General features: G+C 55.4%; 46 protein-coding genes, 1 tRNA gene and 1 pseudogene. 28 read left to right on the forward strand and 20 right to left on the reverse strand.

Annotated elements, in window-relative coordinates:
• The 9 genes from CJF39_RS19150 to CJF39_RS19190 all read left to right on the forward strand — a co-directional run.
• A partial coding sequence (locus CJF39_RS19150; protein WP_094990671.1) for an electron transfer flavoprotein subunit alpha occupies window positions 1-89 on the forward strand: 89 nt, incomplete at its 5' end.
• Window positions 90-227: 138 nt separating this feature from the next.
• A complete protein-coding gene (locus CJF39_RS19155) occupies window positions 228-1,046 on the forward strand; it encodes a substrate-binding periplasmic protein (RefSeq protein WP_094994854.1) in 819 nt (272 codons plus the stop codon).
• 9 nt (window positions 1,047-1,055) lie between these two features.
• The gene (locus tag CJF39_RS19160; protein WP_094994855.1) at window positions 1,056-1,412 is read left to right on the forward strand and encodes a DUF4398 domain-containing protein; all 357 of its coding nucleotides are present in this window, start codon (window positions 1,056-1,058) and stop codon (window positions 1,410-1,412) included.
• The gene (locus CJF39_RS19165; protein ID WP_094994856.1) at window positions 1,409-2,221 is read left to right on the forward strand and encodes an OmpA family protein; all 813 of its coding nucleotides are present in this window, start codon (window positions 1,409-1,411) and stop codon (window positions 2,219-2,221) included. The genes CJF39_RS19160 and CJF39_RS19165 overlap by 4 nt, the downstream gene beginning before the upstream one ends.
• A gap of 197 nt (window positions 2,222-2,418) precedes the next feature.
• Window positions 2,419-3,858 (forward strand): PLP-dependent aminotransferase family protein, encoded by a 1,440-nt coding sequence (locus tag CJF39_RS19170; protein WP_094994857.1) that lies wholly within the window; start codon window positions 2,419-2,421, stop codon window positions 3,856-3,858.
• Window positions 3,859-3,961: 103 nt separating this feature from the next.
• Complete coding sequence (locus CJF39_RS19175; RefSeq protein WP_170942704.1) at window positions 3,962-4,423, forward strand: translation initiation factor 2; 462 nt, start codon at window positions 3,962-3,964, stop codon at window positions 4,421-4,423.
• Between the two features lie 153 nt (window positions 4,424-4,576).
• Window positions 4,577-4,831 carry a YkgJ family cysteine cluster protein gene (locus CJF39_RS19180; protein WP_094994858.1) on the forward strand — a complete coding sequence of 85 codons (255 nt, stop codon included), beginning with the start codon at window positions 4,577-4,579 and terminating at the stop codon, window positions 4,829-4,831.
• A 47-nt stretch (window positions 4,832-4,878) separates the two neighbouring features.
• The gene (locus CJF39_RS19185) at window positions 4,879-5,487 is read left to right on the forward strand and encodes an START domain-containing protein (protein WP_094994859.1); all 609 of its coding nucleotides are present in this window, start codon (window positions 4,879-4,881) and stop codon (window positions 5,485-5,487) included.
• A 260-nt stretch (window positions 5,488-5,747) separates the two neighbouring features.
• Window positions 5,748-6,089 carry a ribonuclease E inhibitor RraB gene (locus CJF39_RS19190; protein ID WP_094994860.1) on the forward strand — a complete coding sequence of 114 codons (342 nt, stop codon included), beginning with the start codon at window positions 5,748-5,750 and terminating at the stop codon, window positions 6,087-6,089.
• 174 nt (window positions 6,090-6,263) lie between these two features.
• Here CJF39_RS19190 and CJF39_RS19195 read toward each other — a convergent pair whose 3' ends face one another.
• Complete coding sequence (locus tag CJF39_RS19195; RefSeq protein ID WP_094994861.1) at window positions 6,264-7,085, reverse strand: cytochrome c; 822 nt, start codon at window positions 7,083-7,085, stop codon at window positions 6,264-6,266.
• Complete coding sequence (locus CJF39_RS19200) at window positions 7,082-7,573, reverse strand: rhodanese-like domain-containing protein (RefSeq protein ID WP_249275399.1); 492 nt, start codon at window positions 7,571-7,573, stop codon at window positions 7,082-7,084. The genes CJF39_RS19195 and CJF39_RS19200 overlap by 4 nt, the downstream gene beginning before the upstream one ends.
• A 560-nt stretch (window positions 7,574-8,133) precedes the next feature.
• Here CJF39_RS19200 and CJF39_RS19205 point away from each other — a divergent pair.
• Window positions 8,134-8,862 carry an amidotransferase gene (locus CJF39_RS19205; RefSeq protein ID WP_094994863.1) on the forward strand — a complete coding sequence of 243 codons (729 nt, stop codon included), beginning with the start codon at window positions 8,134-8,136 and terminating at the stop codon, window positions 8,860-8,862.
• A 46-nt stretch (window positions 8,863-8,908) separates the two neighbouring features.
• Here the strand turns inward: CJF39_RS19205 and CJF39_RS19210 are convergent, their stop codons facing one another.
• The 3 genes from CJF39_RS19210 to CJF39_RS19220 all read right to left on the reverse strand — a co-directional run bounded on the left by CJF39_RS19210 (window position 8,909) and on the right by CJF39_RS19220 (window position 11,656).
• Complete coding sequence (locus tag CJF39_RS19210; RefSeq protein ID WP_094994864.1) at window positions 8,909-9,880, reverse strand: magnesium and cobalt transport protein CorA; 972 nt, start codon at window positions 9,878-9,880, stop codon at window positions 8,909-8,911.
• Window positions 9,881-9,963: 83 nt separating this feature from the next.
• Entirely contained in the window at window positions 9,964-10,752 is a 789-nt protein-coding gene (locus tag CJF39_RS19215; protein ID WP_094994865.1) for a lysophospholipid acyltransferase family protein, read from the reverse strand.
• Between the two features lie 214 nt (window positions 10,753-10,966).
• On the reverse strand, window positions 10,967-11,656 hold the full coding sequence (locus CJF39_RS19220; RefSeq protein ID WP_094994866.1) for a crotonase/enoyl-CoA hydratase family protein: 690 nt from the start codon (window positions 11,654-11,656) through the stop codon (window positions 10,967-10,969).
• Window positions 11,657-11,954: 298 nt separating this feature from the next.
• On the opposite strand from CJF39_RS19220, the gene CJF39_RS19225 reads away from it, so the two are divergent.
• From CJF39_RS19225 to CJF39_RS19250, 6 genes and pseudogenes are all read left to right on the forward strand, one after another.
• Window positions 11,955-12,044: transfer RNA gene (locus CJF39_RS19225), tRNA-Ser, on the forward strand.
• Between the two features lie 272 nt (window positions 12,045-12,316).
• Window positions 12,317-12,649: pseudogene (locus CJF39_RS19230) on the forward strand (DNA adenine methylase); the annotation flags it as partial.
• A gap of 747 nt (window positions 12,650-13,396) precedes the next feature.
• Window positions 13,397-14,563 carry an acyl-CoA dehydrogenase family protein gene (locus CJF39_RS19235; protein WP_094994867.1) on the forward strand — a complete coding sequence of 389 codons (1,167 nt, stop codon included), beginning with the start codon at window positions 13,397-13,399 and terminating at the stop codon, window positions 14,561-14,563.
• A gap of 9 nt (window positions 14,564-14,572) precedes the next feature.
• On the forward strand, window positions 14,573-14,848 hold the full coding sequence (locus tag CJF39_RS19240) for a MoaD/ThiS family protein (RefSeq protein WP_094994868.1): 276 nt from the start codon (window positions 14,573-14,575) through the stop codon (window positions 14,846-14,848).
• 1 nt (window position 14,849) lies between these two features.
• On the forward strand, window positions 14,850-15,686 hold the full coding sequence (locus tag CJF39_RS19245; RefSeq protein WP_094994869.1) for a hypothetical protein: 837 nt from the start codon (window positions 14,850-14,852) through the stop codon (window positions 15,684-15,686).
• Window positions 15,687-15,829: 143 nt separating this feature from the next.
• Window positions 15,830-16,369, forward strand: a complete 540-nt coding sequence (locus CJF39_RS19250) for a DUF4142 domain-containing protein (RefSeq protein WP_094994870.1) — start codon at window positions 15,830-15,832, stop codon at window positions 16,367-16,369.
• A gap of 45 nt (window positions 16,370-16,414) precedes the next feature.
• Here the strand turns inward: CJF39_RS19250 and CJF39_RS19255 are convergent, their stop codons facing one another.
• The 5 genes from CJF39_RS19255 to CJF39_RS19275 all read right to left on the reverse strand — a co-directional run bounded on the left by CJF39_RS19255 (window position 16,415) and on the right by CJF39_RS19275 (window position 19,490).
• A complete protein-coding gene (locus tag CJF39_RS19255) occupies window positions 16,415-16,831 on the reverse strand; it encodes a low affinity iron permease family protein (RefSeq protein WP_094994871.1) in 417 nt (138 codons plus the stop codon).
• Window positions 16,832-16,939: 108 nt separating this feature from the next.
• Complete coding sequence (locus CJF39_RS19260; protein WP_094994872.1) at window positions 16,940-17,269, reverse strand: hypothetical protein; 330 nt, start codon at window positions 17,267-17,269, stop codon at window positions 16,940-16,942.
• Window positions 17,270-17,387: 118 nt separating this feature from the next.
• Entirely contained in the window at window positions 17,388-17,684 is a 297-nt protein-coding gene (locus tag CJF39_RS19265; RefSeq protein ID WP_094994873.1) for a DUF6388 family protein, read from the reverse strand.
• A 112-nt stretch (window positions 17,685-17,796) separates the two neighbouring features.
• Entirely contained in the window at window positions 17,797-18,999 is a 1,203-nt protein-coding gene (locus CJF39_RS19270) for an MFS transporter (RefSeq protein ID WP_094994874.1), read from the reverse strand.
• A 170-nt stretch (window positions 19,000-19,169) separates the two neighbouring features.
• A complete protein-coding gene (locus tag CJF39_RS19275; protein WP_094994875.1) occupies window positions 19,170-19,490 on the reverse strand; it encodes a DUF883 family protein in 321 nt (106 codons plus the stop codon).
• 176 nt (window positions 19,491-19,666) lie between these two features.
• Here CJF39_RS19275 and CJF39_RS19280 point away from each other — a divergent pair, with 176 nt between their 5' ends.
• Entirely contained in the window at window positions 19,667-19,921 is a 255-nt protein-coding gene (locus tag CJF39_RS19280) for a hypothetical protein (RefSeq protein WP_047273914.1), read from the forward strand.
• Window positions 19,922-19,939: 18 nt separating this feature from the next.
• Here the strand turns inward: CJF39_RS19280 and CJF39_RS19285 are convergent, their stop codons facing one another.
• Both CJF39_RS19285 and CJF39_RS19290 read right to left on the reverse strand, forming a co-directional pair.
• The gene (locus CJF39_RS19285) at window positions 19,940-20,422 is read right to left on the reverse strand and encodes a GreA/GreB family elongation factor (protein WP_094994876.1); all 483 of its coding nucleotides are present in this window, start codon (window positions 20,420-20,422) and stop codon (window positions 19,940-19,942) included.
• 24 nt (window positions 20,423-20,446) lie between these two features.
• The gene (locus CJF39_RS19290; protein WP_094994877.1) at window positions 20,447-20,848 is read right to left on the reverse strand and encodes a hypothetical protein; all 402 of its coding nucleotides are present in this window, start codon (window positions 20,846-20,848) and stop codon (window positions 20,447-20,449) included.
• A 135-nt stretch (window positions 20,849-20,983) separates the two neighbouring features.
• On the opposite strand from CJF39_RS19290, the gene earP reads away from it, so the two are divergent.
• The 3 genes from earP (at window position 20,984) to CJF39_RS19305 (ending at window position 23,634) form a co-directional block, all read left to right on the forward strand.
• Complete coding sequence (earP, locus tag CJF39_RS19295) at window positions 20,984-22,117, forward strand: elongation factor P maturation arginine rhamnosyltransferase EarP (RefSeq protein WP_094994878.1); 1,134 nt, start codon at window positions 20,984-20,986, stop codon at window positions 22,115-22,117.
• Window positions 22,118-22,166: 49 nt separating this feature from the next.
• Window positions 22,167-22,739: an elongation factor P gene (locus tag CJF39_RS19300; RefSeq protein ID WP_047273922.1), complete on the forward strand. Its 573-nt coding sequence runs from the start codon at window positions 22,167-22,169 to the stop codon at window positions 22,737-22,739.
• A 142-nt stretch (window positions 22,740-22,881) separates the two neighbouring features.
• The gene (locus CJF39_RS19305) at window positions 22,882-23,634 is read left to right on the forward strand and encodes a sulfite exporter TauE/SafE family protein (protein WP_094994879.1); all 753 of its coding nucleotides are present in this window, start codon (window positions 22,882-22,884) and stop codon (window positions 23,632-23,634) included.
• Here CJF39_RS19305 and CJF39_RS19310 read toward each other — a convergent pair.
• Window positions 23,624-24,481 (reverse strand): LysR substrate-binding domain-containing protein, encoded by an 858-nt coding sequence (locus tag CJF39_RS19310; RefSeq protein ID WP_094994880.1) that lies wholly within the window; start codon window positions 24,479-24,481, stop codon window positions 23,624-23,626. The genes CJF39_RS19305 and CJF39_RS19310 overlap by 11 nt on opposite strands.
• A gap of 95 nt (window positions 24,482-24,576) precedes the next feature.
• Between CJF39_RS19310 and CJF39_RS19315 the strand changes: the two genes are divergently transcribed.
• On the forward strand, window positions 24,577-24,756 hold the full coding sequence (locus tag CJF39_RS19315; RefSeq protein WP_094994881.1) for a DUF1127 domain-containing protein: 180 nt from the start codon (window positions 24,577-24,579) through the stop codon (window positions 24,754-24,756).
• Window positions 24,757-24,820: 64 nt separating this feature from the next.
• Here the strand turns inward: CJF39_RS19315 and CJF39_RS19320 are convergent, their stop codons facing one another.
• Entirely contained in the window at window positions 24,821-26,167 is a 1,347-nt protein-coding gene (locus CJF39_RS19320; protein ID WP_094994882.1) for a class II 3-deoxy-7-phosphoheptulonate synthase, read from the reverse strand.
• Between the two features lie 161 nt (window positions 26,168-26,328).
• Between CJF39_RS19320 and CJF39_RS19325 the strand changes: the two genes are divergently transcribed.
• Together CJF39_RS19325 and CJF39_RS19335 are read left to right on the forward strand one after the other, a co-directional pair.
• The gene (locus CJF39_RS19325) at window positions 26,329-27,084 is read left to right on the forward strand and encodes a spermidine synthase (protein WP_094994883.1); all 756 of its coding nucleotides are present in this window, start codon (window positions 26,329-26,331) and stop codon (window positions 27,082-27,084) included.
• A 372-nt stretch (window positions 27,085-27,456) separates the two neighbouring features.
• Window positions 27,457-29,118 (forward strand): DEAD/DEAH box helicase, encoded by a 1,662-nt coding sequence (locus CJF39_RS19335; RefSeq protein WP_094994884.1) that lies wholly within the window; start codon window positions 27,457-27,459, stop codon window positions 29,116-29,118.
• A 98-nt stretch (window positions 29,119-29,216) separates the two neighbouring features.
• Here the strand turns inward: CJF39_RS19335 and CJF39_RS19340 are convergent, their stop codons facing one another.
• Window positions 29,217-29,984, reverse strand: a complete 768-nt coding sequence (locus CJF39_RS19340) for a DODA-type extradiol aromatic ring-opening family dioxygenase (RefSeq protein ID WP_094994885.1) — start codon at window positions 29,982-29,984, stop codon at window positions 29,217-29,219.
• 101 nt (window positions 29,985-30,085) lie between these two features.
• On the opposite strand from CJF39_RS19340, the gene CJF39_RS19345 reads away from it, so the two are divergent.
• Entirely contained in the window at window positions 30,086-30,745 is a 660-nt protein-coding gene (locus CJF39_RS19345; RefSeq protein ID WP_094994886.1) for a thiopurine S-methyltransferase, read from the forward strand.
• Between the two features lie 62 nt (window positions 30,746-30,807).
• Here the strand turns inward: CJF39_RS19345 and htpX are convergent, their stop codons facing one another.
• Entirely contained in the window at window positions 30,808-31,695 is an 888-nt protein-coding gene (htpX, locus tag CJF39_RS19350; protein ID WP_047273939.1) for a protease HtpX, read from the reverse strand.
• Window positions 31,696-32,007: 312 nt separating this feature from the next.
• On the reverse strand, window positions 32,008-33,219 hold the full coding sequence (locus CJF39_RS19355; protein WP_094994887.1) for a pyridoxal phosphate-dependent aminotransferase: 1,212 nt from the start codon (window positions 33,217-33,219) through the stop codon (window positions 32,008-32,010).
• A gap of 218 nt (window positions 33,220-33,437) precedes the next feature.
• On the opposite strand from CJF39_RS19355, the gene msrB reads away from it, so the two are divergent.
• The gene (gene msrB, locus CJF39_RS19360; protein ID WP_094994888.1) at window positions 33,438-33,833 is read left to right on the forward strand and encodes a peptide-methionine (R)-S-oxide reductase MsrB; all 396 of its coding nucleotides are present in this window, start codon (window positions 33,438-33,440) and stop codon (window positions 33,831-33,833) included.
• 23 nt (window positions 33,834-33,856) lie between these two features.
• Entirely contained in the window at window positions 33,857-34,342 is a 486-nt protein-coding gene (locus CJF39_RS19365; RefSeq protein WP_094994889.1) for a glutathione peroxidase, read from the forward strand.
• Between the two features lie 26 nt (window positions 34,343-34,368).
• Here CJF39_RS19365 and CJF39_RS19370 read toward each other — a convergent pair whose 3' ends face one another.
• Complete coding sequence (locus tag CJF39_RS19370) at window positions 34,369-36,684, reverse strand: response regulator (protein ID WP_094994890.1); 2,316 nt, start codon at window positions 36,682-36,684, stop codon at window positions 34,369-34,371.
• A gap of 164 nt (window positions 36,685-36,848) precedes the next feature.
• Here CJF39_RS19370 and CJF39_RS19375 point away from each other — a divergent pair, with 164 nt between their 5' ends.
• Window positions 36,849-37,742: an ATP-binding protein gene (locus CJF39_RS19375; protein WP_094994891.1), complete on the forward strand. Its 894-nt coding sequence runs from the start codon at window positions 36,849-36,851 to the stop codon at window positions 37,740-37,742.
• Window positions 37,735-38,217, forward strand: a complete 483-nt coding sequence (locus CJF39_RS19380; protein WP_094994892.1) for a GAF domain-containing protein — start codon at window positions 37,735-37,737, stop codon at window positions 38,215-38,217. The genes CJF39_RS19375 and CJF39_RS19380 overlap by 8 nt, the downstream gene beginning before the upstream one ends.
• Here CJF39_RS19380 and CJF39_RS19385 read toward each other — a convergent pair.
• Both CJF39_RS19385 and CJF39_RS19390 read right to left on the reverse strand, forming a co-directional pair.
• On the reverse strand, window positions 38,214-41,165 hold the full coding sequence (locus CJF39_RS19385) for an HD domain-containing phosphohydrolase (protein WP_170942705.1): 2,952 nt from the start codon (window positions 41,163-41,165) through the stop codon (window positions 38,214-38,216). The two genes, CJF39_RS19380 and CJF39_RS19385, sit on opposite strands and share 4 nt — an antisense overlap.
• A gap of 97 nt (window positions 41,166-41,262) precedes the next feature.
• A complete protein-coding gene (locus CJF39_RS19390; RefSeq protein ID WP_094994893.1) occupies window positions 41,263-44,916 on the reverse strand; it encodes a transporter substrate-binding domain-containing protein in 3,654 nt (1,217 codons plus the stop codon).
• Between the last annotated feature and the right edge of the window lie 23 nt (window positions 44,917-44,939).

Raw genomic sequence — 44,939 nt, forward strand, 5'->3', positions numbered from 1 at the left:
ACGAAGAAGCGCCGATCTTCCAGGTGGCCGATTACGGCCTGGTGGCGGACTTGTTCGAAGCCGTACCTGAGCTGGAGAAGCTGGTTTAATCCAGTCGCTTCACTTATAAAGAGCCCGGTCATCCGGGCCGTGGATAAAGGCGGAACGCGGGTGTTCTGGCAAATTCTCCATGGCCTGTGTGATCGGGCTTTTTAGTGTGTCTGATTTGGCTTAACGGAGTGTGAGGCATGGGTGTGCGGCATTTAAGCGGGTGGTTGACGGGGCTGATCTTGCTGCCCCTCGTGTCAGTGGCGGCAGGCAAATGCGAGCGCCTGATCGTGACGGGCAGCCCGGATGCGCCGCCATACCTCTGGCGCGACCCGGCCGATCCCGTGCATTTGATCGGTGCCAGTGCCGACCTGTTGCAGCAGGTGGCGCAAGACCTCGGTATCAAGGTTGAGGTGCTCTATGGCGGCAAGCGTTCCGAGGCGCAGAACGAGGTCCGTACGGGCCGTATGGACATGTTGGTGGATGCACCGCTGACCCTGGCAGGGTTGACTGCGCAGGACTACATTCACCCGCCGCTGGTACGTAATGACTACCTGGTCTGGACCCGCAAGGATTCGCCCCTTATTTATGAAACGCCGGATGACCTGCTTGGCCATACCGGTGCGCTTTCCGAAAAAGCCCGTATGACTGAAGCTTTCGACTCCTTTGCCCGGCACCAGCTTACGCTGGAGCGACAACCCGGCTTGACTCAAGCCTTCCAGAAGTTGCTGCTGGGGCAGGTCGAGTACGTACTGGCCGGGCGCTATGCGGGGATGGCCACCGTTCAGACGCTCGGGATCAGTGACGATGTGCTGGCCCATGCGCAGCCAATAGACCAGCCGGGGCTGTTTCTGGCGATTTCCCATGACTCGGCCTGCAATGAGCCGTGGTTGCGCGGACAGCTCGCCAAAAAGATGACAGAATTGCCGGCGTCCGGCCTGAGTGAGGCGGCACTGCAACGCAACCTGGAGCGGTGGAAAAACCAGCTGCAACAGCCGGTCAACGCTCCAAAACAGTAGGAATTCCCAGTGACAATTCGACCACTTTTTGCTGCCCTGGCCGTTGTGGCTTTGGCGGGCTGTGCAGCTGATCCTGCGCCGAATGAACAAATGCGTCTGACCGAGCAGGCGCTGGAACAAGCCCGTGCTGTGGGCGCCAATGCCGACGACAGTGCCGAGCTCAAACAAGCCGAAGACAAGTTGGCCCGCGCGTCGGCCGAGATGACCGAAAGCGCTTATAAAGATGCCCGTATGCAGGCTGAACAGGCCGAACTGGATGCGCGTCTGGCAGAGGCTCGTGTGCTGACGCTCAAAAGTCAGGAGCAATTGAGCGTGCTCAACACGCGTATCGCACGTTTGCGCAAACAACTGGCGGAGGCCCAATGAGCATTAAGTCAGTCATGTATGGTGCGTTACTGATCACCGGCGCGGGGCTTACCGGCTGTGCGGGGCATCACGCCAGCGAACAGGCACTGCAACAGGCGGCCAGTGAATTTCAGTCGGTAAAAGAAGACACCAACGTGTTGCGTATCGCGCCCAAAGACGTGATCAGGGCCGGTGAATCGCTGGCCCGTGCCGAGCGTCTGTCCAGTTACTGGGGCAGTGGTGAAGATGTTGCCCATTACGCCTATTTGAGCCAGCGCTACAGCGATATCGCGCGGGAGCACACCCAGCAGGTACTCAATCAGGAGCGCGCCGCCAAACTTGAACTGGAACGTCAACGCCTGCAACTGGCCTTGCGGGAGGCCAAACTGTTGAGTGTTCAACAGCAGGGACAATGGCTGGAAGAGCAAATCCTGAACTTGGCGACCAACGAATCGGATCGTGGCCTGGTAATGACCCTGGGCGACGTACTGTTCGACACTGGCGAAGCGGACCTGAAGAACTCGGCCAATCGCACAGTGCTCAAACTGGTGCAATTTCTTCAGTTGAACCCCAAGCGTGTTGTGCGCATTGAGGGCTACACCGACAGCACGGGCGGTAAAGAAGATAACCTCAAGTTGTCTCGCGACCGTGCTCAAGCCGTTGCTGACGTACTGATTGACTTGGGTATTGATGAAAAACGGATTCAGGTTGAAGGCTATGGCGACGAATACCCGGTGGATGTAAACGCCACGGAGCGTGGTCGGGCGCAGAATCGTCGTGTGGAAATCGTGTTTTCTGACGAAAAAGGTCAATTGAGCGCCGCCCGTTAATCCCTCTCCTCAAGGCATCACAGGTAGTCGCTGCCGGGCGGCGACTACAGGCGTACAAATTCAGTCTGTACCCATACAGTTACACCCAGCCCGGCACTGTACGGCTCAGATGGATGACAACTGTGCCCGTACACTTCTAAACTGTTCCGGTATTGTTCTTCACAACAAAAAAACGCCTGAACATCGAGTGCTGTGCCATGACCAACCTTTTGCTTTATCAACGTATAGCCCAGCAATTGGCTGAGGATATTCGGCGCGGCGTTTATCAGCCCGGCGAGCGCGTACCGTCTGTGCGCAAAATGAGCTCGCAGCTCAATGTCAGTCATGCCACGGTGCTGCAGGCGTATGCCAACCTTGAAGATCAAGGGTTGATCCGCGCCCGCCCGCAGTCAGGCTATTACGTCCACCAAACGCCTGCCCTGACAGCGCCTACACCTGATATCGCGCGCGTTGAACGGCCGGGTCTAGTGACGCGCAGCAGCATCATCCAGCAAGTGTTGGTTGAATCGCGACGTGAAGGTGTGTTCCCGCTGGGTGCTGCGGTGCCCAGCGTCGATTATTTGCCCGTGCGAGCGTTGCATCAGCAGTTGGCCAAAGTCACGCGCTTCCACAGCCCGCGTGCGTTCAGTTACATGTTCAGCCCAGGTTTTGAGCCGTTGCGTCGTCAGGTGGCGATACGCATGCGAGATGCCGGCGTGGTCGTCGACCCGTCGGAAGTGATCATCACCCACGGCTGCGTCGATGCCCTGCAAATGTCATTACGGACCCTCACGCGGCCCGGTGACCTGATCGCTGCTGAATCCCCGACGTATTACGGGCTTTTGCAGCTGGCTGATTTGCTGGGTTTGAAAGTGATCGAGATCCCCAGTGATCCTGCCACTGGCATGAGCCTCGAAGCGTTGCAATTGGCCGCCAATCAATGGTCGATCAAAGCCTTGGTCCTGACCACGCGCTTGAGCAATCCGTTGGGTGGCACCATGCCAGAAGAACGGCAGAAGCAATTGCTGCGCCTGGCATCTGATTTCGATATCCAGATCGTCGAAGACGATATTTATGGCGAACTGATGTTCGAGGTGGGGCGCACCAAGGCACTTAAAGCCTATGACCGGCTGGATCGGGTCATCTACTGTTCGAGTTTTTCCAAAACGTTATCGCCCGGTGTGCGCATTGGCTGGATGATCGCGGGCAAATATCAGTCTGAAATTCAGCGCTTACAGACCTTCACCACCCATTCAGCCTGCAGCGTGACGCAGATGGGGGTGGCGGCCTACCTTGAAAACGGCGGCTATGACCGTCATCTGAGGCATATCCGGCAGGAATACCGAAAAAACCTGAGCGCTTTTCAGCTGGCTGTTCAGCAGTACTTTCCGGAAGGGACGCAAATGTCCCGACCCAGCGGCGGCTTCATTCTGTGGGTTAGCTTGCCGGGCCGGGTCAATACGCAAGAGTTGCATGTGCGAGCGCTACAGCAGGGCATCAGCATTGCACCGGGGTTGATCTTCAGTAATACCGAGCAGTTCAACCATTGCATCCGGCTCAATTGCGGCACAGCCTGGAACCGTGAGGCCGAACGCGCATTGATGACGCTGGGGATGCTCGCCAGTCAGTTGTGTCAGGAGGCCACTGGCCTGTACTGAAGGCCATGCGACATCAAGGTATGGCAATTTGCCTAATGGCGACTTGTAACGGTGTGTCTAAAGCGCGAGCATAGGCCCCTAAATCGTTAAAGCTGTGGGAGTTATGAAAGCGACCTATTGTGTGAGACTGGCGTTGGTGGGGGTGTTAACCGCGTTCAGCGCTGTCGCGGTGCACGGCGCGACACAACCTCAACCGCCTGCCACCCAGTCCGTCAAATCGCCGGAAAAACATGCTGCCAGTGCAAAAAAAACTACCAAGAAACGCGCGCCTGTCGCAAGCAAGTCAAAATCGGCCCGCGAAATTGCCAAGAAGCGCTTGCCCAGTGCCAAGCTGGATTTGAGCCTGCCGCCCGAGATGGTCAAACAGCTGCAACCTTTGGGCACTGTCCCCATGCCCAAACACAAACCATTGTTGCCAAACATGTTCGGTGAGAAGCCCGAACAAGACAGCCCGTTCCAGTTAAACGGTCGTTTGTTAAGCAATGAAATGGAGCTGCAATTGCGCAACGAAGCCCGCGACCGGCAAATCGAAGGTGCGGCGCTGGATTTCCAGTTCAAACAATAAGTGCCGAATGCCCAAAAACAGGCTTCTAAACTGACTGTTCAGTCACTGTCATTAATCAGCACATTCGGCTGAACGGTCAATTTCAAACGCCCGTTCCAGCGAGTACTATCCCTTGTCATCAACGCACTTTGCCCCGTTAAAGGAGCTAACGTCATGAATTGCCGTGAAGGCTGTGGCGCTTGTTGTATAGCCCCTTCAATCAGCACACCAATCCCCGGCATGCCCGAGGGCAAGCCCGCAGGGGAACGCTGCCTGCATCTGTCGGTCGATAACCTGTGCGATTTGTTCGGACGTCCTGAAAGGCCCGCCGTGTGCGGTTCGTTCAAGGCCGATATCGAGGTGTGTGGCAGCACGCGGGAAGAAGCCATCAACCTGATTGGGTGGTGGGAACAGGTGACGGCGGCATAGTGTGTTCATGTCCAGTGAACAAACCATCAACAATAAGGAATAAGACCATGGGTTCGTTGCATCGAGTAGCAATTGCATGTGGCTTGAGCGTGTTAATGGTGAGCGCGGCTCACGCAGAAAACTGGCAAGTGGCGAAGAATGAAGACGGCATCAAAGTGTCGCTTAGTGAAGTCAAAGATTCGAAATACAAGGCCTATCAAGGTGTGACCACGATCAAGGCGCCTATCGCCAAGGTCCGTGGTTTGCAGGAAGACGTAGCGGGGGCGTGCAAGTGGATTCACGAATGCAAGTCGCAAAAGCTGCTTAAAACCGAAGGCGACAAGAGCTGGACGTACACGCAGTTCAGCACCCCTTGGCCCGTGACGCCGCGCGACTCCATTCTGGAAGTCACCACCACAGTCGGGGCTGACGGTACCGTGACACGCAACCTGAAAGGGGTGCCCACGTACCAGCCTGAAGAGAAAGGCTTTGTGCGCGTGAGTCAGGTCGATGGTTTCTGGAAGATGGTCCCCAAAGGGGCCGATCAGACTGAAGTCACTTATCAGGTTCACACGGAGCCAGGCGGCAGCGTGCCATCTTGGTTGGCGAACAAGTTTGTCGTGGACGCCCCGTTTAACACCCTGAAAGCGCTCAAGGAGCGCGCAGAGAAGCAGTAAGCACTCTGCAGGCTGCCTGACGCTGTGCAGCGCATCTGTTAGGCGTCAGACGGCAGCCAAGCACCAGGACGGTTTTTATAAACCACTCTTTTTTAACGCCGCGCTTGGCATGCGCTGTGCGACGGAGCTAATCTGCAGCCAGACCAGCGAAGTGTTCGACTGGCTCTGATCTTGTTCGCTACATGCTTGATCCCCGCAACGAATTGACGGTTGCATTTCGGGGAGCGTTGAAAGTCTATCCATTGCGAGGAGGACGTTTCATGAGCACAGCCCATCAAGAAGACCTCAGCAGCTATGTGCTGCGCCGCATGAAAGAAGGCGGTTTTGATTTTTCACGTATTCATCCCATCGAGTTTTACGCCATCTTCCCGGATGAGGAGCGGGCGCGTCGTGCTGCAGAAAAATTTTGTGGTGAGTCACTGAATGCGCAAATAAACGTTCGTGATGACGGAGCCTGGAATCTGGAATTGAGCAAAGTCATGTACGCCACCTATGGGGGAATTGGTGATTTCGAGCAGAACTTTGAGGCCGTGGTGGTTCCGCTTGGCGGGATTATTGAAGGCTGGGGCGTGAAGCAGGAGGTGCGTGGCCTTCTGAATTGAATTCAAACGAGTTACTGACGGCTGGCCTTCGGGCTGGCCGTTTTGCTTTACAGGCGCCAAAAAAAAGCCACCGCAGGCGGGTGGCTAAAGGGAAGTTCGACAATGGCTGCAAGTATCCGCGGACCGGTACGGCGGGTGAAATCATCACTGCCTATGTCGTTGATAGTCAGAAACTTATGGCTGGCGCTCAGGTGTCGACACTTTGCGCGTGGCCATGTGCTTGAGGTACTCGACGAGTTGCGCCAATTCTGCATCGGGTAACACGTCACGCGAAAAGCCAGGCATGCGGGCTTGAGGCCAATGGCGCAGGCTTTGCGGGTCGCGAATGTAGCGCGTGAGGAAGTCCGTGCCGAAATATTCGGTCGGGTTGTAAGGCATGTTCAAGTCAGGGCCAAACTGGGCGTCACCTGCGCCGTTAAGGCGATGGCATGCCATGCAGTTCTTTTGAAAAACAACAAAGCCGTGATTGGCGGGAGCGTCGGCCGCCAGTGACGGGTCGGGGCGCATGGCCGGGAAACGCTCGGCTACCGGCAACTGACGTGTAAAGCGTACGACTTGAAACGGCCATTGTTCCGGGCTGATATGACCTGCTTGCGGGTCTGTCCAGACCAGATAAAACGGCCCGGCGCTGGGCTTTCCTTTACCCAGGGAGGGCCACGGGTGTTCAGGGTCTTCAATGGCGAGCCAGGCTTTTGCCCCCTGTTGATTCAGCAAGGGGGCAGCACTGAGCTCCGCGGCAAAGCCGTCCTGTGCGACAGCTTGCAGATGGTCGTCAGGCTTGATCCCGTCCAGCAGTGTGGCTAAAGGAATTGCCCGATAAGTCATTTCGCGCTTGTACGACACATCGTCAGTAATGCGTACCTCCTGCACAGCGGGATGTTGCAGCAACTCCGCAGTTTGCCATGTACGGCTGACGTCACCCAGCTCAAGCCTGAGTTGGGCGGCAAATGATGGCAGGCTGAATAGGGCGGTAAAAAGCAGGCTGAGAAATTTCAATTGATGGCTGTAATGTCGTCGTCAGTGGGTTCGTCGCCGGGCAACACGTTCTCGGTCAGCGAGACGTGATCGAAAAGTGCATCGCGCAACTCCTCATAATTGCCGCCGTTCACGACGCCGAAATACCCATGTTTGATTAGCGTATCTTCGGCCTCGAGGGCATGTTGGTTCGTGTCACTGTAAATCACAATGGTGTTGTTGGGGTCCAGAACGACCAGGCTCAATTGATAGGCGAGACCTTCTGCGCTAATGCCGGTGCCGTCTTCCAGGGTGAGATCGACTTGCAAAGAGTTATGCAGATTGCCCGCCGCAAAATCGCTGTTGGTGCGCAGGTCCAAAATCAGCGCGCCATCATTGATTTCATCCACTGCACGGTTGACGTCAATGATGCCTGCCTGAGCGGTGCTGCAGATGAGCAGCAGAGCGGCTGCAAACCACCGGTGCATAGGGTTCCCTCCATCTGGACGAGCATTGAGATTGGCACACAAGTGCCAACCTCGAAAGTCGCCGCTATAAATAAGTGCGGGAGCCTGAATAATGAGCTGCTAGCCGATGACTTTGGTCAGGTTCGGCACAATCAATAGCAAAGTTGTGGCGAAAAGGATAAGTCCAGCCTGGCGGAGTTTAGTGTGCTTGAGCATGGCTATCTGCCTTTATTGTTATTCCTGAAAAACGGCACCGCGCGACAGTAACGACATGTCCTTGCGTTTCGCTGCGGCTGACAGGTTTACCTTAGAGCCGGTATTCCACGTCGCTTAGAACCCTTTCACATCATGTAAGTGAAGAACGTTTCTAAAACGCTATTAGCTGTCACGCGTTATGTCTGATAGCCCGTTGCTAGACGCAACGGATAATCAAAGGGTGAGAGTACTTAGTGAGCTACCGTTCGTCAGCCCGTGGACGGACGGTCCTTTTCTATAGGTCATGCAACGCCCAGCGGCCTACGGAACCGTTTCAACGCGTGCAGTGCTTGCCTTGAATTACCGTTTCAAGGCAGGCTCTATGCATCGTTTTCATCACTTCTGTATTCATCGCGCCAGGTACTTTTATGTCGTTACGCATTTGCATTCTGGAAACCGACGTTCTGCGTCCTGAGTTTGTGGATCAATACCAGGGCTATGGGCAGATGTTTAAGCGTCTGTTTACCCAACAACCTATTCCCGCAGAATTTACGGTGTTCAATGTCATGCAGGGTGAATACCCTGCAGATGATGAGGCTTACGATGCGTATCTGGTAACGGGCAGCAAGGCCGACTCGTTTGCTACTGACCCGTGGATTGAAACCCTTAAGCGTTATTTGCTGACCCGCTATGAGCGTGGCGACAAGTTGCTGGGCGTGTGCTTCGGCCATCAATTGCTGGCGCTGTTGTTAGGCGGCAAGAGTGAGCGCGCGAGCCAGGGGTGGGGCGTAGGCACTCACCAATACACGTTGGCAACCAAGGCACCGTGGATGAGCCCGGCCGTGGAAGACCTGACATTGCTGATCAGTCATCAGGATCAGGTCACCGCATTGCCCGAAAACGCCACCGTGATTGCGTCCAGCGATTTCTGCCCGTTTGCCGCCTACCACATCAACGATCAGGTGCTGTGCTTCCAGGGGCACCCCGAATTCATTCACGACTACTCTCGTGCGTTGCTGGACCTGCGTCAGGATGCGTTGGGGGCTGACGTCTACGGCTCGGGCATTGCCAGCCTTGCCAAGGACCATCACGGTCAGACCGTAGCAGAGTGGATGATGCGTTTCGTGGCGCACAAGCCTGAATCCCAAACCGTGTGAGGGCCGAGCGCAGGTGACGTGGGCGGGCACTTGTCTGCCCGCGTATTTATAGCCAGCCCGAACGCTTGAAACTGGCCCACAACGCCGTTACGCCCACACCAATAAACCCCAGCACCCCAAAGTATCCGTAATGCCAGCTCAGCTCCGGCATGTTCTGGAAGTTCATCCCGTAAATGCCGGCCACGGCAGTTGGAAACGCAAGGATCGCCGCCCATGCGGCGAATTTTCGCTGCACAGTGCTTTGCCTTGAAGACTCCAGCAGCACAACCACTTCAATTGTCTGGCTGGCGATGTCCCGTAGCGTCGAAAGGTCTTCCATCTGACGGGTGACATGAATTTGCACGTCCCGAAAATAGGGGCGCATGTTCTTGTCGATAAACGGGAAGGTCAGGCGTTGCAGTTCTTCACTGATTTCCACCATGGGCGCCACATAGCGGCGCAATCGCAGTACATCGCGACGCAGGCTGTGCAGATGCACGATATCCGCCTCTTTAAGCGAGTTGCCCATGATGCTTTTTTCAAGTGCTTCGATCTCAGCGTGAATCGCCTCACTCACGGGTTGATAGCTTTCAGTGACAAAGTCCAATAGCGCATACAGCACAAAATCTTCGCCGTGATCCAGCAGCAAGGGGCGCGCCTCACAACGTTGGCGCACGGCCTTGTATGAAGCTGAATGACCATTGCGGCAGGTGATGATGTAACCGTTCCCCGCGAAGATATGGGTTTCGACAAACTCCAGTTTGCCCTCATGACGAATCGGTGAATAAATCACGATAAACAGCGCGTCACCGAAGGTTTCCAGTTTGGGGCGGCTGTGCTGCTCCAGGGCATCTTCAATGGCCAGTTCGTGCAGGTTGAACTGGCGCTGCAAATTGCTGATTTCTTGTGCGTCAGGCTGCTCAAGGCCAATCCAGACGAAATGACCGGGTTTTTTGGCCCAATCGCTGCCTTCGTCGAGCGTGATATTGCTGATTTTCTTGCCAGCGTTGTACACCGCGGCAGCAACAACTCTCCCCATAGTTTTAATCGCTTCTTCTTCAAAGGGTTAGGGCACGAAGATGCAGCTTAGCGTGCAATGCTCCACTTTGAGTCAACAAACATTCAGAGGTTTGGGTTGGATGCGGCTTGCTTGCTCTTCCTGTCGCGCAGAGCTGATGGGTGCTGGCTTTGCTGGGCCATCACTTCGCGATCCATGGCCTCGATACAGTCGCGCATCTGTTCGCGGCACATTTCCATCAGCCTTGGCATGTCGTCCAGCGTCAAACCGGACGTCGGGATGGCGGGCAGAGACCTAATCTGTATATCTGCGCTGTGCCAGCGGTTGAGCTTCAGGTGTTGGCTGTAAGTGCTGACACACACCGGCACAATCGGTACTCCGGCAGTAATCGCCATTTGAAAGGCGCCTTTCTTGAAGGGCAGCAACGTTTTGCCCAAGTTCCGAGTGCCCTCAGGGAAAACCCAGATCGAGGTGTCTTTTTCCTGAAGCGTGCGGGCTGTGGTCAGCATCGATTTACGCGCTTTCTGCGCATTGCCACGATCAATCAAGACGTTGCCCGCCAGCCAGAACAATTGCCCGAAAAGCGGAACCCATTTCAGGCTTTTTTTACCGATGCATACCGTGCGGCGAGGCACGACATTGCCAAATACAAACAAATCGTAATTGGACTGGTGGTTGGCAATGATGACGCAGCTTTGCGGCTTATCCATCAGTGGGCCGACTTCGGTTTTCAGCTTATAGCCCATGATCCATTTGGACGGTAGTGCGTAGAGGCGCGCGCAGAGGCGGCTATTGTCAGGGTTGAAGGGCCGACACAGGCCGAGCAACACACCGAGAACACCGGCCATCAGAAAATGCACACTCATCAACAACATACGGAACGAAAGTAGCATTTACAGGCTCGTCAAAACAAAAGGTGGCGCAGTGTACGGACGTGCACTGTATTCGGCAATTACTCAGATACATGTAGGAGATGGCTGATGTTTAAGCACATGTTTCAACGCGGGGGCGTGGGGGCGGGATAGAGCGTTTTCGGAACGATCACCAAAACAAGTAGGAAACAACGAAGGGCATCTCGACGGCAGGGTCAGTCGAGATGCCCGAGCCTCAAATCAGGTGAGCCTGATCGAGTTTGATTGCGTTATCGAGTGTGTCCAGCAGTGCCTTGCGAACCTTAAGCTTGGTGTTCTTGTGCGCTTTCATGTTGATTTTTTTCAACTGACGAGCTGCTTCGAGTGCCGCCGCCTGTAGCTCCTCGGGTTGTACCACCTTGTCGAGGAAGCCTGCATCCACTGCGGTTTGAGGGTTAAACATTTCACCGTTGATCACCGAGCGATGGAATGCCGACTTGCGCAGACGGTCACGGGCCAGCTCAATGCCCGCGTGATGCATGGTCATGCCGATTTGCACTTCATTGAGGCCAATGCTGAACGGGCCGTCGACGCCAATCCGATAATCCACCGACAATAAGAGAAAGGCGCCTTTGGCGACTGCGTGACCCGGACAGGCCACCACCACAGGGAATGGATGCGCCAACAGTCGGCGCGCCAGGGTTGAACCCTGAGTAACCAGACTGACCGCTTGTTCAGGACCGGCCGTCATCACCTTCAAGTCATACCCGCCGGAAAGAATGCCCGGCTGCCCGGTGATGATCACCACTGCACGATCTTGTTCAGCGCGATCCAGCGCTGCATTAAAGGCGGCGATAACCTCCGGGGAAATGGCATTGACCTTGCCGTTGCTCAGGGTCAGCGTGGCAATCCCGTCTTCCAGGTGATAAGCAATCAGGTCACTCATGGCGCAATTCCTTGTATTGAAGTGGAGCAGACGTTACCCAGCTGCGTGCGACAGGTAAAGCGTCGTGACTGACTGATGAGTCAGCTGTTATGAACGCTTCTTCGATATAGACGGCGTGCTGCGCTGGATCGGGCAGACACGTGCGCAGACAGGGATTGGCCGAAATGCTTCCTTTTAGACGCCTTAAAAAACCTGATGGGCGTAAGCGCATGAAAATTCTGAAAAAAACATTTGTCATATCGAAAGGTTTCGACTACATTAGCGCGCCTCGACAGACAGAACATGTTTGAAGAGATACGGTGAAGTGTCCGAGTGGCTTAAGGAGCACGCCTGGAAAGTGTGTATACAAGAAATTGTATCGAGAGTTCGAATCTCTCCTTCACCGCCACATTAAGTAAACACAAACCCCTGATTTTCCTAGAGAAAGTCGGGGGTTTGTGGTTTCTGGCGTCTGGAAAAGGGCGATCTGGGGACATCCATGGGAATACGGGCTGCTGAACTGCCCGTGTTCTGCCCCTGAATACCAGGGCTAAAACAGCACTTTTGGCTACATATTCAGGGCGTGTTGCAGGATGCCGATGACGTCCGGCCCATCCTCGTTAATCCTTGTCCCGTAGTGCTGGCGGATCATGTTCGTGCTGGTGTGCCTCACCTACGTAGAAAAACTTGCCCTGGCTTGAGTGCGCCGTACGTTATGACCGGGCCCATACCTTCCACTATATGGGCCCGCCTTGTTGGCAGGCGGCAGGGTACGGCGTGGACTTTCCGTTTGATAACTATGGGCGGATGGCCGACTTCATGCGCCGCTGTAAAGGCAAGGTGAGGGGCAGCATTAACGATCACCCGGATATACGGCGGGTGATCGAGGGCTTTCACTTTGAGACGGTGGATATTCGGTACAGCACCGCGAATCAGCGGCAGCGGAAGGCTGAGGTTATCGGTGAGTTGGTGGTTATGAATTGGACGCCGGAAGCGCTTGGGATGTTGTTTTGATGTGAGGGTGTCGCGGGTATGAGTTCGTACCCGCGACAAATTTCTAGCTGCAAAGCCTAAGAGATACATCAATTCACTGTTGATGGGGGCGCCTAGTACCGTCATAACTTCTATGGCCTGATCTTGCGTCAGATCATTTTCACCCATCGGTACATACGCTGCTGCATGACAGGTTTTTCAGTATTGTTATTTGTAACTATCAGGCTATTACACCTGCCATCAATGTGATGGGCAGTTTGTAATTATCGAGTCGTGTTGAGTGATATAAGCGATTAACGTACTTCCTCGCCTTGTCCCTTGTTATGTAGCCCACTTGGGAGGTTCGATCTATCATTATCAGCTGTAACTGTCCGTGCGTTATCATGGATTAACCTGAATTAATCTGGATAAACTCGCGTTTCGACGTGGTGGGTATTTTTACAGGAAGGTGGCGTATGTGTACGGTGATAAATTATTTTAAACTTGATGGTGTATGTGTGTTTGTGGGGGTGTTTCTAAGTCAGTTTTTCAGGTTGCTTTGTTTATTGTAGTCGTTCGGGTTGCTGCCGATTGCATGTGTGGCCGCTTAAGGCGAACCATGTGTTGATTGTTGTGTGTCAGAAAAATTTGCATAAAAAGAAGGTTGCGGATTTTTTTTTGTCGCCTAAGCTTGGCCTTGGGTTGCGTGCGTCGTGAACCAAAATTGGAAGTTGGTTGTTTGTGTGCCCGCAAGGGCAGGTTGTGCTATTCGCCGTGGAAGGAGCTGCGATGAATATAGAGTGGCAAGGTGCTCAGGATATAAAAGATATTTACGGATGCCTTATAGATACTGAATTGAATGTTTCAGTTGAGGCTCGTGATCAGGCATCGGCTGTGATTACACACGCGCAAATGCAAAAGTTTGCCGGGCTTGGGATTTATACCTATAACCTGCCAGAAGCATGGGGTGGTTTGGGGTGGAAATATGCTCCATGGGGGCACGTGTTAGAAAAGATAGGTTATTTGTCTCTGGACGTCTCTTTCCCTTTTCTAATATCTGTCAGGATGTCATTCATCACGGCATTATTAGCTGTTCAGCGTGCTGATATCAATGACGTGTATATAAAGGATTTGATAGAGGGAAAAAAAGCGGGCGCGTTTGCTTACACAGAGAACGCAGATGCATTTTCATTTTTATCATGTGCAGTGCCTGAAAAGGGTGCTGAGTACTACGTGTTAAATGGATTGAAAGCAATTGTCACGGGCGCAGAAACTGCAGATATTTTTTTAATGTTTGTCCGTGCAGAGACTGCGGATATCCAGGTGTTTTTAGTGCGCGCTGATGACCCGGGTGTTGCAATAACGCCTCGTGCCATGCACGGCTGCCGTTCCACGGGGATTGCCACAGTGGAAATGGTCAATGTCAGGGTACATAAGAGTCGATTGCTGATTGCAACGGATGGTCTAAGCTTTGCTCAGCGTTACTTCCTCAATTGTCGACGCGCTTTACAAACCACTTTATTTCTAGGGCGGGCGCGCGCAGTCATTGAGGCGACACTGGCATATCTTCACACCACTGTGCGCCATCAGCGCCCCTTGATTGATCTTCAGCATGTGCAAGCCTTGGTGGGGGAAATGTACATCTTGCTTGAGTCTGCCAGAACGTCAGTCTTTTACGCCTTGAATCGGCAAGACCGAGCGGAGTCCGATCCCTATTGGGATTCAGTCTCTTCGTCCGCAAAATACCAGGCTGTTGAGGCGGTGAATAAAATTGCTGCCTTGGCTTTGAATGTGACAGGTGGATGGGGATATACCGAGAGTAGTGGCATTGGCCGGGCGCAACGAGATTTTGCATCCTTGATTGCAGGTGCTGATCCTCAAGAGAAACTTAAAGTTGATATTGGTATTCAGAAAATTCACGAAATGGAAATGCACAATCAACGCTGTCATCAGTAGGGAGGGATCATGCATATAAAATTATCAGGAAATTTGGCGCGGTTTATTAGCTATCAGCGTGCCCTGGATATTGATGTGGGGGAGCGGAATACGGTGATCGGTGTCATTTATAAAATGGTTGAACAGTACCCCGCCCTTAAGGAAGTGGTTTTAGATCGTCAAGGGGGTATGAAGCGAAATTTTCATGTGTCGTTGAACGGTGAGAAGATAAGAGTGGATGAGTTTCATAAAGAAACTCTTAATGAGGATCGGCTCGATATTTTTACAGCGATTGCGGGAGGTTAAAGTGAATGCAGAGCGCAGTGTTTCATCTACCTATGCTGTCGATCCGACATTATTTACGCCTGTGCAGTTTCATGCGCGAGCTTTACTGGGGTACAGCGTGAATGGTATTTGTACCTGGTTTATTAAACATTTAGGTGTGTCGATCGCACAGCAAGTGAGTGAGCACTGCCAGAGTATGGTCGTCGTCGGATGTGAGATTAATTATATTCGTCACTTGGATTTTTTTGAGGTTGGTGAGTTTACGGCAACCTTGGAAAAAGTCAGGGTTAGGCAGTCGAATTCTTTACTGGAGTTTTTCCATGTATTCACCGCTAACGGTGATGAATTCGTCCGCGTGGTTACGCGCTGGAAAATAGTAAGACTCGAAGGAGATGCCGCGTTATCAGCGGCGTCAGGGAATATGTGTGAGTCGCTATTGAAGCGGTTTAAACGTGCAGAGCTGGATCCATTACCCCTGCACCGGATATTACCGCTGAAGGTTGCCGAGATTGAGACTGCAGGTCAATTATATGTGCAGGGTTCGTATAGTCAGACTTTGCACCGGCATCAGTGCGAGGTTGCAGATCAATGGGCATTTCTTGAGTTGACCGCACTGGTGGCGCAGATGCGCGAGCGTGTTGTGATGTCGGCCTCTTCAGTTGAGTACCCGATGAGCGAAATACTTGGCATGCCGATACAACAGATAGCGATGGAGTTAAGTTGCCCTGTTTTCTTATTTGAGGAGATGCTCCTGGAAACGTACGTTTACCTGTTTGAAGCGCAATGGGTATTTCTTCATCGTATCTATAATCTCGACCGGGCGAAGGCATTGGCGGCAACGGTGATTGAAAGTTTTTAGCCGTTGCAAATGCAGTCATCAAGAGTCGCGGACATCCCGGCGAGTTACCATTCGTCGTTCCCGACAGGTTTTTCTAAACCTTTACCGACATTCACCTTCAGATTCAGTGCAGGGAATAAACCTGCCATTTTCTGGAGGATGTTATGAAAACCCTGAGTGCCCCTAAACGTTTCGTCGTTGGCTGTGCGTTGGCTTGTGCCGTGTTCATGGCAGGTTCTGCCGTGGCTGCAAGCCCCGCTGAGTTTGTTGACGAGGCGTCTGCGGCAGGGATTGCAGAAATCGAGAACAGCCGGATGGCGATTCAGAAAACCAAGTCAGTTGATATCAATAGCTATGCCGTAGAAGTGATCAAGGATTACACCGACGCCAACCGTGACCTTAAAGGCATTGCTCAGAAGCAAGGGCTGGAGGTGGCGGCGCAAGAGGATATTTTGAGCAAGGCCAAGTCGATGATGCTGCAAGTGCAGGAAGGCGCGTCGTTTGATGTGGCTTACGTGGCCAGCCAGGTAAAAACCCACGAAGACGCTATTTCATTGTTCAAGCAGCAGGCTCGTTATTCAACGTCGCCGCAGCTCAAGGCGTTTGCGAAGAAGTATTTGCCGAAGCTGGAGATGCATCTCGATATGGCCAAGAAGTTGGCTACTACGCATCAAAAAGGTGATGTTGATAAGCCGGTCAGTTAACCGACACGTGTTGCGCTGACGCGGTTACGCGTCAGCGCAATGAATTCATGGCCGACTCTCAGGTTTATCGTCAGCGGGGGTGATAACGGTTTCAGTGCACGTCACTTCAACCGCTTGGTTTTCGCCTATCTGTTTGTACTGCTTGCGGATGTTACGCAATTCTTTGGTGTCCAGTGCATCGAGGTTGAGCACGGCATTTTGGGCTTCTTTGGTCACGCGCAGAAGTTCATCAATCTTGATATGCAGTACATCGTTGTCGCGGTTCTGGGTGTTTTGGATGAGGAACACCATCAGGAAGGTGATGATGGTAGTGGACGTGTTGATGATCAGTTGCCACGTATCGTTGTAATGGAAAAAAGGCCCCGAAACAGCCCACATCACGATGAGTAATATCGCGATCTGGAAGGTTTTGGGGCTTCCTGCGCGTTTGGCAAGTCCTTGGGAAAAGGTATCGAATTTCATCTGCGGGCCTCTAAGTGATCGTTATAGCTCAGACCGCAAGGTGCCTTTGAAATTCTTTTTTACAATTACCTTTTCGTACCGTTTGGAATGATTGCACTCAATTACGCATTACGGCTTGACCGCCCCGGGCAGTGACGAACGCGGCTGCACCGAGCGGCCACCGTCGCCTATCGGGCCATTGCCATCCGTGTTCATACCGCCTTGACGGCCCGCATCGTTGCCTTGAATGCGTGGGTCGACTGATGGGTGCGTCGGGGTGTCTGCATCGTTGTGGATTTTGGAATCCTGATTGATGTTGGGTTCAATTCCTTGGGTCGCCGGCGGGGTGACGGACTCTTTGGGAAGGGTCGGGCCGGTGGAAGACGAAGCCGCGTAGCTGCTGACGGACACAATGCCCAATGCAGTGGCGAAAGAAAGGCGTTTTATCAAGGTCATCATGAGGTCGACTCCAGAGTGGGGAGGGCTACATGATGTTGGTGTGTGAACAGCACACGTTCGTGCTACCCAAGTGACGAGCGGTTATCAGGTAATCGCTGCGTCACTGGAGGCATCACGCTCAAACGGCGATGTCGTTTAAGCTGCAGTATTCTTCCCAGCTCATGTCGAGGGCTTCAGCGACTTCCTGATGGACTTCCCGGCGCATGGTGAGCAGTTCCTCCGGCGATCGGGCGATGAGTTCCAGGGCCAGCTCCCACGCTTCGAGGCCGCGGCTTTGAGCTTCGTCTTCAAATGCCCAGAGGATTTGTTGCTGGCGATCCTCCTGGCTGAGGTCTTTCATTTCCTCGATCAATTCAGGGTGCCCTTTGATGAACGTATCCAGGGCGAGTTCATTGCGGGATTCTTTAGGGATCATTCGTATTCTCGGGCCATTAAGGGCAATAAAACGACCTGCTAAGACAGGCCGTTTTCAAGGTGTGGAGCATCCTAGCGGCTTCATCCGGTGATGAAAAGTGCTGCAATACGCCCTATACGACAGGCTGTAGCTTGCTTTCTCGTTGCAGGGCATAACCCCACACGGCGAGTGTCAGGGTCGCGATGACTGCGCCGACCATGACGATGCCTTCCCAGCCGTAAAGCGGATAGGTTTGTGCGCCTGCGAGCGAGCCCAGAGCGCCGCCAATGAAATAGCACGTGATGTAGCCGGCATTAAGGCGATTGCGCGCCGCGGGCCGGATTTGAAACACGGCGTTCTGGTTGCTCACGTGTACCAGTTGCACCGCAAAATCCAGTGCCAGCACGCCGATCAACAGGGCGACAAGCGAACTACCGGCAAATGCCATGGGCAGCCAGCAGGCCAGCAACACCAATAAGCCCACAGTGGTGGCCTGTTGCCCCTTACCGCGATCAGCCATACGTCCTGCCCAATTGGCCGCCACAGCACCCACAGCGCCAGCCAGGCCGAACAGTCCGATCACTGCGTCTGAATAACCGTAGGGCGGCATTGCCAGCAGAAAGGCCAATGGCGTCCAGAACAAGGCGAACAGTGAGAATGTCAGCAGGCCCAAGAGGGCGCGCAGGCGCAAGACGGGTTCTTCGACAAACAGGCGAAATACCGATCCTAGCAGTTTCGGGTAGCTCAACCCTGCGCTCTGGTGGTGATTGGGCAAGGCGCAGTACAACGCGATGGCACTGATGAACATCAGTGCTGCGGCGAGCAGATAAATAGTGCGCCAGTCACCCGCCGAGGACAATGCGCCTGCAACCGTACGTGCCAGCAGGATGCCCAGCAGCAGGCCGCTCATTAACGTACCGACTACACGGCCGCGGCTTTGCGGATCAGTCAGGCTGGCGGCCATGGGCACCAAAACCTGAGCCGATACGGAAAATAAACCAGTGATGGCCGTGCCCAGCAGTAACAGGGTCAGTGACGGGGCGAAGGCGCTAAGGAGCAAGCCCAGTGCGCTGAGGACAGTCATGCTGACGATCAGGCGGCGTTGCTCAAAAAGGTCGCCCAACGGCACAAGTAATAACAGGCCAGCGCCATAACTCAGTTGGGCAGTGATCACGACGGTGCCGGCACCGCTCATGCTCAAGCCAAGTTCTTGTGCAATGGTGTGCAACAAGGGCTGGGCGTAATAATTGCTGGCGACAGCCAGGCCGGTGGCAGTGGCCATTAGCAGGATCAGAGCGGTACTTAAAGGTTTATGACGGGCAGGGGAGGTGGACATTGACTGTCTCATCGGCGTTGAGTGTGGCGCGAAGTATCAGGACTGCTAGCCTTCTATGTCACTGAATATGTCAAAATTTTCGAGCCGCAAACAACAAAGCCCTTCGCCGTGAGGTCGGAGGGCTTTGTACAGACTGCGTTTTCTGAGGAGGCCGAAGCGCCCTGGCTGTCTTAGTTGCGACGGCCCAGCAGCAGGCCAACTACCAGGCCGAAACCGGCGGAAATCGCCACGGTCTGCCATGGATGGCCGCCAATATAGTTCTCGGTGGCATCGACCACCGGCTTGGTGCGCTCGCGCACGTTGTTGACCGAGTCCATTGCCTGTTTAAGCTTCAGGCCAACCTGCGCACGCAGGGTCTCGCCTTCTTCGCCCACCAGCGATGCGCTGTCTTTTAGCAGTTTTTCGGATTCGGCGATCAATTCTTGCAGCTCGCTGAAAGCTTGATCCTTGATCTGGTCTTCAGCGGCTTGTACGGCGTTTTTTCGAGCCATTGCGGTACTCCTTGCAGGTGAAAAGCGTATGAGTAATGGAGTCAATCCCGTCCTGAAAAGTTGCATCTGTTTTGCGGGATACGCGGTATTGAGCTGACAGCGTAGTTAAAAACCTGGCTGAGACACTTCTTTTGAAGGTGTAAGATGTACACCAATTTACGCCGCAGGAACATTTCATGAGCTTCAATCTCGCCAATAAGCCCCTTGCTGAGCGTGCTGCGCTTGAAGATGAAAAGTCACGTCTGTTTGACCTTTGGCAGAGCAATCTGGGCAAGGCCAAAGGGGATGCGGCGCGCCTGTTCGGTGAGCGCGCCAAGCGCAAGGGCAAATGGGCTGAGTGGGTCCGTTCCGAGCTGGACGGCATGTCCCCGCCCGAGTACGCCAACATGGTGCGCAGTGAAGTGAACCGTCTGATGGCTGCCGCGAAATAACGCGCCTAACAAGGCTGTCTAGAAAGCGGCGCACACGCTGAACGTTTGTACCGCAGCGCCTACCTTGATTTGCACTTCATCGTCGACCTGTTTGCCCAGCAGCGCCGCGCCCAGCGGCGAGCGAGGTGTGATGACGGTGATGTTTTGCCCGTTTGCTTTAAGTGTCAGACCTGCGGCATCGGGGGCCAGCAACAGGTATTGCGGGTTGCCATTTGCTGTTTCTAGGCACACCAGCGCGCCGACCTGAATGCCGCGCGCGGGATCCAGGGGCTCCAGCGACATGGCCTGGCAACGTTTAAGCGCCTGACGAATTTCCTCAACCCGACGTGCCTGACCCGTGGCCAGATAAGAGGCTTCAAGCCCGAGGGTGTCGTACTTGTTCTCGGCCACATTTTCTTCGTGGGTGGCAGCTTCGTAGGCGGTCTGAGCCGCACGTTGCAGCACGTCGAGATCAATATCGAGCTTCTCAAGTAACAGGCGGTGTACATCGGTTTTGTTCATAGGGGCGGACGATCGGATCTTCAGTTAATTGCAAAATCGCAGCACATTGGCGCGGCTTTTGTCGGTAGGTGCGTTCTGATCTTGCTGTAGCCAAAACTGGCAGGTGGGATTCGACACGTTGCGGTTGCTGTCCCGCGCCTGCTCCAGACGTTGCTGTTGTGCGTGTTGATAAAGGTTTTGCTGATATTGCTCGAACATCACATTGCTTGGGGCGGGAAGTTCCGTCACCGGGGGCGTTGCTGTTGTCTGGCCAAGGATGGCTGCCACCGGCGCCAACGAGGCGGGTCCGGCTGCGCGATAGATCAACCAGCCCGTCAAGGCTATCGCTACAAACCCGAGCCAAAGCCCAAGGGCAATACAGCCGATCAGTGAAAGCGGGCTGAGGGTTACTGACAATCGACGGCGAGCAATCGGACGAGCGGGCATGGCAGCCTCCGGGCGGGCGCGAGATGTGAGTGAGCCGCGATTGTCGCACGACTGTTCCGCAGATTAATCCGTCATAACGCTTCTGTCCCTGCTGTTTTATGCGGACAATCGGTCCTTTGAATGTTGGAGCCCGGAATGAAAGTCTCCTGGGATATTTTTTGCAGTGTGGTCGATAACTACGGCGACATTGGCGTTACGTGGCGTCTGGCCCGTCAACTGGCCGCTGAACATGATATGGCGGTGCGCTTATGGGTCGACGATTTGCAGGCGTTCGTGCCGCTATGTCCTGAGGCGGATGCCACGGCCCGGCAGCAATGGCAGCAGGGTGTGGATGTTCGCCAGTGGCCACAGGAGTGGGCTGCGGTGGCAGTGGCTGATGTGGTCGTCGAGGCGTTCGGCTGCAAATTGCCAGAGCCTTATCTGCGCGACATGAAAGAGCGAGTCAGCCCCGCGTTGTGGATTAATCTTGAATACCTGAGCGCTGAAGACTGGGTGGTGGGGTGCCACGGCTTGCCTTCACTGCGGCCCGATGGCCTCAAACGGATGTTCTTTTTCCCTGGCTTTGAAACGGGTACGGGAGGCTTGTTGCGCGAAGGCGACTTACTGGCTCGGCGTCTGGCCTTTGAGCGTGATCCGCGGGTGCGACACGCGTTCCTGCAAGCGCTCGGGGTCAACCCCGTCCCGGGTGTGCGCCTGATTACGTTATTTGCTTACGAAAATACCGCGTTGGCCAGTTGGCTGACAGCCCTGTCAAGGGGCGATCACCCGACGCACTTGCTGGTTCCGCAAGGGCGAATCATGGCGGACGTATTGCGCTGGCTTGACGTTCAGGCATTACCGCTCACGACCGTTGAACAGCGCGGTCGTTTGACTGTTCAGGCTTTGCCGTTTGTCCGGCAGGAAGACTACGACCGCCTCTTGTGGAGTTGTGACTTCAATGCCGTTCGGGGTGAGGACTCGTTTGTGCGGGCGCAGTGGGCAGGTCGCCCGTTGCTTTGGCATATCTATGAACAGGAAGAAAATGCCCATTGGGTCAAGCTCAAAGCCTTCCTGGCGTTATACGTCAAAGGCCTGTCACCGGCTGCCGCGCAGGGATTTACCGACTTGTGGCTGGCCTGGAATGCGGGCGCAGACATGACCAAAAGTTGGAACGATGTACAGGAACACTGGGTAGAACTCTCCGCCCACGCTGAGCGCTGGTGTCTACAACAGGCAAACCAGGCCGATCTTGCGCAAGCGCTGGTACTGTTTTATAGAAATTGGATATGATACGCGGCCTAGATTTTTGTAAATCTCAATCCAAATTCGGATACTCGCAATGAAAACTGGTAAAGAGCTTAAACCCGGCACAGTCATCAAGCTCGAAAACGACCCTTGGTTGGTTCAGAAAGCTGAATTCACCAAGTCGGGCCGTAACAGCGCGATCATGAAGACCAAGCTGAAGAACCTGCTGACTGGCTACAAGACTGAAATCGTTTACAGCGCTGACGACAAGCTGGACGACGTGATCCTGGACCGTAAAGAAGCGACCCTGTCCTTCATCTCCGGCGACACCTACACGTTCATGGACACCACTGACTACACCATGTACGAGCTGAACGCTGAAGACATCGAAGCCGTTCTGCCTTTCGTCGAAGAAGGCATGACTGACGTTTGCGAAGCTATTTTCTTCGAAGACCGTCTGGTTTCCGTTGAGCTGCCGACCACTATCGTGCGTCAGGTTGACTACACCGAAGGTTCCGCTCGCGGCGATACCTCGGGCAAAGTGATGAAGCCTGCCAAACTGAAAAACGGTACCGAGCTGAGCGTTGCAGATTTCGTTGAAATCGGCGACTGGATCGAGATCGATACCCGTGACGGTGGTTCCTACAAGGGCCGCGCCAAGGTTTAATCCTTGCGTTCACCGCACGACAAAAAACCCGACCATAAGGTCGGGTTTTTTTTGCTTCATGAAATCGTGTGCAAGGCCCGGCTTTGAGCTTTGCCAGAGGTCCTGGACTGGGTAGCATGGCCGCTCGACGTGAGGGCTGGCGATGTTGATGGATTTTGTGATGTACAGCGCTTTGGGTGTTGCGCTGGGGGCGATGGGTGGATTGTTCGGCATCGGCGGTGGCTTGATTGCCATTCCTGTGCTGGGCCTGTGGTTTGGTCTGGATCAACAGATGGCGCAGGGCACGGCCTTGGTCATGTCAGTGCCCAATGTCTTGGTGGCGCTGTATCGCTATAACCAGCGCAATCGCATCGATTGGCGTCAGGCATTGCCGCTGGTGGTCATGAGTTTCTGTTTTGCGTGGCTGGGGGCGATGCTCGCAGTGGGCCTGGATCAGCGTGTCATCCGTTGGGGGTTTGTCGGGTTTTTGCTGGCCATTACGCTTTATAACCTGATCAAGTTGTACGGCACCGTGGGCCACAACCCTAAGGGCGCGCGCTATGGTTGGCCGTGGTTTGGTGTGCTGGGGGCTGTGGCGGGTACGACCGGCGGGTTATTCGGCGTCGGCGGTGCCGTGGTGGCAGCCCCGGTGTTGACCAGCGTTTTCGGCACCTCGCAAATCATGGCGCAAGGGCTGTCACTGGCATTGGCTGCGCCAAGCACCAGTGTCACGCTGCTGACCTACGCCGCTCATCAAGAGGTGAACTGGCTGATGGGCATTCCCATGGCCATTGGGGGGTTGCTGAGTATCAGTTGGGGGGTCAAGGTTGCGCACGCCTTGCCTGAACGGGTACTGCGCGGTTTGTATTGCGGTTTTTTGCTGATATGTGCGGGGCTGCTGGCCATCAAGGCTTGAAGCCATCGACGATGTATTGAGCAAAACATTCAATGATCGGTGAGGGTGGGGCGCTGGGTTTGCGTAACAGCACAATGCTTGCCGTTGGCAGCAGCGGCAGATTTTCGGCTTCTCCGACGATGCGCAAGTCGGGTGTCAACAGGCTTTCGAGCTGTGCGGTGACTGCCAGGCCAGTGCTCACCACGGCATTGATGGCGGCCAGGCTGGCGCTGGTGTAAGCGACCCGGTAGTCGCGCTGCATTGCATCCAGTGCGTTGCAGGCCCAAATCCGGCAAAAGCACTCGGTGTTGAACATGGCCAGCGGCAACGGCGTTTGTTCATGGGGTGTGAAACCCGCCGCCACCATCCACACAAAACGCTCCTGACGCAGGATTTGCCCCCTCTCGGATCCAGGCTTGCGGGTGACGATGGTCAGGTCCAAATCGTTGCGTTGCAGCAGCAAGGCGGACGGCTCGCAGTGCACTTCAACATTGATCAGCGGGTAGTCCTGAGCGAATCGCGACAGTATCCCGGGCAAAAATCGCATCACATAATCGTCCGGTGAGCCGATCTTGATCATGCCCACCATGTGTGGTTGGCGCAGGGTATTAAAGACCTCACCGTGCAGTTTCAGAATGCGCCGCGCATAGCCAAGGAGCACGTGGCCTTCAGTGGTGAGCGACACCGTACGCCCGTCGCGCTGAAACAACGCACATTGCAGCACATCCTCTTCCAGCCGCTTCATTTGCATGCTTACCGCAGACTGAGTGCGGTTGACCACGTCGGCGGCCCGCGTAAAGCCGCCATGATCGGCAATGGCCACGAAGGTGCGCAGTAAATCGGTGTCGATACTGGGGAAATCAGCCATGCATCAATCTCTGAGATGATTCGCATAAGAAACATTCGTTGGATTGATCTTATGCGCAGTCAGACACTTGAGCCATCCCAAGGAGGACTCAAGCGATGAAAGGTCAGATGGCTGCAACAGCGTGGGCACGCATCATTCGGTGGCATCAGCTAGCCCGCGAGCGGGCGTGTTTGCGCAAGATCAGTGACGCGACGCTCAAGGATCTTGGGCTTAGCCGGGCCGATGTTGAAATCGAAAGCAATCGGCACTTCTGGGAAGACCCGTTTAACAAATAAACGGGTCTTCATGCACCCTTGTGCCGTTGCTGAAGGGCGAGGCCGTTGTGGCAGGCACGCTTTTTCAGCGTTTGACTTGCTTGAGTGTTTCGGCAATCAAAAACGCCAGCTCCAGTGACTGATCGGCATTCATCCGCGGGTCGCAATGGGTGTGATAGCGGTCCGACAACCCGTCTTCGGTGATCGGGCGTGCGCCACCAATGCACTCGGTGACGTTTTGACCTGTCATTTCGATGTGAATCCCGCCGGCGTAGCTGCCCTCGGCCTGGTGCACCTGGAAGAAGTGCTTCACTTCGCGAAGGATCTGTTCAAAGTCGCGGGTCTTGTAACCGCTGCTGGCCTTGATGGTATTGCCATGCATCGGGTCGCAGCTCCAGAGTACCTGCTTGCCGGCACCTTCGACCGCACGAATCAACGGCGGCAAGTGATCGCCCACCTTGTCGGCCCCCATGCGCGCGATCAAGTTGAGACGGCCAGGGTCGTTATTCGGGTTGAGGGTGTCGATCAGCCGCAACAAGTCATCGGTATTCATGCTCGGGCCGACCTTGACCCCTATCGGGTTATGGACCCCGCGCAAAAACTCGACATGAGCGCCGTCCAGCTGGCGCGTACGATCACCGATCCACAGCATGTGAGCCGAACAATCGTAGTAATCGTTGGTCAGGCTGTCGCGACGCACGAAGGCTTCTTCGTAATTGAGCAGCAGCGCCTCGTGGGCGGTGAAGAAACTGGTTTCGCGCAATTGCGGCGAGCTGTCCATGCCGCAGGCGCGCATGAAGGCCAGGGTTTCATCAATGCGGGTGGCCAGTTGGCTGTACTTTTCAGCCAGGGCCGAATTGGCGATGAAGTCCAGATTCCATTTGTGTACCTGATGCAGGTCGGCAAAACCGCCCTGTGCAAAGGCGCGCAGCAGGTTCAGTGTGGCAGTGGACTGGTTGTAAGCCTGCACCAGCCGCTCGGGGTCCGGAACGCGGCTTTTTTCATCAAAACCGATGCCATTCACGATGTCGCCGCGATAGGCCGGGAGCGTTACCCCATTGAGGGTTTCATCATTGGCCGAGCGCGGTTTGGCGAACTGGCCGGCCATGCGACCGACTTTAACGACCGGGCAACCGGCCGCGAAGGTCATGACGATGGCCATTTGCAGTAACACTTTGAATGTGTCGCGAATCTTGGCGGCGGAAAACTCGGCAAAACTTTCAGCGCAATCGCCACCTTGAAGCAGAAAAGCCCGACCCTGTGTAACTTCTGCAAATTGACGGCGCAACTCGCGTGCCTCGCCTGCAAAGACCAGCGGCGGATAACTGGCCAGGCTCTGCTCGACCCGCAGCAAGTGCGCGGGGTCAGGGTAGATGGGTTGTTGCTGGATTGGCAGGGCTCGCCAACTGTCGGGGCTCCAGGATTGGCTCATCGCAGACTCTAATGTGGAAGTGAGGTGGGCCATGGTAGCAGCAAATTAGTGCGTGACCTGTCGCGCTGCTATGGCCGACAATCGCGCCTTTCTGCTCGGCGCCGAGTGGTGGTTTTTTAGTGCGATGCCCGGGTTGTGCCGGGTCGCAGCAAGGAGAGGAAATGTCTGAGGAGCGCGTTGAGCGTCTGCTCGCCGAAGTTCATGATGACTTCGGCATGATTCGGGTGCTTGAAGTGGAGGATTACCGCTTCCTCGAATTTGGCAATGCGATCGAGCAAAGTTGCGTCTTCACGGCTGATCCCAGTTGGCTGGAGTATGACTACACCCGCGCCATGCTGATTGGCGCGCTGTGCCATGAAGCCCCCGAGAGCGCGCTGTTTTTAGGATTGGGCGCAGGTACCCTGACTCAGGCATGCCTCAAGTTCTTGCCCCTCGAAGATGTCGAAGCCATTGAATTGCGACCCGACGTACCTCGTCTGGCCATCGAGTACCTGGGGCTGGACGATGACCCCCGGCTGTATATCCGTATCGGGGACGCACTGGAACTGCTCGAAAGTGCCGAGTCGGCGGACCTGATTTTTGTTGACCTCTATAACGACCTTGGGCCTGCGTCAGGGCATTTGGCCTGGGGGTTTCTCGAAAACTGTCAGAAGAAACTCAATCCGGGCGGGTGGCTGATCATTAACCAGTGGGCCACCGATGATGGCAAGCCCTTGGGGGCGGCCCTGTTGCGGGGGCTGTACCATCGCCATTACTGGGAGTTGCCGGTGAAGGAGGGCAACGTGATCCTCATGGTGCCGGCGGACCTGGAGCAGACACTGGACCCGGGCGCCGTGTCAGGGCGTGCTCAGGCGCTGGCGTCGTCGCTGGGGTATTCGCTGGAGCCCCTGATCAAGGCCATCCGGCCTGCCACGTAACAGCGCAAAGATGAAACGTTTTAGCCTTTGGCCCCGAGTGGCCAAGGGTTTTACGTTTTTTCGCGGTTCAAAATATCCTCAAAGCCCGGTCTATAGAGGCATACAGCGCTTTTTTCCTTAAAAAAACACTTCTTTTTTTTGATAAATCCGGTATAGTGCGCGCCGGCCTTTAGCCGGGCCACGTTTAGGTGTCGCATTTCCCGAAGCACGCTTCGGCTGCTCGTCCGTTTCGCGGACAACCCTGAACGCTCCATTCATTTAAACGTTTTCGCAAATCCCCGCCGACAAAGCAGCCAGGGCGACTCTTGAGTCTTACACGGCATGCGCAGCTTTGGAGCATGGGTCTTTGCGGATGCACTTAGAGGCAGACCCATGACCCAGGAAACCGGCGGCTTCGCCGCTTTTAATCTTAATCCGAACATTCTTGCAGCCGTCGCAGCGACTGGCTACGAAGAACCTTCGGCTATTCAGCAGCAATCGATCCCGATCATCATGGCCGGTCACGACATGATTGGTCAGGCGCAAACCGGTACGGGTAAAACCGCCGCGTTCGCCCTGCCGATCCTGCATCGCATCGATCCTGCTAAGCGCGAGCCGCAAGCCCTGATCCTGGCGCCAACCCGTGAGTTGGCGCTGCAAGTAGCAACCGCTTTCGAAACCTACTCCAAGCAAATGCCTGGCGTAACTGTGGTAGCCGTTTACGGCGGCGCGCCTATGGGCCCACAGCTGAAAGCAATCCGGAATGGCGCGCAGATCGTTGTCGCCACACCGGGCCGTCTGTGCGACCACCTGCGCCGTGACGAAAAAGTATTGGCAACCGTGAACCACCTGGTTCTCGACGAAGCTGACGAAATGTTGAAGCTGGGCTTCATGGACGACCTTGAAGTGATCTTCAAGTCTCTGCCATCGACCCGTCAGACCGTTTTGTTCTCTGCAACCCTGCCGCAGTCGATCCGTGCCATTGCCGAGCGCCACCTGCGCGATCCGCAACACGTGAAGATCCAGACCAAGACTCAGACCGTTACCGCGATCGAACAGGCTCACCTGTTGGTTCACGCTGACCAGAAGACCTCGGCTGTATTGAGCCTGCTGGAAGTTGAAGACTTCGACGCCCTGATCATGTTCGTGCGTACCAAGCAAGCGACCCTGGATCTGGCCAGTGCCCTGGAAGCCAAAGGCTACAAAGCCGCTGCGCTGAACGGTGACATCGCCCAGAACCAGCGTGAGCGCGTTATCGACTCCCTCAAGGATGGCCGTCTGGACATCGTTGTGGCGACCGACGTGGCAGCACGTGGTCTTGACGTTCCGCGTATCACCCACGTGTTCAACGTTGATATGCCGTACGACCCTGAGTCCTACGTTCACCGTATCGGCCGTACTGGCCGTGCCGGTCGCGAAGGCCGTGCGCTGTTGCTGGTAACGCCGCGCGAGCGTCGTATGCTGCAAGTGATCGAGCGTGTAACCGGTCAAAAGGTTGCTGAAGTTCGCCTGCCGGATGCTCAGGCCGTTCTCGATGCCCGCATCAAGAAGCTGACCAACAGCCTGGCGCCGCTGGTTGCTGATGCCGAATCGACTCACGGCGATCTGCTGGATCGCCTGACTGCCGATATCGGTTGCAGCCCGCGTGCCCTGGCCGCCGCTCTGTTGCGCAAAGCCACCAACGGTCAAGCCCTGACCCTGGCTGCCATCGAGCGCGAACGTCCACTGGTGCCTAACAGCGCGCCGCGTGAACGTTCGGGTGATCGTCCTGAGCGTGGTGATCGTGAGCGTCGTGCTCCGGTTCCATTGGCCGAAGGCCGTGCCCGTTGCCGTACCGCGCTGGGTGCGCGTGATGGCATCGCTGCCAAGAACCTGCTGGGCGCTATCCTCAACGAGGGTGGTCTGGCACGTGAAGCAATCGGTCGCATCCAGGTGCGTGACAGCTTCAGCCTGGTAGAACTGCCGGAAGATGGCCTGGAAAAACTGTTGGCCAAGCTCAAAGACACGCGTGTTGCCGGCAAACAGCTCAAGCTGCGTCGCTACCGCGAAGATTAATCACTGCTGCAGTGATTGATCGATAAAAAAATCCCCGACATGTTCGGGGATTTTTTTTGGCCGGGATTTGTACCAGGCGTCAGGTCGATCGCCTGCCTTCACCCGAACCGGTAAATATCCATGCCCAGCGCACCCAACGTCCAGCCTTCGTGAGCCACATCAAATGCACCTCCGGCCCCACGAGCGAAAAACAGAGGCAGCAAGTGTTCATCACTCGGGTGGTTGCGCCCGGCAAAGGGGGCGTTGCGCCGGTAGTCGTGAAGCGCTGCCTCATCGTCAGCCCCGAGTTTTTCAATCATCCAGTCCCGAAATGCCTTGGCCCAAGGCTCGATATGATCGGGGCCTGCGTGCCAGTCCAGTTCGCGCAAGTTGTGGGTGATGCTGCCGGAGCCGATCAACAGGATGCCTTCTTCGCGTAGATCGGCCAGGGCGCGGCCAATGGCAGTTTGAGCGGTTGGGCCCAAATGGCTGGGCAGCGAAACCTGTACCACGGGTATCTCCGCTTGCGGGTACATCAATGACAGGGGGACCCACGTGCCGTGATCAAACGGCCGCAGGGGATCCAGCCGGGCGGGCAGCCCTTTGTCAGCCAGTCGTTGCGCTACCTTGGCTGCCAGTTGCGGGTCGCCTGGAGCCGGGTATTGCACGGCGAACAAGGCGGGCGGGAATCCGCCAAAGTCATGCCAGGTTTCAGGAGCCGCGCCGCTGCTGACAATCAGTTCCGGGCTTTCCCAGTGTGCAGACATGACCACGATGGCCTTCGGCCGCGGCAGCTCGGCTGCCAAGCGGGTCAAGGCGGGCCCACTGGCGCCGGGTTCAAGTGCCAGCATCGGCGAGCCATGAGAAATAAACAGGCTGGGAAGCATGAAGAGGGCCCTCAAGGTTAAGATGCGTCATCTTCATCCTGATCAATGATCTACATCCAATATAAGTTTTAGTGGTTATCTATCGAATTTTAAGGTGAATCATGCAGGCTGATTTTTGGCACGACCGTTGGGAGCGTAATCAGATTGGCTTTCACCTGGAGCACGTGAATCCGTATTTAGAGCGTTATTGGCCAGACCTCGGCCTTGAGCCCGGTGCGCGCGTGCTGGTGCCGCTCTGTGGCAAAACCCTCGATTTAACATGGTTGGCGGCTCAGGGTTATGAGGTGTTGGGCGTTGAGCTGTCTGAGGCAGCGGTGCAGGCCTTTTTCAGCGAACATAATCTCAAGCCCAGGGTTAGCCAGCGGGGCGGCCTCAGTGTTTACGAGGCAGGGTCGGTGACTTTGCTGTGTGGTGATTTTTTTGCGTTGAGTGCTGAGGAGGTCGGGGACTGTTCAGGTGTTTACGACCGAGCCGCACTCATCGCTTTGCCCCCGCCTATGAGAGAGGACTACACGCGCCATTTGACGAGCCTCTTGCCAGTGGGTTGCCGGGGCCTGTTGATCACCCTCGATTACGATCAGAGCGAGATGAAAGGCCCGCCGTTTTCAGTGCCCGACCCGGAAGTTCAGCATCTGTTGACGGCGCATTGGTCAATCGAGACCCTTGAGCAACCGGACATTCTGGGTAAAAGCTGGAAGTTTTTGAAAGGTGGTGCGACCCGGTTGGTTGAGCGTGTGTACCGGCTGGAGAAAACGGCCTGACGCGCATCAAACTGACATGAAAAAGGGCGACCGAAGTCGCCCTTTAGGGTTCGTCGCCGGTGTTAGCCGCGGCGACGCAGTGCATCGATACGCTCTTCCAGCGGCGGGTGGCTCATGAACATACGGGCCAGCCCTTGTTTGATGCCGCCGTTGATACCAAAGGCCGCCAGGCTGTCCGGCATATGCACAGGCAGGCCTTGTTCGGAACGCAGGCGTTGCAGGGCACTGATCATGGCCGCCGTACCTGCAAGGTGAGCGCCAGCTTCGTCAGCACGGAATTCACGTTTGCGCGAGAACCACATCACGATGGCGCTGGCCAGGAAGCCCAAAACCAGTTCCGCGAAGATGGTCGCCACGTAGTAGGCAATGCCACGGCCTTCTTCGTTTTTAAAGATCACCTTGTCCACAAAGTTGCCGATGATGCGGGCGAAGAACATCACAAAGGTGTTCACCACCCCTTGCACCAGCGCCAGGGTCACCATGTCGCCGTTGGCGACGTGCCCGATTTCGTGAGCCAGAACCGCTTTTACTTCATCAGGTGAAAAGCGCTCCAGCAAACCTTGGCTGACAGCAACCAATGCATCGTTCTTGTTCCAGCCTGTTGCAAAGGCGTTGGCCTCATAAGCGGGAAAAATACCCACCTCCGGCATTTTTATCCCGGCTTCACGGGACAATTGCTCAACGGTTTGCATCAGCCATTGCTCATGGCGGGTACGGGGTTGAGTGATGACTTGGGTGCTGGTGCTCATCTTCGCCATCCATTTGGAAATGAACAGCGAGAACAGAGATCCTGCGAAACCAAAGACTGCACAGAAAACCAACAGCTGACTGAGGTTCAGATCAACCCCGTTGGCCGCCATGAACCCGTTGAAGCCAAACAGGCTCAGGGTGATGCTGGCAATCAGCACGACCGCCAGGTTAGTGGCCAAAAACAGCAAAATGCGCATCATGGTTGTAAGAATCTCCTCGTCTTAAGGTAGTGCCGCATGCGGGTATATAAGGTGCTGTTACAGGCTATTCAACCAAGTGACTATTTCAAACTGTGTCCTACAGGCTGATTCTAGTTGCAAGAAAGCCGTTTCCTAGTACGGATTGACTTTTTTAGAGGCGAAAATTCGGTTTCGGGTCAATAAATACAAGGCATGGCGGTTTTAGCGAGGTACGGGGAGGAGGACAGCAGTCGAGTGGATGTGGCGGATGAAGAATATTTCATACAAAACATGCTGTACGACATTTGATGTGTCGCACAGCATGTTGGGAAATTACTGACGATAAGTTTTCAGGAAATTACCGATTTTTCCGATCGCCTGCTCCAGGTCATCGACCCGTGGCAGCGTGACGACGCGGAAATGATCGGGCCACGGCCAGTTAAAAGCCGTGCCTTGCACCACCAGCAGTTTTTCCGAAAGCAGTAAGTCCAGGACGAACTTCTCATCGTTCAGGATCGGGCAGACTTTTGGGTCAATGCGCGGGAATGCGTACAAGGCTCCCATGGGCTTGACGCAACTGACGCCTGGAATGTCGTTGAGCAGCTCCCAGGTACGGTTGCGTTGCTCGAGCAAGCGGCCATTTGGCAGGACCAGATCGTTGATGCTCTGATAACCGCCCAGTGCTGTCTGGATCGCGTGCTGACTTGGTACGTTGGCACACAGGCGCATGTTGGCCAGCATGTCGATGCCTTCGATATAGCTCTGGGCATTGTGTTTGGGGCCGGAGATGGCGATCCAGCCGGAACGGAAACCCGCTACGCGATAGGATTTGGACAAACCGTTGAAGGTCAGGCACAGCACATCAGGGGCCAGCGATGCGGTGCAAATGTGCACGGCATCGTCGTACAGGATCTTGTCGTAGATCTCATCGGAGAACACGACGAGGTTGTGCTGGCGTGCGATTTCCAACATGCCTTGCAACACTTCCCTGGAATATACCGCGCCCGTCGGGTTGTTCGGGTTGATGATGACCATGGCCTTTGTGTTCGGCGTGATCTTGGCCTTGATATCGGCCAGGTCCGGGAACCAGTTGGCCTGTTCATCGCACAGGTAGTGCACAGGATGGCCGCCTGCCAGTGTTACCGCAGCGGTCCACAGCGGGTAGTCAGGGGCCGGGACCAGCACCTCATCACCGTTGTTGAGCAGCGCTTGCAGCGACATCACGATCAGCTCGGACACACCGTTGCCCAAGTAGATGTCTTCGATACCGACGCCTTCTACCTGTTTTTGCTGGTAATACTGCATCACCGCCTTGCGTGCGCTGAACAAACCTTTGGAATCGCTATAGCCCTGAGCGGTGGGCAGGTTGCGGATCACGTCCTGGAGGATTTCATCCGGGGCTTCAAAACCAAATGGCGCCGGGTTGCCGATATTCAGCTTGAGGATGCGATGGCCTTCCTCTTCCAGGCGTTTGGCGTGCTTGAGCACTGGGCCGCGAATGTCATAACAGACGTTGGCGAGCTTGTTTGATTTGCTGACCTGCATGGCGATGTGATCCCGAAAATGAACGATCCAGTCAGAGGTGATGCCTGACTGGGAAATTCTGTGTCTTCACACAGCGGCAATCCGCGTTGCTTCAACAATCCGTTTGAATGCAGATAACGCGGGTGCCAGACTGGCGTTTAACGAGGCGCAATCATACGTGCCACCCGACCCCTGGAAAAGCCACTGGTCGGGGGTTTTTCAGTGACAGGGGGATAACCATGCAGAAGTTGGAAAAAACGCTGGACGAGTGGAAGGCTATGCTCGATCCGGAGCAATACAACGTATGCCGTCTCAAAGGCACCGAGCGGCCATTCTCAGGCAAGTACAACGCCACCAAAACAGAGGGTGTTTATCACTGCATCTGCTGCCATGCGCCTTTGTTCGATGCTAAAGCCAAGTTTGATTCGGGGTGCGGCTGGCCGAGTTTCTATGAGCCGATTGGCGAGAGCGCAATGGTCGAGATCCGTGACGTGAGCCACGGGATGATTCGCACCGAAGTGGTGTGCGCCACGTGCGACGCGCATTTGGGGCATGTATTTCCCGACGGCCCACCGCCAACAGGCCTGCGCTACTGCATCAACTCGGTGTGTCTGGATCTCGTACCGCGCGACTGAACATCACTTTTCGAGGCTCCGTCATGACCGATAACGTGTTGAATATCCCTTGCACTACGCTGACGGGTGAAACAAAAACCTTGGCCGACTTCAACGGCAAAGCGCTGCTGGTGGTCAATACCGCCAGCAACTGCGGGTTTACGCCTCAATACAAGGGCCTTGAGGCCCTGTGGCAGCAGTACAAGGATCGCGGGCTGGTGGTTCTCGGGTTTCCTTGCAACCAGTTCGGGCAACAGGAGCCGGGGGACGAGGCGGCCATTTCGCAGTTTTGCGAGATCAATTTCGGGGTGAGTTTCCCGCTGTTCAAAAAAATTGAGGTCAATGGTGCCCAGGCACACCCGTTGTTCAAGGCGCTTAAAAAGCGCGCACCGGGGTTGCTGGGCTCGACAGCGATCAAGTGGAACTTCACCAAGTTCCTGATCAGCGCCGACGGTCAGACCATCAAACGTTATGCCCCGCCGACCAAACCCAACGCGTTAAAACCCGACATAGAAGCGCTGCTGGGCTAAGCGCTGCTTCACGTCCGACCAACTTCTCAGGGCTTCAAGGGCACCCAGGTGTCCAGCAGCGCCTCAAGCTCTTCGCGGCGGAAGGGTTTGGCCAAGTAGTCGTTCATGCCCGCTGCCCGGCAACGCTCGCGCTCTTCGGGCATGGCATTGGCGGTCAGGGCCACAATCGGCAGGTCCGGCCAGCGCTCACTTTGGCGGATCTGCCGGCTGGCTTCGTAACCATCCATGACCGGCATGTTGCAATCCATCAGCACCAGGTCGAAGTCGTGTTGTTCCAGCTGATTCAGGGCTTCGCCACCGTGTGCGGCGACCACCACATCGCATCCCAACTTGCTCAACATGCCTTTGGCCACCAACTGGTTGACGGGGTTATCTTCGACCAGCAGGATTCGCGCGCGATGTTCGGTTGGCTGACTGCTGACAGGCACGCGCAAGGCTTCGTCATCGTCTTTTTGCAGCAGGTGCAGCAGGCTTTGATAGAGCGCTTTGCGCGACAGTGGACGGGCCTTTTGTTGCAAGGGCGCGAGGGCATTCACCTGATCGCCGGGCATGAAGTTGCCATAGGCCGTGACCAGCAAAATCGGCGCACTGATAGCGGGGCGCAAACCAAACAGGCATTCCGGGCAATCGGTGATCAACAAGTCAGGGTCAACGCCTGCCAGTGAATCGTCGATGGAAAAGCGCCGGTAGTTCAAGCCCCAGGTCGGTAACAGGTTGCCAAGCAGCTCAGACAAGCCGCTGCTGGCAGTGGTGACGGCAATGACCTTGCCCTGCAATGGCGTGGGCGAAATGGCCGGCGTGTGGCAGGGCAGCGGCAGGTCGGCGCAGAACTGGCTGCCAAAACCGACTTCTGAGCTGATGGTCAGACGTCCTTGCATGACCTCGCACAGGCTGTTGGTCAATGCCAAGCCCAATCCGGTGCCGCCGAATTGCCGGGTAATACCCGCGCCAGCCTGGGTAAAGGGTTTGAAAATTCTGGCCTGGGCTTCTTGGGCAATGCCAATGCCGGTGTCGCAGACCTCGATGCGCACTCGGTCGTTTTGTGCCTGCAGGCGTACATCTACACGACCAAAGCGGGTGAACTTCAACGCGTTGGACAGCAAATTGCTGACGATCTGCCGCACCCGCGTCGGGTCGCCGATCACCAGTGCCGGGAAGTGCGGGTCAATCAGGCAAGTCAGTTCGACGCTGGGAGCAGCGTTCTGGGACAGCAAGCTGGCGGTGTCTTCAACCAGCGCACCGAGGTCAAACGCAATGTGTTCGAGCTCCAATTGCCCGGCATCGAATTTCGACAGGTCGAGAATGTCATTGAGCAGTTCGACCAGCACTTTGCCTGAATCGTGGGCGATTGACAGTTGCTGGTGCTGCTCGGCATTCAACGGGCTGTCCAGGCTCAAGGCCAGCATGCCCAGCAGGCCATTGAGCGGGGTGCGTATTTCGTGGCTCATGTTGGCGAGAAACGCCGAGCGCGCCTGGGCCATCTCCAGCGCCGTGCTGCGAGCGGTTTCGAGCTCTTCATTGGACTGCGTCAGGCGCGCGTTGATCGCCTTGAGCTCCTGGGTGCGGGCCGACACGATGTGTTCCAGTTGCGCCAGGTACTCGGTCAAGCGGTTCTCGGCGCTGCGCCGGTGTTCGATTTCTCGCACCAGGGCGTCAAATTGCTGGTTGGCCACGTTGACCAGCACCCCGATCTCGTCGTCCTCATGGCCGGGCGGGCAATCAATACGCGATTGTGTGGGATCGCCGGGTTTGCTGTTACTCAGGTCGCGAATCACCCGTACCAGAGGCTTGGTCAGCATCACGTAAAACAACCCGAGCAGCAGCCCGGACAAAATCAGGCTGCGGGCAAAGCCGGTGAGCAGGGTCACTTCTGCACGGTGCAAGAAACGACTGCCAAACGGGTAAGTGTCCACCTCTAGGTGCAGCACGCCCACACTTTGCTCGGGCAGATGATTGAAGTAGAGCCGGTCATCGAATGAGCGATTGGCGCCGAACAAAAAGTCACTCAACGTGCGGTAGCGGCCGTCTTCGGGCTGATCGTGCACCGAGGCCAGCATCGATTTGTCGTTATCAATCAACTGCGCGCCAATGATGGCGGGTGAGCGCAGGAGCCCCAGCGCGAGCTCTTGCGCCAGTTCAGAGTCGAGGTTGTAGGCAATCCGTGAGGCCGGGTTATGGCTGATCTCAAGCAAGGATTGGATTTCACGATTGATGGCAGCGTTTTCGCTGGCATAATCGATGCCAATTTGTAGCAGGCTGAGCAGCGTCCCCAGTACAAAGCCGACCAGCACTGTCAGCCGCGCCTGTTTGAAAGACAGGCGGTGGGTGAGTTTTATATCCATAGGGTGCTGCACCTGTTTCCATTCCTTTCGCCGGACCAGAGATTAACAGGTTAGCCGACACGCGGTGCCGGGATCATCCTGCTGGCTCGTATCGGTTACTTCGGGAATGGATATCCAGGCCGTTCCATCAATGCGCAATCTGTGTATCAGTCTGAGGAGATGTTGTGGATTCTAAACTGAATGCCTTTCTGGAGCGTGCCGACGCTGTGCTTGCGCGTATTGAGCCCTTGTTGCCAGCGATTCGTGAGCCTGTGGACTGGGAGCATGCCCTTGCCGCACGCTGGCAGCGAGAAGGACGTGCAGGGTATTTGCTGGCGCTGGACGTCAGCCTTGAAATGCGCCTGAGCGACTTGATCGGCATTGATAAACAGCGCGATCAGTTGGGGCGCAATACCAAACAATTCCTTGACGGTTTACCGGCGAACCACGCATTGCTGTGGGGCTCGCGTGGTACGGGCAAATCCTCGCTGATCCGCGCGCTGCTGGCCGAATACGCCTCACGAGGGTTGCGCCTGATTGAAATCGAGCGCGATCATCTGGCGGATCTTCCGCGGGTAGTTGAAGCGCTACAGGGGCTGGAACAGCGCTTTGTACTGTTTTGTGATGACTTGTCGTTTGAGGCGGGCGAGGGCGATTACCGCGTGCTGAAAAGTGTGCTGGACGGCTCGCTGGAGCAGGCGCCAGAAAACGTCCTGTTGTACGCCACTTCCAACCGTCGGCATTTAGTGCCGGAGAACGAAAGCGATAACGAACACTGGAAACGTGTGGACGGAGAACTGCATCCCAGCGAGGCAGTCGAGGACAAAATTGCGTTGTCTGACCGCTTTGGTCTGTGGCTGTCGTTTTATCCGTTCACACAAGAACATTTCTTGAGCGTGGTTGAGCACTGGATCGGCGTATTGGCGACCAAAGCCGGTCTGCAGTGGCAACGTGATGAAGCGCTGGATATTTTGGCAGTGCGTTGGGCGACCGGGCGCGGCAACCGTAATGGTCGTTGCGCCTATCAGTTCGCGCGCTACTGGGTCGGATTGAAATTGCTGGAGCAAACCAATGATTGATTTGAACGCCACAGGCGCAGGCCTGGACGGTTACACCTTGTTAAAGGCGCAGTTGGAATCTCTGCTGGCCGATGAACGTGACTTTATTGCCAACGCCTCGCAGTTTTCGGCGTTTTTGTTTCATCAACTGGACGACCTCAACTGGGCCGGCTTTTACCTCAATCGCAATGAAGAGCTGGTGCTTGGGCCATTTCAGGGCCAGATCGCCTGTGTCCGCATCCCGTTTGGACGGGGCGTCTGCGGTGCAGCCGCTGCCACCCGTCAGACTCAGCGGGTTGACGATGTGCATGCGTTCCCTGGCCACATCGCCTGCGACAGCGCGTCGAACAGTGAGCTGGTGGTGCCTTTGGTCAAGGACGGTCGCTTGATTGGCGTGCTGGACCTGGACAGTCCACGTATTGGCCGTTTCACCGAGCAGGATCAACACGGCATTGAAGCGCTGGCGGCGATCTTTTTGCGTTTAAGTGACTGCTAAGCCGCAAGCCCGGCCTTGCGCAACAGGGCATCGATATCCACGTCGTCAATTTGCTCAGGCTCAAGAAAGCGCCGGGCGTATTGCATAAAAATCTGTTCGTGCATAAACAACGCAAACAGTTGCGGGTCGATATGAGCGTCGTGGCACATGGCTGCCATGATGCTCAGCGCTTCGCTCAATGTTTTGCCCTTTTTGTAGGGGCGGTCCGAAGCGGTTAATGCCTCAAAGATATCGGCAATCGCCATCATCCTCGCTGCCAGACTCATTTCTTCGCGCTTAAGCCGTTTCGGATAACCGGTGCCGTCCATTTTTTCGTGATGGCCGCCCGCGATTTCAGCGATATTGCCCAAATAGCTCGGGAAAGGCAGGTGCTTGAGCATGAGAATGGTCTGCACGATGTGGTTGTTGATGATGTAGCGCTCTTCGCGGGTCAGCGTGCCACGGGTTGTACTCAGGTTGTACAGCTCGCCACGATTGAATTTGTAGGGAGGAACGTCCAGTTGAAAACCCCAGATATTGTCAGGTTCAATCCGTTCCGATTCGTTGCGCTCAAACAGGTGTTCCGGTTTGTCGGCCAACAAACGTTCGGTGACGGGCAAAGGGTGTTCCTCACGCGTTGCTTGACGCTTGTTTTCCTCCCATGACACCCCTAAACGATCATCCAGCGTGCGCGTCCAGGTGCGCAGGGCAATGGTTTGCAGGCGTTGCAGATCGGCCTCGGCCATGGCCTCGCCCCCCATGTTGCAATGTGCGACGAAGGCAAAATCGTCATCCAGGGCGGTCAGGGCTGCTTCAAGGATCTGCGTCAATTGCTGATCGTTTCCGCCCAACGCCCGGCCTTGCCAATAACTGACCCATGCATCGCGCTTGAGTACTTCAAAACGGGTGCGTATCTCATGAATGCGGTCGTACAGCGTTTCAAGTTTGGTGGCTTTGTCTACAACGTACTCGGGAGTCGTGACTTTGCCGCAGTCATGCAGCCAGGACGCGATGTGCAGCGCCTCCCATTCTTCGTCGGTGGGGCTGTAGTCCTCAAATTCAGGTGCCTGGCTGGCAGACGCGGCTTCAGCCAACATCAGGGTCAGGGCCGGTACGCGTTGGCAGTGGCTGCCGGTATAGGGGCTTTTGGCGTCGATGGCGCCTGCCAGCAATTGAATGAATGCATCCAGCAGTTGCTTTTGCCGCTCCTGTAAACGCTGACTTTCGATGGACACGGCCGCCGCGCCGGACACGGCCTGGATGAAGGCGATCCGGTCGGCGCGCAGGTGCTCCCGGTCTTCATTGGAGCCACTGTTGTTAAGCAGCAATACCAGAATGCCGACGGTTTCGCCGTGACGGTTGTGCAGGCGAATGCCAAGTAAGTGTGCGCTGTGGGTGTCGAGTGCTTGCAAGACGGGTCGCAGGTCGCCTGACTGCTCAAGGTTGAGCGTGCACACCACGCTGTCGCTGCCTTGGCGCAGTGTGCGCAGCCACTGGGGATAGTCGCGCGCATCCGCATGTATAGGCGAACGCTGCACAATGCCTAAGTCTTGGGCCTGATCACCAATGATCAAGTCTTTGAGGGCAAACTCAGGGCCATCGTTGTCGGTCAGGTAAATCAGCCCGGCTTGAGCCTGAGCGATTTTCATGGTCTCCAGCACCACCGATTGCAGTAACGGCTCAAAGCGGGTGTGGGCCGACAAGCTGGCCGTGATTTCAAAAAAGCTGGCCAGGGTTTCTTTCATTCGACGCATGGATGACGCGAGTTGGTCAATCTCGAGCACGGGTGAATGAGGGCTCGCAGGGTAATCAAAGTCAAAACGGCGTATGGCTTCGGCCTCTTGCACCAACCTGCGCAGCGGTTTAACCAGTAACCGGGAAATCAGCCAACCCACGGGCAGGCATAGCAGCACAATACCCAGTGTGACCAAGGCGCCCTGCCATCGCATCCGGTATGCATCGGCGAGCAGTTCATCCTTCGGGACCATCAGGGCCAAGTGCAGGCCGTTGAGCGCGCCATCGCTAAGTCCGGCCCTCGACACGATCCACTGACGCTGGTCTGCCGTCAGCTCAGCGGTGTTCTCGGTAGAGCGAGTGATCAATGCGCCCAAGGCCGGACTGAGTTGCTCCACTTTCGGCAACTGAGAGGATTCTGGAGCCGCGACCAATTTTGAATAGTCAGGGTAAGCGATTGCATTGTTGTCCTGATCGAACAAGGCTATTTCTGTGTGCGGCGTGACTTTGTGTCTGGCAAGCGTGGCGGACAATTGCGACAGGGTCAGATCGGCGCCCATAACGACTTTCGCAGAACCGCGGCCGGACAGGGTGGTGCCAACCTCACGGGTGGAAAAAAACAGATAGGGGCTGGTCGTTATTTCGTTGTTAATACCCCGGGCGGGGATAAACCAGCTGCGCTGGCGTGGGTCGTAGGTTTCATTGGGGTTGTCGCGCTGGCCCGCCAATGACAAGGATTCATCATAGAAAAAGTGTCGGGACAGCGGCTTAATCTGGTCTGAGCGTTGAATGCTCCAAGCTTCGTAAGCAGCTGATTGTGGGGCAGACAAACGGTCTTTAGCCGCTTGTGTCCGCAGCGGACGAACCAGAAAAAAATTCCCCTGCGCATCCCCCACATACAGCGCCGCCAGGGCAGGATTGTCCTTGAGCGTCTGGACAAATGGCTCCAATAAGGCCATCCGGTCTTCGGCTCGCTCAATGCCTGTATTGGCATTGAGCGAAAGCAGCCTCAGCGCATGACGAATCGGTTGATAGGTGTGCTGTAAATCTTGCTGAACATCCTGTTCGATCTGGTGGAACAACTGTTGGCTGCTGTTAAGAATAATTCGCGTTGTTTGCAAGTAATTGAAAATACCCAGCGCTACACCGAGCACTATCAACAGCAACGTAAACATCACACTGATGTGCACATGCAGCGGAAACTGACGCTTGCTGGCCGGCGCAGTCATGGGCATTAAGGAGTCTCCGCTGTGAACAAGCTTCAGGTCGCCTTAAGCATAGTAGGGCCGAATAACCTGCGCTTTTTTTGTGTTCACAGCGGGAAGGGGGTAATCAGTGGTTCAGTTTCTCAAGTTCAGTCAGCAGTGTTTGCTCCATTGATGCCATGGCATCAATTACCTGCTTGCAGCAGTGATGCACGGTACTGAGATCGGCCTTCTCAAGGGCCTCGCATTGCGCTATCAAGAGGTGTGCACTGACAATTCGGGCTGCGCCTTTAATGCGATGTGCCAACTCTGAAAAAGGTGCCAGTCCGTCTTTTGTCGTCAGTTTTTGAAGCTCTTCAAGGTCGATGCGGTTACTGCGCAGGATCTCTTCAAGCAAGCGTTTGACGCGAACCGGATCAGAACCGGAAAGGGCATAAAGACTTTCGATATTAAAGGCGACTTCGCTCGAAGCGGGCTTGAGTTCGTTCAAGCGCTTACTTAACAACGTGAGGCTTATGGGTTTGAACATGCAGTCGTCCATGCCTGCCTCCTGGCAGTTGAGGCGTTCTTCGGGCTGCGCATTTGCGGTAAATCCTAAAATCACGCAAGGCGTGCGTTGTTCGGCGTGCTCGAGATGGCGAATGGCCCGAGTCAAGTCATAACCGTTCATCACAGGCATATTGCAGTCCGCAATAACCACATCAAATACGCCCTGTTTCCAGAGCTCTAACCCTGCAGCGCCGTGCTGCGCGGTCGTAAACATATGCCCCAGAAACCCCAGTTGCTGACACATCAGCAGGCGATTGGCCGGGTGATCATCGACTACCAGTACATTTAGCGGACGGGTGCTCTGTGCGACTTCCGGCTCTTTTTCCGCCTGTTCCAGGCAGGGCGTAAGGGAGGGAAGTTTCAGGGTGATATTCACTTGCGTCCCCACAGTGGGCTGACTGCTAAGTGTCAGCGTGCCGCCCATCATTTCGCACAGGCTTCTGCAGATGACCAAACCCAACCCTGCGCCGCCCAACGCCAGTTGCCCGGAGTTTTCAACTTGTGAGAAGGGGCGGAATAGCCGGGCCTGATCGGCTTCATTTATACCAATGCCGGTGTCCTGCACGCTGAGTTGAAGCTCCACCTGGTCCGGGACCTCGGTGGGGCGCACATCCATTTGCAGCGTGACCTGCCCCCGTTCAGTGAATTTGATGGCATTGCTGATCAGGTTGGTCAGGATTTGTTTGAAACGCAGCGGGTCGATCAGTACATCCGGGGCTTCATGCTCAGGAGTGAACTTAAGGGCCAGGGTCAGTTTCTTTTGGCGTGCCAGACCGTCAAACACCCGAATGACTGCGTTGGCCAGTTCACGCAGGTTGACACGTTCTGCAGACAAATTCAGTCGGCCGGATTCGATGCGGGCGATATCAAGGATGTCGCCGATCAACTCCAGCAGGTCTTTGGCCGAGTTATATGCCACTTCGATGGAAGGCCGGTCCAATTGCCCCTTGTCGGCGCGTTTTAACGTCAGTTCCAACAGGCCGATGACAGCGTTCATCGGCGTACGGATTTCATGGCTCATGGTTGCCAGAAAGGTGCTTTTGGCACGGTTGGCCTCATCTGCACGCTCTTTGGCAGCACGCAGTTCGTCCATCAGTTGACGACGATCACTGATGTCAATCCAGCCCCCGATAATGCCTTGAACTTCGCCCAGAGAATCCCGGTAAGGGAGAATCCAGTGATAGATCGTGATGGCCTGATCGCCCAAGTGCAGTTGACGGTCCATGATCAATGGAGTGCCTTCGCGTATGACGCGCAGGTAGTCCGCCTGGAAGTCGTGTGCTTCGTGTTCATTGCTAATGGCACGCCGGGACTTGATGACTGTCTTGCCGATTACATCCTCGCGTTTGGCTGCAAAGGCTTTCAGGTAACTGTCGTTGCAGGTTTTCAGTACGCCTTCACGGTCACGTACGTAAATGGGATGGGGGGTCTCATTGACCAGTGCGCGCATGAACTCGAATTGGTCGTTTAGCGCGCGCTCCGCCCGTTTGCGATGCTGGATCTGACGGCGCATGTAGGCATTCCAGAGCAGCGACAGTAGCAGCAGCAGCGTGGTACCGATGATGACTTGGTAAATCAGGCGATGATAATTGCGCCAGTAGCTGTCAGAAGCTGGGACATAGCCCCGCCAGCGACTGTTGATAATCCCCAGTTCATCGGGAGCAATGCTGAGCAGGGCTTTATCGAGGATGGTGCTCAATTCGCTGGCATCACGGGCGGTCGCCAACGCGAAAGTGGCGGGTTGGGTTCCGATCGTGGCGCTGATTTGTAAACGGTCCTGAAAAAGCTGGGAAGCCAGCAGGTAGTTGGCAATGACCAACGTATTGACCGCCCCCTCGACTTTTCCTTTTGCCAATAGCTGTGTGGCCTGATAAATGTCGTCGGTTTCAACCAGGGTAATGTCGGGGAATTCTTTTTTCAGGTAATGGGTCAGTGGATTGCCCAACGTCAGTGCAAGACGCTTACCGGCTAATTGTTCAAGATTTGAGGGGTGGTCATGGCCTTTTTCAGTCAGTAGAACAAAAGAGTTTTCGAGGTAGGGGCGGCTGAAGTGGAGCTGGCTCTCCCGGGACAACGAAGGGCTGATCGCTGAAATGATGTCGGTTTCGTGACGCTGGATCATGTCGATCATGTTGCCCAGACTGCGGGTTCGCTGGATCTCGAAACGTAATCCGGTACGCAGTCGAATCATTTCAAGCAGGTCTGCGGTAATGCCCCGAAAATTACCTTCGGCATCGAAAAAGCTGAGTGGGGCCAGGGTTTCGTTGACCACGACCTTGACCGTGGGGTGTTTGGCCAGCCAGCGCTCTTCCCGCTCGGTCAGTTGAAGTTTTTGGTCGGAGAGCAGGATATCGCTACCTGCGCTCCAACGCTTGGCGATGCTTTCACGTTCGCTGTTGGGGATGGCCGCCAGGGTGGTATTGAGAATGTTGAGCAGCATGGGGTTGTCGCGGTGCACGGCGAAGCTGAAACCATACGCTTCATGCTTGCTGAAATTGGCCATTTTGATGTTTTTCAAATAGCCCTTGTTGATCATGTAGTGCGTTGAAATTGTATCGCCAAGAAAGACATCGGCCTGATCGAAGGCTACCGCATTTATTGCATTCTGATAGGACGGGTAGGACTGGATAATTGCCTTGGGATACAGCTTTTTGACATCCTCCAGTGGCAAATAGTGGTACACCATGCTCAGGCGCAGGCCTTGCAGACCTTGGGTCAGCGAGCGATTTTCCCCTTCGCGGCTTACCAGTACAGGCTGGTCAACCGCGTAGGGAATGGACAGGACCAGGTCGGGGTTCGCTGCTTCATAGCCATTGGAGGTACCGAGCATATCGATGGTGCCTTCCACGAGTGCCTGAATCGCCTGGTCTCGTGAAGTAAAGCGTTGAACCCGGATGGACACGTTGAGAGCCTGAGACAAAAGCCCCGTGTAATCGGCGGTAAACCCTTCGTAGTCCTGACCACTGGTGGTCATGTCAAAAGGCGGGTAGTCCGGAGACGAAATACCCACCCGTAATATGCGCTTTTCCTGCAACCAGGTACGTTGATGCTTATCGAGAGGCGCTTCCTGATAATAGATGCCCGAGCGGCTTAGCAATGAATAGTTGTCACGGCCGGTGGCATGGGCCAATACCGGGTAGCACAGGATGAAACCTGCGATCAGTGATAGGAAGTGTATTAGGCTCTGTACGTAAACCCAAGAAATACGATTTTCTGTAAAATACACCGCCATTAAAGCCAGGAGGCCAAGATGGC

Origin of the sequence: Pseudomonas lundensis, assembly GCF_002269125.1 — a bacterium.
Lineage (GTDB): Bacteria > Pseudomonadota > Gammaproteobacteria > Pseudomonadales > Pseudomonadaceae > Aquipseudomonas > Aquipseudomonas lundensis_A.

What these genes read in the sequence shown, in the direction of transcription:
- CJF39_RS19155 (WP_094994854.1), top strand. Translation starts at nt 228, where the DNA reads ATGGGTGTGCGGCATTTAAGCGGGTGGTTGACGGGGCTGATCTTGCTG.
- CJF39_RS19165 (WP_094994856.1), top strand. Translation starts at nt 1,409, where the DNA reads ATGAGCATTAAGTCAGTCATGTATGGTGCGTTACTGATCACCGGCGCG.
- CJF39_RS19170 (WP_094994857.1), top strand. Translation starts at nt 2,419, where the DNA reads ATGACCAACCTTTTGCTTTATCAACGTATAGCCCAGCAATTGGCTGAG.
- CJF39_RS19175 (WP_170942704.1), top strand. Translation starts at nt 3,962, where the DNA reads ATGAAAGCGACCTATTGTGTGAGACTGGCGTTGGTGGGGGTGTTAACC.
- CJF39_RS19180 (WP_094994858.1), top strand. Translation starts at nt 4,577, where the DNA reads ATGAATTGCCGTGAAGGCTGTGGCGCTTGTTGTATAGCCCCTTCAATC.
- CJF39_RS19185 (WP_094994859.1), top strand. Translation starts at nt 4,879, where the DNA reads ATGGGTTCGTTGCATCGAGTAGCAATTGCATGTGGCTTGAGCGTGTTA.
- CJF39_RS19190 (WP_094994860.1), top strand. Translation starts at nt 5,748, where the DNA reads ATGAGCACAGCCCATCAAGAAGACCTCAGCAGCTATGTGCTGCGCCGC.
- CJF39_RS19205 (WP_094994863.1), top strand. Translation starts at nt 8,134, where the DNA reads ATGTCGTTACGCATTTGCATTCTGGAAACCGACGTTCTGCGTCCTGAG.
- CJF39_RS19210 (WP_094994864.1), bottom strand. Translation starts at nt 9,880, where the DNA reads ATGGGGAGAGTTGTTGCTGCCGCGGTGTACAACGCTGGCAAGAAAATC.
- CJF39_RS19215 (WP_094994865.1), bottom strand. Translation starts at nt 10,752, where the DNA reads ATGCTACTTTCGTTCCGTATGTTGTTGATGAGTGTGCATTTTCTGATG.
- CJF39_RS19220 (WP_094994866.1), bottom strand. Translation starts at nt 11,656, where the DNA reads ATGAGTGACCTGATTGCTTATCACCTGGAAGACGGGATTGCCACGCTG.
- CJF39_RS19235 (WP_094994867.1), top strand. Translation starts at nt 13,397, where the DNA reads ATGAATATAGAGTGGCAAGGTGCTCAGGATATAAAAGATATTTACGGA.
- CJF39_RS19240 (WP_094994868.1), top strand. Translation starts at nt 14,573, where the DNA reads ATGCATATAAAATTATCAGGAAATTTGGCGCGGTTTATTAGCTATCAG.
- CJF39_RS19250 (WP_094994870.1), top strand. Translation starts at nt 15,830, where the DNA reads ATGAAAACCCTGAGTGCCCCTAAACGTTTCGTCGTTGGCTGTGCGTTG.
- CJF39_RS19255 (WP_094994871.1), bottom strand. Translation starts at nt 16,831, where the DNA reads ATGAAATTCGATACCTTTTCCCAAGGACTTGCCAAACGCGCAGGAAGC.
- CJF39_RS19260 (WP_094994872.1), bottom strand. Translation starts at nt 17,269, where the DNA reads ATGATGACCTTGATAAAACGCCTTTCTTTCGCCACTGCATTGGGCATT.
- CJF39_RS19265 (WP_094994873.1), bottom strand. Translation starts at nt 17,684, where the DNA reads ATGATCCCTAAAGAATCCCGCAATGAACTCGCCCTGGATACGTTCATC.
- CJF39_RS19270 (WP_094994874.1), bottom strand. Translation starts at nt 18,999, where the DNA reads ATGTCCACCTCCCCTGCCCGTCATAAACCTTTAAGTACCGCTCTGATC.
- CJF39_RS19275 (WP_094994875.1), bottom strand. Translation starts at nt 19,490, where the DNA reads ATGGCTCGAAAAAACGCCGTACAAGCCGCTGAAGACCAGATCAAGGAT.
- CJF39_RS19280 (WP_047273914.1), top strand. Translation starts at nt 19,667, where the DNA reads ATGAGCTTCAATCTCGCCAATAAGCCCCTTGCTGAGCGTGCTGCGCTT.
- CJF39_RS19285 (WP_094994876.1), bottom strand. Translation starts at nt 20,422, where the DNA reads ATGAACAAAACCGATGTACACCGCCTGTTACTTGAGAAGCTCGATATT.
- CJF39_RS19290 (WP_094994877.1), bottom strand. Translation starts at nt 20,848, where the DNA reads ATGCCCGCTCGTCCGATTGCTCGCCGTCGATTGTCAGTAACCCTCAGC.
- earP (WP_094994878.1), top strand. Translation starts at nt 20,984, where the DNA reads ATGAAAGTCTCCTGGGATATTTTTTGCAGTGTGGTCGATAACTACGGC.
- CJF39_RS19300 (WP_047273922.1), top strand. Translation starts at nt 22,167, where the DNA reads ATGAAAACTGGTAAAGAGCTTAAACCCGGCACAGTCATCAAGCTCGAA.
- CJF39_RS19305 (WP_094994879.1), top strand. Translation starts at nt 22,882, where the DNA reads ATGTTGATGGATTTTGTGATGTACAGCGCTTTGGGTGTTGCGCTGGGG.
- CJF39_RS19310 (WP_094994880.1), bottom strand. Translation starts at nt 24,481, where the DNA reads ATGGCTGATTTCCCCAGTATCGACACCGATTTACTGCGCACCTTCGTG.
- CJF39_RS19315 (WP_094994881.1), top strand. Translation starts at nt 24,577, where the DNA reads ATGAAAGGTCAGATGGCTGCAACAGCGTGGGCACGCATCATTCGGTGG.
- CJF39_RS19320 (WP_094994882.1), bottom strand. Translation starts at nt 26,167, where the DNA reads ATGAGCCAATCCTGGAGCCCCGACAGTTGGCGAGCCCTGCCAATCCAG.
- CJF39_RS19325 (WP_094994883.1), top strand. Translation starts at nt 26,329, where the DNA reads ATGTCTGAGGAGCGCGTTGAGCGTCTGCTCGCCGAAGTTCATGATGAC.
- CJF39_RS19335 (WP_094994884.1), top strand. Translation starts at nt 27,457, where the DNA reads ATGACCCAGGAAACCGGCGGCTTCGCCGCTTTTAATCTTAATCCGAAC.
- CJF39_RS19340 (WP_094994885.1), bottom strand. Translation starts at nt 29,984, where the DNA reads ATGCTTCCCAGCCTGTTTATTTCTCATGGCTCGCCGATGCTGGCACTT.
- CJF39_RS19345 (WP_094994886.1), top strand. Translation starts at nt 30,086, where the DNA reads ATGCAGGCTGATTTTTGGCACGACCGTTGGGAGCGTAATCAGATTGGC.
- htpX (WP_047273939.1), bottom strand. Translation starts at nt 31,695, where the DNA reads ATGATGCGCATTTTGCTGTTTTTGGCCACTAACCTGGCGGTCGTGCTG.
- CJF39_RS19355 (WP_094994887.1), bottom strand. Translation starts at nt 33,219, where the DNA reads ATGCAGGTCAGCAAATCAAACAAGCTCGCCAACGTCTGTTATGACATT.
- msrB (WP_094994888.1), top strand. Translation starts at nt 33,438, where the DNA reads ATGCAGAAGTTGGAAAAAACGCTGGACGAGTGGAAGGCTATGCTCGAT.
- CJF39_RS19365 (WP_094994889.1), top strand. Translation starts at nt 33,857, where the DNA reads ATGACCGATAACGTGTTGAATATCCCTTGCACTACGCTGACGGGTGAA.
- CJF39_RS19370 (WP_094994890.1), bottom strand. Translation starts at nt 36,684, where the DNA reads ATGGATATAAAACTCACCCACCGCCTGTCTTTCAAACAGGCGCGGCTG.
- CJF39_RS19380 (WP_094994892.1), top strand. Translation starts at nt 37,735, where the DNA reads ATGATTGATTTGAACGCCACAGGCGCAGGCCTGGACGGTTACACCTTG.
- CJF39_RS19385 (WP_170942705.1), bottom strand. Translation starts at nt 41,165, where the DNA reads ATGCCCATGACTGCGCCGGCCAGCAAGCGTCAGTTTCCGCTGCATGTG.
- CJF39_RS19390 (WP_094994893.1), bottom strand. Translation starts at nt 44,916, where the DNA reads ATGGCGGTGTATTTTACAGAAAATCGTATTTCTTGGGTTTACGTACAG.